This window comes from Pseudoduganella albidiflava (genome assembly GCF_004322755.1).
GTDB lineage: Bacteria > Pseudomonadota > Gammaproteobacteria > Burkholderiales > Burkholderiaceae_D > Rugamonas > Rugamonas albidiflava.
In genome coordinates this window covers 7,231,116-7,288,786 of record NZ_CP036401.1, presented here as the reverse complement: position 1 = coordinate 7,288,786, position 57,671 = coordinate 7,231,116, and the positions used below count along the sequence as shown (strand labels likewise).

The following is a 57,671-nucleotide window of genomic DNA, read 5'->3' as shown; positions in this document are numbered from 1 at the left end:
CAAGCATTGGGAGTCCTGTGAGCGCGCACCCCTACAAACAGCAGCCCGAGCGGGCGTTCTGGAACCGCGCGGTGGCCCGCAAGAGCTGGTACAACGTGGAGTTCACCGCCGACACGCCGCGCTTCCTGACGGCGGCCAACCGCATCGCCACGGCCGGCAGCTGCTTCGCCAGCAACCTGATGCGCTGGCTGCCGTCGCTGGGGCTGACGCCGTTCTTCGCCGAACAGGCGCCGGACTATTTCACGCCCGAAGAAAAGCAGGCGCACGGCTACCACGAATTCTCGGCACGCTACGGCAACCTGTACACGGTGCGCCAGTTGCGCCAGCTGTTCGAGGAAGCGCTGGAACGCCGGCCGGCCATCCACGCCTTCGAGGAAGTGGACGGCAAGGTGTTCGACCTGCTGCGCCCCCACGTGCGGCCCGGCGGTTTCGACAGCGCCGCGGAGGCGCGCCTGGACCGTGCCTTCCACCTGGCCGCGGTGCGCCGCATGCTGGCCGAGAGCGATACTTTCGTGTTCACGCTGGGGCTGACCGAAGCATGGGTCGATGCGCGGGACCATATCGTCTACCCGGTCTGTCCGGGCACCGTGGCCGGCACCTTCGATCCCGCCACGCACCTGCCGGTCAACTTCGAGTATCCGGAAATCCTGGCCGACCTGGAAGCGGCCATCGCGCTCGCGGCGGACATCAATCCGGCCATGCGCTGGATCATCACGGTCAGTCCCGTGCACCTGGTGGCCACGCACGGCGAGGACAGCGTCATCGTGGCGTCCACGTATTCGAAGAGCGTGCTGCGCGCCGTCTGCGGCGCCGCCGCGAAGCGTCACGGCCATGTGTACTACTTCCCCAGCTACGAGATCATCAGCTCGGCCGCCTCGTTCGGCCAGTACCTGGAATCGAACCTGCGCGACGCGTCGGAACGGGGTGTGTCCCACGTGATGGAGGAATTCCGCCGCGCGTTCGTGGCGCAGGATGGGGCCACCGATCCCGGTGTGCCGGAGACCGCCGCGGCACCGGCGCAGGCACCCGCGGCGCCAGGCTTCCTGGAGCAGGTGGCCCGCACGCTGGCGGCCGAATGCGATGAACTGAAGAACGATCCGGGAAGGGCTTAAGCGCCCTGCCGGCGCAGCCAGGCCGCCGCGCCGTCCAGGTAAGCCTGCCCCAGGTCGGGGCGTTCGTGGCCGATGCCCGAGCCGAGCGTGAGGAACAGGCTGGCGCGGTGCCGCTCCAGCAGGTAGCGGGCACGCGCGGCGGCGTCGGCGTCGGTGATGCTGCCGGCCAGGTGGCCCAGCAGTTCATCGAAGAACAGGAACTGGTCCCAGCGCTGCGCCACCGTGGCATAGCCTTCGATACCGGAAGCGAGGTCGAACCCCGTGCGCACCAGCTCGACCGGCAGGTAGATGCCGGGGTAGCCGAACAGCAGCAACAGCAGGGCCACGCAGCATTGCGGATAGGCGTTGCGCGGATCGCGCAGGAAGGGCTCGATGCGCGGCACGATGGCCCTGGCCAGCCGCGCGTTCAGCACCAGGCCCGGCATGTGGGCGCAGCAGTGCCGGTATTCCTCCAGCGGAATCGGCAGCACCTGGCTGTCGTTGGCCCGGTACACCTGGCCCTTGTCGTAGAACAGGCTGGAAATCAATGCCGGCGGCGTGGGTGTCGTCTTCAGGTATTCCAGCAGCCGCACCACGCCAGGGGTCACCACGAAATCGTCGTCGCACGAATACAGCAGGTACTCGGTCTCGCATTGCTCGATCAGCCGGATGAAATTGCCGCGAAAACCCTGGCGCTCGGCGTTCTTGCGCACGCTGATATTGCCCTGGCCATCGAAATGGCGCACCGCGTCGAAGCTGCCGTCCGGCGAGTCGTCGTCGATGACGAGGATGCGCACGGCCGGCTCGGTGTGCAGGCCGGTGGCGACCATGTCCGCCAGCACGGCGTGCAGCGCTTCGCGCCGGCTCCAGGCCGGCACGCCGACGGTGACGAGGGCTGCCATATCCATCAGCCCCATCAGCCGCGCTGGTAACGCTTCTGTTCTTCGAGCGACAGGTGGACTTCGCCGTAGGCCGACGAATCGCCCCAGATATTGTCCTTGTACCACTTGCCGTTTTCGATCCACCACACGCGCGGATCACGGAACCTGTCGGCGGTACGCCAGAATTCCTCTTCCGTCATGTTCACATAGTCGAGCCAGTAGTACAGGTCGTCGGACACCACGTGGTCGTACTTGCGCACCATTTCGATCGCTTCCTCGCGCGTCATGTAGCCGGTGCGCACGTCCTTCGAGCTGTGGTCGGAGCCGCGGCCATAGCCGAACTTGACGAACTTGAGCAGGTCGTGGATGCCGTTCTCGTAGCGGTCGTCCAGGTTCGAGGCGCGGCGATAGGTGCGGTCGAACGGCCGTTCCGATTCCTTCCAGCCGTACAGGTCCTTCATCAGCTGGGTGTGCTTGTACGGATCCCACTTGAAGAAGTTGCCGATGTACAGGCCGCGCACGCCCGTCTTCAGGATCTGGTCGTCGCTCGGGTACTTGGCCCACAGCAGGTCGTTTTCCTTCAGCGGCTCCTGCGGGTCGTTCAGCATGTCGTACCACTCGAAACCGCGCAGGCCATGCTCGTGGCGCACCCGCGCCGAGAACTCGACGAAGTCATCGGGCTCGTACATGCCCGAGATATCCCAGGCGATCTCGCCCCACACCATCAGGTTGATGTCGAACTTCACCGCCATCTGGATCGGGAACGTGAAGATGCCGCAGTGGGCGTGCCAGTTCATGTCGCCCATCTTGCGGAAGCACAGCCGGTTCAGCTTCTTCAGCACCTCGACGCTGGGGCCCATCACCAGGTGATCGCAATCGAACACCTCGCGCATGCGGTCGCGGTTGTAGTTCCCCTCCGGCAGGTAGTTATTGCCGTGGTAAGTGACCAGCAGGGGCTTCAGGCCATATTCCTTGACCATGATGTGGGTCTGGAAATAACTGTCCTTGCCGCCGCTGACGGGGATGATGCAGTCGTAATCGGAGCGGCGGTCCTTGCGCATCGCCTCGACATTCTTTTCGAACACGGCGCGGCGGTGGGCCCAGAACTCCGGCGTCAGCTTGTCGAATTCCTCGGCGGTACGGCAGCTGGCGCAAACGCCTTCATCGTCGATCGCCAGGTTGACGGTGACGAACGGATACGTGCAGCGGGCGCAATACTGCATGCGGCGGTAGTTCATGTCGCTCTCCTCAAATGTCCAGCAGCTCCGGCGACCGCACGTTCAGGCCGGCGCCGTACAAATGTTTGCGCGCCAGGAAAACGCTCTGGTCGCTGTAGTGAAAGATGTTGCCCGCGGCGACCGCATCGACCCTGGTCTGCCGCAGGCCCTCGGCCAGGTGTTCCCACTCGCCGACGCCGCCGCAGCCGATCACGGGAATGCGCACGGCGCTGCTGACGGCGTCCAGCAGCGGCAGGTCGTAGCCAGTCTTCATGCCGTCGCGGTCGATCGAATTGAGCAGGATCTCGCCGGCGCCCAGCGCTTCCACCCGTTTCGCCCACTCCACGGCGGTCCATTCGGTGGCTTCGCGGTTGCCGTCGCGGCGCACCCGGTGCACGCCATCTTCTTCCAGGCGCACGTCGATCGACACCACCACGCACTGCGCGCCGAACTCGCGTGCCGCCTCGGTGATGAAGCCTGGCTGGTCGAGCGCCTGCGTGTTGATCGAGATCTTGTCGGCCCCCAGCGCGAGGCGCTGCTCGATATCGCGCATCGTGCGGATGCGGCCGCCAACCGTGATCGGCATGAAGGCGTGCTTCGACACGTCCTCGATGATGTCGAGCACGCTGCTGCGGTTGGCATGGCCGAGGTCGTCACGGCGCATGTCGTAGGTGTCGTCGCGCGAAATGTCGAGATAGACCAGTTCATCCGAGCCCCACTCCGACAGGCGCTTGACGGCGGTGACCGGGTTGCCCAGGTTCTGGTAGCGCTTGAACTGCTTGCTCTGCACGAGGAAGCCGTTGCGCAGGAACAGCACGGGAATCACGCGTTGTTTTTTCATGGGATCGCCAGGAAGTTCTTCACCAGCCGCATGCCGGCGCGCTGGCTTTTTTCGGGATGGAACTGCACGCCGTAGATGTTGCCGCGCCCGACCACGCCGGTGAATTGCTGGCCGTAGTCGGTGGTGGCCAGCACGTCGGCGGGGTCGGCCGCATCGAAGGCGAAACTGTGCACGTAGTAGAAGTCCGGCGCGTGGTCCAGGCCTTCCAGCAGCGGGCTGGGCTGACGGATGTCGATATTGTTCCAGCCGATGTGCGGCAACGGGAACGTGCCCGGCTGCAGCTGGCGCACCGTGCCGCCGATCCAGCCCAGGCCGGGTGTTTCGCCGAACTCGTGGCCGGTGTCGGCCAGCACCTGCATGCCCACGCAGATGCCGAGGAAGGGCTTGCCCTGCTCGCGCACCACGCGCTCCAGCACGTCCAGCGGCAGCGTTTCGCCGATGCGGCGCATGGCCGCGCCGAATGCGCCCACGCCGGGCAGCACGATGTGGCTGGCCGCTTCGATGTCGGCCGGCGCGTTCGAGACCGTCACGTTGCCCGACACTTCGGAAAACAGGTTGTAGACCGACTTCACGTTGCCGGAGCCATAGTCGAGGATACAGATGCGTTGCATGGTTTTCCTTAATCCAGCAAGTCCCAGTTCAATGCCGTGCCGCGGCGGATCGCCACCTTGGCCTTGCGTGCCAGCACCGCTTCCAGGTGCTTCGGCTTCAGGCCCATGCCCGGCCGGATGGCGCGCACGTTGGCCGCCGTCAACGGCTCGCCGGCCGCGATGTCGGCGCTGGCATACAGCGAGCGGCGGAATTGCAGCGACGGCTGCTCGGCGCACGAGGCGCCGTAGCTGACGCGGCCCAACGCCTGCCAGGCCCGTTCCGTTTCCACCACCAGCGCCTGCAGCTCGTGCGGCTCCAGCGAGAACGTGGAATCGACGCCGCCGGCGGCACGGTCCAGCGTGAAGTGCTTTTCGATCACCGTTGCGCCCAGCGCCACCGCCGCCACCGATACGCCGACGCCCATCGTATGGTCGGACAGGCCGATCTCGCAGCCGAACAGGTCGCGCATGTGCGGAATGGTGAGAATGTTGGTGTTGGCCGGCGTGGCCGGATAGGTACTGGTGCACTTCAGCAGCACCAGGTCGCGGCAGCCGGCTTCGCGCGCGGTGCGCACCGTTTCATCGAGCTCGGCCACCGACGCCATGCCGGTCGAGATGATCATCGGCTTGCCTGTCTTCGCCACGCGGCGGATCAGCGGCAGGTCGGTGTTCTCGAACGAGGCGATCTTGTAGAAGGCCACGTCGAGGCTTTCCAGGAAGTCGACCGCGCTATCGTCGAACGGCGTGCTGAACGGGATCATGCCGTGCTGGCGGGCCCGTTCGAAGATCGGCGCATGCCATTCCCACGGCGTGTGCGCCTCGTGGTACAGGTCGTACAGCTTGCGGCCGTTCCACAGCGACTTGGCGTCGTTGATGACGAAATCGGGTGCTTCCACGTCCAGCGTCATCGTGTCGGCCGTGTAGGTCTGGATCTTCAGCGCGTGGGCACCGGCGCGCCCGGCGGCGTCGACGATTTCCAGCGCCCGGTCGAGCGACTGGTTATGGTTGCCGGACATCTCGGCAATGATGAAGGGCGGCGCGTCCTGGCCGATGGGTCGGTTGGCGATGAGCATGGTTAGTCCCGGATGCGTAGTGCAAGAATGTTCAGTTGTTCGGCATAGCCGGCGGCTTCGAATGCGCGGGCCGAAGCGCGATTGCCGGGCAGTACCACAGCCTCGATGGTAGCCACTTGTGGCCAGTGCTGGCGCACCCAGTCGCTGCCGGCGGCAATGAGCGCCGCGCCGATGCCCTGGCCGATGAAATCGGGCGTCAGGTAAACCGATACGGTCGCCTTCGCATCGGCACGATCATAACGCAGGATACCGGCGGCGCGCCCGCCGATTTCGCCGACGAGCAGCTGCCGTGCCGGGTCGGCCAGGGTGGCGGCGAACCAGGCGCGGTGCTGCTCCAGCGGGATGACGGCGCTGCTGGTGGAAAAGCGCCGCACGGTCTCGGCATTGCGCCAGTGCCAGACGGGGTCGCAGTCGCCGGCCGTGGCCGGGCGCAGGCCCAGCTGCGCGGCGTTGCCGAGCTGGCGCATCTGCCGCGCCACGCGCCCCGCGCCGCGGCCATCGACCAGCGCCAGGCTGCCCTGTTCCATGTGGGCCAGCAGTTCCGGCGCGGCCAGCGCCAGTTGCAGGGCCGCCGGCAGCGTGGCCAATGCGGCCGGGCCTTCACCCAGGTACAGCACATGACCCTGCCGCGCCATGGCCGCGCAGCCAGCCTGCTGGTTCGCCGCCACGGCGATCACCAGGCTCGGCAGGCCGACGCAGGCACGCTCCCACATGGCGCCGCCGCCCGCGCCGATGGCCAGGTCGGCTGCCGCCATCAGCTCGGCCATGTTGTCCACGCCGCGATGCAGCCGCGTTCCCGGCAATGCCGCGCAGTGGCGCGCCAGCTGCTCATGGTGCGGATAGGCGCCGCCGACCACCACGTCGGTGGCCAGGCCGGGGTGCCGCGCAGCCTCGCGCAGCGCCTGGCCGGTGTAGTCGTCGGCGTCGGCGCCGCCGATGAAGAGGAACAGCCGGCGCACCTGGCCGTCGCGCACGCGCAGGGCGGCACGGGCGGCGGCGAACTCGGGGCGCAGCAGCGCGTAATGCGGCCCGGCCAGCAGCACCGCGTCCGAGGGCAGCAGGCCGTCGTAGCGCCGTTCCATGCGCGCCGCCAGGTTCTGGTCGAGCAGCAGGTCGCAGTCGTGCGGGCGGTCGGCCAGGTCGTCGATCACCATCAGGCGATCCACGGCGGGCCGCAATGCCGCCTCCCAGCGCGCATCGATCGCGTAGTGGTCGGCCACCAGCCAGTCAGGGCGGCCGGGCAGCGCGGCGGCCGTCTCGGCGGCGTCCTGCTGCCAGGGTGCGCCCAGCCACTGGTCGTACGCCGCGCCGCCGGCCTGCGTGGCATGGACGGGCAGCCGCGCCACGGCATGGCCGCGCGCGACGACCAGGTCGCACAGGTGGCCCGCATGTTCACGGCAGACGAACGTGGTGCGCGCGCCCTCGGCGCGCAGCTGGTCCGCCAGCGTCAGGCAGCGCATCAGGTGGCCGCTGCCGATCTGCAGCGAGGCGTCGGCGCGGAAGACGATGTCCATCAGCGCGCCGGCTGTTGCGCGGCACGGAAGGCCAGCTCGGCGCGTTGCCAGTCCTCGGGCGTGTCGATATCGATGGCGCGCCACGCCGGGATCACCAGGCCGCGGCCCTGCTGGTGCGGCGACTGGCCGGCCAGCCACGCGCCGCTGCGGCCCCAGTAGAACTGGCCGGCATCGTAATAGCCGGGTTCCAGGTCCTGGCTGCGGGTGTGCACGTGCTCCGGAAAGAATGGCGCCATGGCGCCGCCGGCGCCGCGCTTCAGGGCGCGCTGCACGGCGGCGGGGAACGGGCTGACGGTGAAGGCATACGCGGCGGCGGCGTCGTCCAGCAGCGCCAGCGCATCGCGCAAATCCTGCGGCTGCAGCAGCGGCACGCCCGGATAGATGCAGCACACCAGGTCCGCATGCCAGCCGGCTTCCGTGCAGCGCCGGATCGCATCGGCGATCACGGGCACGGTGCCGGCATGGTCGTCGGCCAGTTCGGGCGCGCGCAGGAACGGCACTTCGGCGCCATGGGCGCGCGCGACGGTGGCGATCTCGGCGTCGTCGGTGGAGACGATGATGCGGTCGAACACGCCGCTGTCGCGCGCCGCGCCGATGGCGTACGCGATCATCGGCTGGCCGGCGAACGGCTTGATGTTCTTGCGCGGAATACGCTTGCTGCCGCCCCGCGCCGGAATCACGGCCAGTTTCGTCACGGCCAGTTTCGTCACGGCCAGTTTCGTCGCAGCCAGTTTCTTCGCGGACAGGCTCATGCGAGCGCTTTCCGCACCGCCGCCACCACCTCGTCCTGTTCCGCTTCGGTCATGCCGTAGAACATCGGCAGGCTGATGGCGCCGGCATAGTATTGCTCGGCGTTCGGGCACAGGCCCGCGCGGAAGCCCAGCTTGCGGTAGTACGGCTGCGTGTACACGGGAATGTAGTGCACGTTGACGCCGATGCCCTGGCTGCGCAGGCTGTCGAAGACCGCGCGCCGGCGTGCCGGGTCGACCTGGATCGGATACAGGTGGAAGGCCGACACGCCATATGCCGCCTGGCGGGGCCGGATCACGGGCAATTCCGCCAGCAGCGTGTCGTAGCGTGCCGCGAGGGCCCGGCGGCGCTCGAGGAACAGGTCGAGCCGCCCCAGTTGCGACAGGCCCAGCGCCGCCTGCAGGTCGGTGATGCGGTAGTTGTAGCCGAGATCGATCTGCTCGTAATACCAGCCGCCTTCGTCGTGCTTTTCGAGCTCGCCGGCCTCGCGCGTCATGCCGTGCGAGCGCAGCAGCTGGAGCCGGCGGTACAGGGCGGGGTCGCGCGCCATCAGCATGCCGCCTTCGGCCGTGGTGAGGATCTTCACCGGGTGGAAGCTGAAGATGGCGATGTCGCTGAACCGGCAGTCGCCCACCTTGCCGCCGTCATATTCCGCGCCCACCGCGTGCGACGCATCCTCGACCACCCGGAAGCCGTACTGTTGCGCCAGCGCCGCGATGGCCCGCATGTCGCATGACTGGCCGGCGAAGTGCACCGGAATCACCACCTTCGGCAGGCGGCCGGCGGCACTGGCCTGTTCCAGCTTCTCCGCCAGCTTGCGCGCGCACAGGTTGTAGGTATCGGGATCGGTGTCGACGAAGTCCACCTCGGCGCCGCAGTACAGCGCGCAGTTGGCCGAGGCGATGAAGGTGTTCGGCGAAGTCCAGACCACGTCGCCCGGGGCCACGCCCAGCGCCAGCATGGCGATATGCAGCGCCGCCGTGGCGTTGGCCACGGCCACGCCGCCACCGCCCTGCAAGCCGCAGTAGGCGGCCAGCCCGCGCTCGAACGCGCCGATGGCCGGCCCCTGGGTGATCCATTCCGAACGCAGCACCGCTTCGACGGCGGCGATATCCTCTTCCGAAATCGACTGGCGGCCGTACGGGATCATGCTTCCGCCATCGCCTTGCCGATCAGCGCGCGGATATCCTCGACGCTGAGAAAGACCGGGTTGGTGCCGGAGCTGTACTCGAAGCCGTCGGGCACCGGCACGCCGGTCTCGCCCTTCTTGTTGATCTTGTAGTCGGCTTCCAGCGAGAACGAGATCGACGGCTGGATCACGAAGTGGTCGTGGAATTCCAGCGTGAGGTGCGAGTCGTCCAGCGGGCACATGATCTCGTGCAGTTTTTCGCCGGGGCGGATGCCGATGATCTTGATCGGCAGGTTCGGCGCCATCGCCACGGCCAGGTCGGTCATCGTGGCCGACGGGATCTTCGGCACGAAGATCTCGCCGCCATGCATGCGCGCGAAATTGGTGATGACGAACTCCACGCCATCCTGCAGCGTGATCCAGAAGCGGGTCATGCGGTCGTCCGTGATCGGCAGTTCCTGCGCGCCCTCGGCCAGCAGCTTGCGGAAGAACGGCACCACCGAACCGCGCGAGCCGATCACGTTGCCGTAGCGGACCACGGAAAAGCGCGTGGGCCGGGTGCCCACCATGTTGTTGGCGGCGACGAACAGCTTGTCCGATGCCAGCTTGGTGGCGCCATACAGGTTGATCGGGCTGGCCGCCTTGTCGGTGGACAGCGCGATCACGCGTTCGACGCCGTTGGCCAGGGCCGCGTGGATCACGTTTTCCGCGCCATACACGTTGGTCTTGATGCATTCCATCGGGTTGTATTCGGCCACCGGCACATGCTTCAGCGCCGCGGCGTGGATGACGTAGTCGACGCCGTCCATCGCCTGCATCAGCCGGGCCTGGTCGCGCACGTCGCCGATGAAATAGCGCATCTGCGGCGCGTTGAACGTCTGGGCCATTTCATACTGCTTCAACTCATCCCGCGAATAGATGATGACTTTCTTCGGCTTGTAGCGTTCCAGGATGGTCTTGGTGAACTGCTTGCCAAACGAACCGGTGCCACCGGTAATCAGGATCGTCTTATTGTTGAGCATTGGCGTGTCCAGGTAATCGGATCGGCGGGATTTGCCGTGCCACTATTATGCCCCCTCGATCCGCCGCACGGTAGGCGGAACAAGCGTGCAAGCAGTGCACTGTTCACCCGATTGCCGCAGATGAGATCAATATGACAATTGATGGATGGGCCAGCAGGAGCCGGTACATTGGCGCGCTGACAAAGGGGGCAAACGAGGTGGCGAATCAGGCGGCGAATCAGGTGGCAAATCAGGTGGCGAATGAGGTGGCGGATGAGGTGGCCGATGCGCTGGTGAAAGCGCGGGCGAATCCGCGAATGCGATGACCACCGCGTGCCGCGGTGCCGCGCCGCCATGCCGGGTCTTTTATCGCTAGAATGGCGCGGGTTCCTTTCCCAACTTCGACCGTCGATCATGGCAAATCCAGCAAGCATCTCCTCCGAACTCGCCAGGGCCCTGGAACAGGCCCGCCGTGGCGTTGCCCAGGGCACGCTGCCGCTGGTCGACCTGTTCCAGGTGACCCACGAGCTGCACCAGAACGGGCACCAGGACACGGCGATCCAGCTGTATCGCGACTGGCTGGCCGGGCCGCCGTCGCCGCTGGCCTATGCCGCCTGGTTCAACCTGGCGATCGCGCTCAATGCACGCGGCGACAGCGCCGGGGCGGAGTCGGCCTACCGCAGCGCCATCGCGCACCATCCGCGCTTTTCCGAAGGGCACCTCAACCTGGGCACGCTGCTGGAACGGACCAAGCGCCCGCAGGAGGCGCTCGATGCGTGGCGCGTGGTGGTCGGCTATGCGGATCCGGCCAACGCGGCGGAGCGCGCGTTCCTGGTCCAGGCACTGAACAATATCGGCCGGCTGCTGGAGATCCAGCGCGATTACCCGGCCGCCGAGGATGCCCTCACGCGCAGCCTGCACCTCGATGCGCGCCAGCCGGACGTGATCACGCACTGGGTGCACCTGCGCCAGAAGCAGTGCAAGTGGCCCGTGTTCAGCAGCAGCGCCAGCGGCGTGCCCGAGGCCGAGCTGATGGCCGCCACGTCGGCGCTGGGCATGCTGAGCGGTTCGGGCGATCCGGCCATGCAGCTGGCCTCGGCCCAGCGTTTCGTGCGCGACAAGGTGATCCAGGATGTGCCGCAGCTGTCCGGCCCTGCCGGCTACGAACACACGCGCCTGCGCGTGGGTTACCTGTCTTCAGACTTTTGCTCGCATGCGGTATCGATCCTCACCGCCGAGCTGTATGGCTTGCACGACCGCGCCCGCGTCGAAGTGTTCGGCTTCGACTGGAGCAACGACGATGGCTCGCCGCTGCGCGCCCGCGTGGTGGCCGGCTTCGACCAGCATGTGCGCATCCATGACCTGACTGACGAAGAAGCGGCGCGGCTGATCCGCTCGCACGAGATCGACATCCTGGTCGACCTGCACGGCCTGACGCTGGGCGCGCGGCCCAACATCCTGTCGTACCGGCCGGCGCCGGTACAGATCACGTGGCTGGGCCTGCCGGGTACCACGGCGCTGCCCCAGGTCGACTACGTGATCGCCGATCCGTTCGTGCTGCCGCCCGAGCTGGAGCCCTACTTTACCGAGAAGCCGCTGCACATGCCGCGCACCTTCCAGGTCAACGACCGCGAACGCCGGATCGGCGCGCGCCCCACCCGCGCCGGCTGCGGCCTGCCGGAAGAGGCGTTCGTGTTCTGCGCCTTCAACAACAACTTCAAGATCACCCAGGAGATCTTCCAGACCTGGATGGCGATCCTGCGGCGCGTGCCGGACAGCGTGCTGTGGGTGGTGGGCGACAACGAACAGGTGCGCACCAACCTGGCGCGCCAGGCCGAGCTGGCCGGCGTGCCCGCCAGCCGGCTGCACTTCGCCGACCGCGCGCTGCCGGCGGATTACCTGGCGCGCTTCCAGGTCGCCGACCTGTTCCTCGATACGATCCCGTTCAACGGCGGCACCACGGCCAGCGACGCGCTGTGGGCCGGCCTGCCGGTGCTGACCTGCTCGGACCGCACGTTCTCGTCGCGCATGGCGGGCAGCCTGCTGCGCGCGGCCGACCTGCCGGAACTGGTCACCTTCAACCTGCGCGACTACGAGGAAAAGGCGGTCAGCCTGGCCGGCGACCGGGCCCGCGTGGAAGCGATGAAGCGGCAGCTGGTGGACAACCGGCTGAGCTGCGCGCTGTTCGATACGCCCCGCTTCGCACGCGACCTGGAAGACGCGTACGAGCGCGTGGCGCTGGGCCGGCGCGTGGCGGCGCCAGCCGCCGAAGCGGCACCGGCCACGGTGCGCCTGCCGCTGGTCTCCGTGCTGATCGCCGCCGGCGAGGACTGCGGCAGCGAGGCGGTGCTGCAAAGCCTGGGCACGGCGCTGGCCCAGCAGGGCTGGCCGCGGCTGGAAATCGTCATCAGCGATGCGTCGCGCGGCGAAGCGCTCGGCGAAGCGCTGGAACCGCTGCTGGGCCGCAGCGCGCAGCTGCGCTACCTGCGCGCGCCCGGCCTCGACGCGGCTGCCAACCTGCAGAACGCCTACCGGTTCGCCCAGGGCGAATTCATCGCGCTGCTGCCGCCGGGCGACCTGTTCCACCCGCAGAAGCTGGCGGTGATGATGGGCTACATGGCGACCCAGCCGAACGTGGGCATGGTTGCCTCGTGGACCCAGCAGATGGATGCACAGGGCAACTACCTGGCGCCGGCACAGGGCAACGGCCCGCTGTACCCGAACGAGACACGCATCGGCGGCCGCTCGCTGGGCGACCTGATGCTGGCCAACAGCCAGAATATCGCCGGCGGCCCTGGCGGCGTGCTGTTCCGCAAGGCGCTGGCCGGGCCGCGCTTCGGGCATTTCCTGGGCCGCGACTATACCGCGTTGCCGGAAGTGGCCACCTGGCTGGCGGTGCTGGCGCAGGCCGACTGCGTGTACCTGCCGCAGGCGCTGAACTATGCCGCGGTGCCGGCATCGAAAGGCCTGGACGGCCGCATCGCGGCGCAGGTGGAATGGCTGCAGTTGCTGTGCGACGCGCACCAGCAGGATGTGTATGCGCGCAACCGCGCCCTGCTGCATGAATCGCTGACCAGCAAGCTGGTGTCGGCGCTGATGTTCCTGTCGGCCACGCACGAAGAAGTCAAGCGCGGCGCCTACGAGCTGGAACGCATCCACGCCGTGGTGCGGCAGGCGAACACGATCCTGCTCGCCCCGTGATGGGCGAGCTCAGGGCCCGGGGCTCCAGGCTCCAGGCTCCGGGCTCCGGGCTCAGGGCTCGCGGATCGATTCGTCCAGCGCCCGCGTCAGCGGCCACACGATGTAGGACAGCACGGAGCGCTTGCCCACCACGATTTCGGCACTGACGGTCATGCCGGGCAATAGCCGTATGCCGGTGGGCATGTTGCGCAGCTGGCCCTTGAAGGTCACGCGGCCCACGTAGAAGGCGTTGGTGCCCTCGCCCGCCGCGACCTGTTCGCGCTTGAACGAATCCTGGCTGATGGTGCGGATCTGCCCGTCGAGGGCGCCGTGCTTCTGGAAGGGAAACGCGTCGAACTTCACGTGCACCGGATCGCCCCGCTTGAGCTGGCCCACGTCCATCGAGTCGATCTCCACTTCCGCCTCCAGGGGCGCGTTCAGCGGCACCAGCACGAACATCTGCTCGGCGCCCTGCACCACGGACCCCTGCGATACCTTGCCCACCTCGAGCACTACCGCATCGGCGGGGGCGCGCAACTGCACCAGCTCGCGCCGTTTCTCGGCCTTGGCCAGCTGCTCGCGCAGGCCGTCGCGTTCCCGCGAGGCGCTCAGCAGGTCTTCCAGCGATTTCTGCCGCCAGCCCTTGTCGAACGCGGCACGCTCGGCCTGGGCGGAGGCCAGCTCGCGCGACATCTCGATATCCTTGTTGCGCGACAGCGTGGCCTGGCGCTCGACTTCCAGCCGGCGGTCGCGCGCTTCGAGCAGGTGCATGCGCGCGCCGAAGTTCGCTTCGATCAGGCTTTGCTGCATCGACTCGATTTCGCGCAGCGACTTGACGCGTTCGACCAGCACCTGCTCATCGCGCCGGTTGGTCTCGATACTGGCTTTCAGGCGGGCGATGTTCTCGTCCAGCTTGGTGCGCTGCGCATCGTAGTTGGCCTGGCGCTCGGCGGCCAGGCGCGCCTGCAGCGCGGCATCGGCATCGCTGGCACCGGCTACGCCGGCCGCGCCATTGAGTTCCGCTTCCAGGCGCCTGACCTGGGTTTCCAGGCTGAGCAGCCGCACCCGCAGCTGGGCATCGTCGGCCTGTGCGAAGGTGGGATCGAGCGTCGCCAGCAGCTCGCCTTTGCGGACCACCTGGCCCGGGCGCACGCCGATGCGCTGCACGATCGAGGTATCGAGCGGTTGCACCACGATGTTCGATTCCGGAGTGACCAGGCGGCCATGCGCCACCACCACTTTCTCCACGCTCGACAGCGCGGCCCACGCGAGGAACACGGCCAGCGCCGCGACCAGCAGCCAGATGGTCATGCGCAGGTAGGGCGGCAGCGGATCGCGTTCGATCGCGTCCGCATCCGGCAGGTACTCGATCTCGGTCCTGTCCTGCTTCAAAGGTGACTTGTTTGCTGGTTCCATAAGTGCTGGTATGTATCGCTGCTTTGAAGCAGTTGCTCATGGGTGCCCGAATCGACCAGCCGGCCGCGCTGCATGACCAGGATGGAATCGGCGTTGACGAGCGTGGAGAGCCGGTGCGAGATCATGACGACCGTGCGGCCGATGGCGATCTTCGACAGGTTCTTGATGAAGATCGCTTCGCTTTCCGGATCCAGCGCGCTGGCCGCTTCGTCCAGGATCAGGATGCGCGGCTTGGCCAGCAGCGAACGGGCGATCGACAGCCGCTGCTTCTGGCCGCCGGACAGGTTCGACGCATTCTCTTCCAGCAAGGTATCGTAGCCCTGCGGCAGCCGCTCGATGAACTCGTCGGCGCCGGCCGCGGCCACCGCTTCCATCACTTCCTCGAACGTGGCGTCCGGCTTGGTGACGGTGAGGTTTTCGCGCACGGTGCCGCGGAACAGGAAATTCTCCTGCAATACCACGCCGATCTGGCGGCGCAGGTGCGACAGCTCGATCTCGCGGGCATCGATGCCGTCGAAGCGCACGATGCCGTCCTGCACCGCGTACAGGCCCTGGATGACCTTGGTCAGCGTGGTCTTGCCCGAGCCGCTGCGGCCGACGATGCCGACCACGGTGCCGGGCTTGATCGTGAAGGCGGTGCGGTCGAGCGCGTTGGTCTGACCGCCCGGATAGCGGAATGTCACGTCCTCGAACTTGATCTCGCCGTTCAGGATCGGGCGCAGGCCGCCGGCGCCGGCGCGGCCTTCCGGCGCCCGGTTCATCACTTCGCCCAGCATCTTCACGGACAGCGCGGTTTCCTGGTATTCGTTGACCAGGCCGACGAGGGCGATCAGCGGCTGCGTGACACGCTGCGACAGCATCTGGAAGGCGATCAGCGCACCCACCGTCAGCGTCTGGTCGAACACGCTCTGGGCACCGATGACGATGATCGTCACCGGCAACAGCTTGCCGAGGAAGTCCGTGATCGTGTTGCCGGCGATCGACACGCGGCCGACCCGGTAGTGCATGGTGATCGATTCGGCGGAGCGCTGGTCCCAGTCGCGGCGCTGGTTCGGCTCGATCGCCAGCGCCTTCACCGTGCGCATGCCGTGGATGGTTTCCACCAGCATGGCCTGGCGCATGCCCTCGGCCTTGTACAGTTCCTGCAGGCGCCGCTGGAACGGCGGCACCATGAGCATGACCACCAGCGCGATCAGCAGCGTGAAGCCCAGCACCAGCATGGCCAGCTTGAACGAATACGAGAACAGCACCGGCAGGAAGATCACCAGCGCGATCAGGTCCAGGCCCGTCATGAACAGGCGGCCGGTGAGGAAACTGCGGATCTTTTCCAGCTGCTGCATGTGGCGCGTGATGATGCCGGCCGTCTGCGTTTCAAAGAAATCGATCGGCAATGCCAGCAGCTGGGCGAAGGTGCGCCGCGTCAGCCGCATGTCGATCTTGTTGGAGGCCGCCAGCGTCAGCATCTGGCGCACATAGCCGAGCACGGCCTCGAACAGCAGGGCCATCACGATGCCGATCGCCAGCACCCACAGCGTGGTGATGCTCTGGTGCGTCAGCACCTTGTCGATCACCAGCTGGAAGAACATCGGCGAGGCCAGCGACAGGATGTGCATGGCGATCGCGGCGATGAAGATGTCGCGGAAGGCCGCCTTCTGCTTCAGGATTTCTGGCAGGAACCAGCTCAGGCCGAACGGCTGGTTGGGGTCGCTCAGCCGGTGCTGCCGCTTGATGAAGATGACTTCGCCGTCCCAGCGCTGGCTGAAGTCGGCACGCTTGACCATGACCACCCCCGGATTGCCGGAGGCGGGATTGAGCACCGCCACTTCTTCCTGCTCGGCCCGCACACCCACGATGATCACCATCTGGCCACCGCTCAGCCGCGCCATCAGGGGGAATACACCGGTCTGGGCGGTCAACCCCTGCCAGCTCAACCGTGAGGCTTTGGCCTTCATGCCGATGTCGGCAGCCATGCGGATGATCAGGTTATTGCCGGGCTCTTCGGCGCCAAGAGCGAACTCGTCGATCAACCGCTCGGGATTGACCGGCAAGCCATGATGCTGCGCGATGGCCGCCAGACACTGGACGGTCGTATGGGGGAATTTTGATTGCATGCGTGGAGGTATGGGAGCGCCTGTGGCGAGCAAATTTACCTGTCGCGATTCTACAGGAGGGCTTGCAGGACCGGCGCAGTATTACCGGTCCGTGCGGGGGTAACGAAAAAAAAGCGGCAGACCGGGGTCATGCCGCTTTTCGCGAGGAGAGCCTTGCGGCCCTCCGGTACTTGCCTTTACTTCGGTGCCGCCAGGTAGCCTTGCGACTGGCCGCGGTTCAGGGCCTTCAGCTCCAGCGCCTCGCTGCCCGCCATCGCGGTCGGCGCACCGACCGGTTTGCCGTTGGCATCGAAGTTGCGCATCGCATCGGCCATGCCGACCGCCAGGGCGTTGGTGGTGGTGCCACCGTCCAGCTTCAGCGAACCCGGCGCAGTCACCGGTTGTGCCGCTGCCTGGTTGAACGCCGACATCGACTGGGCCAGCCCGCTGACATTGCTGCGCAGGTTGGTGGCCGCGGCTGCCGTGGTGCTGAACCACACGTCGGCCATGTCATGCGACTGGCCATCTTCCGTGGTGAAGCCGGACGTCAGGCCGATCGTGTTGCCGTTGCTGTCGATCTGCGTGGTCTGGGCATTCAGGTCCAGCGACACGATGCCACGGTCCGCCAGGCTGGTCAGCTCGCCGGCATCGGTGATGCCGTTGCCGTTGCCGTCTTCCCACACGCTCAGCTTGCCGAAGGCGGTATCGCTGGCGTCCAGCTTGCCGTCACCGTTGCTGTCCAGGTCACGCATTGCCGCATAACCATCTTCCGCCTTGCTGCCGTCGGACAGGGTGGTTGCGCTGCCGAACAGTTCGCCGCCGTCGTTGATCGTGCCGTCGCCGTTACGATCCAGCACCAGCAGGCCATCGCCCTTGCCGGTCCAGCCGGTCAGGTCTTGCGTGCCATCGGCATCCAGGTCGAACCGGGTACCGGCGGTCACGCTGACCGTGCTGATGCCGTTGCCATCGAGGTCCAGCACCACCGGCGTCAGCTGACCCAGTTGTGCCGGCGTCAGCGCTGCCAGCTGCGTGGTGTTCCACGCATTCCAGTTGGTGGACAGTGCCACGATCTGGTTGGTGCTCAGGGCCGTTACCTGCGAGTTCGTCATTGCCGACACTTGCGAAGTGGTCAGCGCTGCGATCACGCCGGTGCTCAGGGCACGCAGGTCTTGCGTTTCCAGTGCTTGCAGGATATCGCTGGAGAACGCGTTCAGCTGCGACACCACGATCGCCGAGGCCTGGCGCGAGGTCAGCGCGGCAACCTGGGTACTGGTGAAGACGTCGAACTGGGCGGAGCTCAGGCCGGCGATCGCCGTAGTACGCAGGGCAGCGATGGCACCGGTGCTCAGTGCGCTCAGTGCAGCCGACGACAGCGACAGCACCTGGTTGCTCGACAGGGCCGCTGCCTGGCCGGTGGTCAGGCCAGCCAGCTGCAAGGTACCTGCCGCGCTCAGCGTCGCCGCTTGCAGGCCACCCAGCTGGGCGCTGGTCAGGACGCCGAACTGCGCACTCGTCAGCGCCGTGACCTGGGTCGAGGTCAGGCCGGCGATGGCTGCCGTCCGCAGTGCACGCAGGTCAGCCGTTTCCAGTGCCTGCAGGGCATCCGAACCCAGCGCCGCAACCTGGCTGCTGGTCAGCGCGCCTGCCTGGGCAGTGGTCAGTGCCGCGATATCGGCGGCGTTGAAGGCCGACGAGCCGAAGGCACCCGCATCGATCGCAGCGATCTGGGCGGTGGTCAGGCTGGCCACTTGCGTGGTCGTCAGGCCGCTCAGTTGCGCGCTGGTCAGCAGGCCGAACATCGAAGCCTTCAGGGCCTTCAGGTCCTGCGATTCCAGGGCCGCCAGGACATCGCTCGACAGCGCGTTCGCCTGGTTGGTGGTCAGCGCGGCAGCTTGCGCGCTGGTCAGGGCAACCATCTGCGTCGTGGTGAACGCATCCAGCTGTGCCGACGTCATGCCCGCAATCGCATTGGTCCTCAGGGCGGCGATCGCGGCGGTGTTCATTTGCGCCAGCGTAGCGGTAGCGATGGCGTTCAGCTGGGCCGACGTCATCACGGCAGCCTGGGCGGTCGACATGCCGGCGATCTGGGTCGACGTCAGCGAGTAGTCCGCACCCATGGCAGCGATTTGCGCGCTGCTCAGGGCGTTCACCTGGTTCGTGCCGAGGAACGCGAACTGCGTCGACGTCAGGCCGGCGATGGCCGCCGTCTTCAGCGCACGCAGGTCGGCCGTTTCCAGTGCCTGGAGAGCATCGGAGCCCAGGGCTGCCAGCTGGCCGCTGGTCAGCGCGCCTGCCTGGGCAGTGGTCAGGGCCACGATATCGGCGGCGTTGAAGGCCGACGAACCGAAGGCACCCGCATCGATCGCAGCGATCTGGGCGGTGGTCAGGCTGGCCACTTGCGTGGTCGTCAGGCCGCTCAGTTGCGTGCTGTTCAGCAGGCCGAAGACCGAAGCCTTCAGTGCCTTGAGATCCTGCGATTCCAGGGCGGCCAGCACATCGCTCGACAGCGCGTTCACCTGGTCGGTGGTCAGTGCGGCAGCTTGGGCGCTGGTCAGGGCAACCATCTGGGACGTGGTGAACGCATCCAGTTGTGCCGAGGTCATGCCGGCGATGGCGCTGGTCTTCAGCGCGGCGACGGCAGCGGTGTTCAGCTGGGCCAGCACAGCGGTAGCAATGGCGTTCAGCTGGGCCGAGGTCATCGCCGCGGCTTGCGCCGTCGTCATGCCGGCGATCTGGGTCGACGTCAGCGAGTAGTCCGAACCCAGGGCGGTGATCTGCGCGCTGGTCAGGGCATTCACCTGGGTGGTGCCGAGGAACGCGAACTGCGTCGACGTCAGGCCGGCGATGGCCGACGTCCTGATGGCACGCAGGTCGGCCGTTTCCAGTGCCTGCAGTGCATCCGAACCGAGGGCGGCCAGCTGGCCGCTGGTCAGCGCGCCTGCCTGGGTGGTGGTCAGGGCCGCGATATCGGCGGCGTTGAAGGCCGACGAACCGAAGGCACCCGCATCGATCGCGGCGATCTGGGCGGTGGTCAGGCTGGCCACTTGCGTGGTCGTCAGGCCGCTCAGTTGCGTGCTGTTCAGCAGGCCGAAGACCGAAGCCTTCAGCGCCTTGAGATCCTGCGATTCCAGGGCCGCCAGCACATCGCTCGACAGCGCGTTCACCTGGTCGGTGGTCAGCGCAGCGGCTTGCGCGCTGGTCAGGGCAACCATCTGGGACGTGGTGAACGCATCCAGTTGTGCCGAAGTCATGCCGGCGATGGCGCTGGTCTTCAGCGCGGCGACGGCAGCGGTGTTCAGCTGGGCCAGCGTAGCGGTAGCGATGGCGTTCAGCTGGGCCGAGGTCATTGCCGCGGCTTGCGCGGTGGTCATGCCGGCCACTTGCGCCGACGTCAGCGAGTAGTCCGAACCCAGGGCGGCGATTTGCGCGCTGGTCAGGGCATTCACCTGGGTCGAGCCGAGGAAGGCGAACTGCGTCGACGTCAGGCCGGCGATGGCCGCCGTCTTGATGGCACGCAGGTCGGCCGTTTCCAGTGCCTGGAGAGCGTCGGAACCAAGGGCTGCCAGCTGGCCGCTGGTCAGCGCGCCTGCCTGGGCAGTGGTCAGGGCCGCGATATCGGCGGCGTTGAAGGCCGACGAACCGAAGGCACCCGCATCGATCGCAGCGATCTGGGCGGTGGTCAGGCTTGCCACTTGCGTGGTCGTCAGGCCGCTCAGTTGCGTGCTGTTCAGCAGGCCGATCACGGAAGCCTTCAGGGCCTTCAGATCCTGCGATTCCAGTGCTGCCAGCACATCGCTCGACAGCGCGTTCACCTGGTCGGTGGTCAGCGCAGCGGCTTGCGCGCTGGTCAGGGCAACCATCTGGGACGTGGTGAACGCATCCAGCTGTGCCGAAGTCATGCCGGCGATGGCGCTGGTCTTCAGCGCGGCGACGGCAGCCGTGTTCAGCTGGGCCAGCGTAGCGGTAGCGATGGCGTTCAGCTGGGCCGAGGTCATTGCCGCAGCTTGCGCGGTGGTCATGCCGGCCACTTGCGCCGAAGTCAGCGAGTAGTCCGAACCCAGGGCGGCGATTTGCGCGCTGGTCAGGGCATTCACCTGGTTCGAGCCGAGGAAGGCAAATTGCGTCGACGTCAGGCCGGCGATGGCCGCCGTCTTGATGGCACGCAGGTCAGCCGTTTCCAGCGCCTGCAGTGCATCCGAACCGAGGGCGGCCAGCTGGCTGCTGGTCAGCGCGCCTGCCTGGGTGGTGGTCAGGGCCGCGATATCGGCGGCGTTGAAGGCCGACGAACCGAAGGCACCCGCATCGATCGCGGCGATCTGGGCGGTGGTCAGGCTGGCCACTTGCGTGGTCGTCAGGCCGCTCAGTTGCGTGCTGTTCAGCAGGCCGAAGACCGAAGCCTTCAGTGCCTTGAGATCCTGCGATTCCAGGGCCGCCAGCACATCGCTCGACAGCGCGTTCACCTGGTCGGTGGTCAGCGCAGCGGCTTGCGCGCTGGTCAGGGCAACCATCTGGGACGTGGTGAACGCATCCAGCTGTGCCGAGGTCATGCCGGCGATGGCGCTGGTCTTCAGCGCGGCGACGGCAGCGGTATTCAGCTGGGCCAGCGTAGCGGTAGCGATGGCGTTCAGCTGGGCCGAGGTCATTGCCGCGGCTTGCGCGGTGGTCATGCCGGCCACTTGCGCCGACGTCAGCGAGTAGTCCGAACCCAGGGCGGCGATTTGCGCGCTGGTCAGGGCATTCACCTGGTTCGAGCCGAGGAAGGCGAACTGCGTCGACGTCAGGCCGGCGATGGCCGAGGTCTTGATGGCGCGCAGGTCAGCCGTTTCCAGTGCCTGGAGAGCGTCCGAACCGAGGGCTGCCAGCTGTTCGCTGGTCAGCGCGCCTGCCTGGGTAGTGGTCAGGGCAACGATATCGGCGGCGTTGAAGGCGGCCGAGCCGAAGGCATCCGCATCGATCGCGGCGATCTGGGCGGTGGTCAGGCTGGCGATTTGCGTGGTCGTCAGGCCGCTCAGTTGCGCGCTGGTCAGCAGACCGATCACGGAAGCTTTCAGGGCCTTCAGGTCTTGCGATTCCAGTGCTGCCAGCACATCGCTCGACAGCGCGTTCACCTGGTCGGTGGTCAGCGCAGCGGCTTGCGCGCTGGTCAGGGCAACCATCTGCGTCGTGGTGAACGCATCCAGTTGTGCCGAGGTCATGGCGGCAATCGCGGCAGTGCGCAGTGCGGCGACGGCAGCAGTGTTCAGCTGGGCCAGCGTAGCGGTAGCGATGGCGTTCAGCTGGGTCGAGGTCAGGGCCGCGGCTTGCGCGGTCGTCATGCCGGCGATCTGGGTCGACGTCAGCGAGTAATCCGAACCCAGGGCGGCGATCTGCGCGCTGGTCAGGGCATTCACCTGGGTCGAGCCGAGGAAGGCGAACTGGGTCGAGGTCAGGCCGGCGATGGCCGAGGTCTTGATGGCGCGCAGGTCAGCCGTTTCCAGTGCCTGCAGGGCATCGGAACCGAGGGCAGCCAGTTGTTCGCTGGTCAGCGAGCCTGCCTGGGTGGTGGTCAGCGCGACGATATCGGCGGCGTTGAAGGCGGCCGAGCCGAAGGCATCCGCATCGATCGCGGCGATCTGGGCGGTGGTCAGGCTGGCGATTTGCGTGGTCGTCAGGCCGCTCAGCTGTGCGCTGGTCAGCAGGCCGATCACGGAAGCTTTCAGGGCCTTCAGGTCTTGCGATTCCAGTGCTGCCAGCACATCGCTCGACAGCGCGTTCACCTGGTCGGTGGTCAGCGCAGCGGCTTGCGCGCTGGTCAGGGCAACCATCTGCGTCGTGGTGAACGCATCCAGTTGTGCCGAGGTCATGGCGGCAATCGCGGCAGTGCGCAGTGCGGCGACGGCAGCGGTGTTCAGCTGGGCCAGCGTTGCGGTAGCGATGGCGTTCAGCTGGGTCGAGGTCAGGGCCGCGGCTTGCGCCGTCGTCATGCCGGCGACTTGTGCCGACGTCAGCGAGTAGTCCGAACCCAGGGCGGCGATCTGCGCGCTGGTCAGGGCATTCACCTGGGTCGAGCCGAGGAAGGCGAACTGCGTCGAGGTCAGGCCGGCGATGGCCGAAGTCTTGATGGCGCGCAGGTCAGCCGTTTCCAGCGCCTGAAGAGCGTCCGAACCGAGGGCTGCCAGCTGTTCACTGGTCAGCGAGCCCGCCTGGGTGGTGGTCAGCGCGACGATATCGGCGGCGTTGAAGGCAGCCGAGCCGAACACATCCGCATCGATCGCGGCGATTTGGGCGGTGGTCAGGCTGGCGATTTGCGTGGTCGTCAGGCCGCTCAGTTGCGCGCTGGTCAGCAGACCGATCACGGAAGCTTTCAGGGCCTTCAGGTCTTGCGATTCCAGGGCAGCCAGCACATCGCTCGACAGCGCGTTCACCTGGTCGGTGGTCAGCGCAGCGGCTTGCGCGCTGGTCAGGGCAACCATCTGCGTCGTGGTGAACGCATCCAGTTGTGCCGAGGTCATGGCGGCAATCGCGGCAGTGCGCAGTGCGGCGACGGCAGCGGTGTTCAATTGGGCCAGCGTAGCGGTAGCGATGGCGTTCAGCTGGGCCGAGGTCAGGGCCGCGGCTTGCGCCGTCGTCATGCCTGCGACTTGTGCCGACGTCAGCGAGTAATCCGAACCCAGGGCGGCGATCTGCGCGCTGGTCAGGGCATTCACCTGGGTCGAGCCGAGGAAGGCGAACTGGGTCGAGGTCAGGCCGGCGATGGCCGAGGTCTTGATGGCGCGCAGGTCAGCCGTTTCCAGTGCCTGCAGGGCATCGGAACCGAGGGCAGCCAGTTGTTCGCTGGTCAGCGAGCCTGCCTGGGTAGTGGTCAGGGCGACGATATCGGCAGCGTTGAAAGCAGCCGAGCCGAAGGCATCCGCATCGATCGCGGCGATCTGGGCGGTGGTCAGGCTGGCGATTTGCGTGGTCGTCAGGCCGCTCAGTTGCGCGCTGGTCAGCAGGCCGATCACGGAAGCTTTCAGTGCCTTCAGGTCTTGCGATTCCAGGGCTGCCAGGGTATCGCTCGACAGCGCATTCACCTGGTCGGTGGTCAGCGCGCCAGCTTGTGCGCTGGTCAGGGCGGCCATCTGCGAGGTGGTGAAGGCATCCAGTTGTGCCGAGGTCATGCCGGCGATCGCGCCAGTGCGCAGTGCTGCGACGGCAGCGGTGTTCAATTGGGCCAGTACGGCGGTAGCGATGGCGTTCAGCTGGGCCGAGGTCATTGCCGCGGCTTGCGCGGTGGTCATGCCGGCCACTTGTGCCGACGTCAGCGAGTAATCCGAACCCAGGGCGGCGATTTGCGCGCTGGTCAAGGCATTCACCTGGGTCGAGCCGAGGAAGGCGAACTGGGTCGACGTCAGGCCGGCGATGGCCGAGGTCTTGAGCGCACGCAGGTCAGCCGTTTCCAGTGCCTGCAGGGCATCGGAGCCGAGGGCGGCCAGCTGTTCGCTGGTCAGCGAGCCTGCCTGGGTGGTGGTCAGTGCAGCGATATCGGCGGCGTTGAAAGCAGCCGAGCCGAAGGCATCCGCATCGATCGCGGCGATCTGGGCGGTGGTCAGGCTGGCCACTTGGGTGGTCGTCAGGCCGCTCAGTTGCGCGCTGGTCAGCAGGCCGATTACCGACGCTTTCAGTGCTTTCAGGTCTTGCGATTCCAGGGCTGCCAGGGTGTCGCTCGACAGCGCATTCACCTGGTCGGTGGTCAGCGCGCCAGCTTGTGCGCTGGTCAGGGCGGCCATCTGGGAGGTGGTGAACGCATCCAGTTGTGCCGAGGTCATGCCGGCAATCGCGGCAGTGCGCAGTGCGGCAACGGCAGCCGTGTTCAGTTGTGCCAGTGCGGCGGTAGCGATGGCATTCAACTGGGCCGAGGTCAGGGCTGCGGCTTGCGCGGTCGTCATGCCGGCCACTTGCGCCGAGGTCAGCGAGTAGTCCGAACCCAGGGCGGCGATTTGCGCGCTGGTCAGGGCGTTCACCTGGTTCGAGCCGAGGAAGGCAAATTGCGTCGAGGTCAGGCCGGCGATGGCTGCCGTCTTGATGGCGCGCAGGTCAGCCGTTTCCAGTGCCTGCAGGGCGTCCGAACCAAGGGCGGCCAGTTGTTCGCTGGTCAGTGCGCCTGCCTGGGTGGTGGTCAGTGCCACGATATCGGCGGCGTTGAAGGCGGACGAGCCGAGCACGCCAGCATCGATCGCGGCGATCTGCGCGGTGGTCAGGCTGGCTACTTGCGTGGTCGTCAGGCCGCTCAGCTGCGTGCTGTTCAGCAGGCCGATCACCGACGCTTTCAGTGCTTTCAGGTCTTGCGATTCCAGGGCAGCCAGCACATCGCTCGACAGCGCATTCACTTGGTCGGTGGTCAGCGCGCCAGCTTGCGCGCTGGTCAGGGCTGCCAGCTGGGTGGTGGTGAGCGCATCGAGTTGTGCCGAGGTCATGCCGGCCAGCGCGCTGGTCCTGATGGCCGAAATCGTGCTAGTCGTCAGTTGCGACAGCACGGCGGTGGACAGGGTGTTCAGTTGCGACGAACCCAGGCTTGCAGCCTGGGCGGTGGTCAGGCCTGCCGCATGGCTGGCCGTGATGCCGCCGGACAGGATCGAGCTGTCCAGGCCGGCGATCTGCGCGGTCGTCAGCGAGCCCACTTGCGTCGAAGTCAGTGCCGTGAAGTGGCTCGAACCGATGGCATTGAGCGCATTGGTGGAAATCGCGCGCAGGTCGGCGGTTTCCAGGACTTTCAGGTTGCTGGTCGTCAGCGCGGCGACTTGCGTGCTGGTCAGCGCGCCGGCTTGTGCCGTGGTCAGGCCCGGCAACGCGACAGAATTGAGCGCGCCGATGTTGGTGTTCGTGAGGGCACGGATTTGAGCCGAAGTCATCCACGACAACTGGCCGGCCGTGATGACCTCCATGTCTGCCGTGGTCAGGCTGTTAGCGATAAAGTTGGTGCTTAGCGCCTGGATGTCGGCCGACGTGGTAAAGCTCTGGATGATGCTCATCTGTTTCTCCCTGATGACTTCGATGCTGCGGAATTCTTAGTTAATAAATGGCCGGACTCTGTGTCGGCATTCCTGAACGTGACCGTCGATCCCGGAGCATTACCGCGAACCGCACGAACCAGATGAGCCACTGCTTGCTGCTGTAGCGTCAAACAACCCCGGAACTTTAGATCCGCGAGGCAACATTCACGTCAAATATTTCGCCTGGGCACTCGTCTTGCTATTACTTGCACGCAACAAGATTTCATGCCCTCAACTTCGAAGGCGACCGGAGAGGGGCGCCGATTAAACCTTCGAACTTGCTTCCGCAGTGACGAAATGCCTGACGGAAACAGGCTCCACTATACCGGAGAAGATTTCCACAGGGCATATTTTTTTCCGCTAACGACCGTGCTTGAAGAACGTGCAACCTTATCGTCTCTGGTGAAAATTTCCTTTGAAATCAATGTCCTGCGAAATCGATTCGGCGATACGAGGCGAAATGTCATTCGCCTGTCACGTAAACGGGCGCTTATTCCCCGTTTGCCCAGGACACGGGCGTTGCGCTAAATCGACACTGGCAAATCGCTATTCACGGTTAACTGGAAATAGACACAACGATGCCGGGCGGAACGCCCCACAGGTGATGCAGGAATGCTATCGATGGGCGAAGGGATGGCTGGCCAAAGTCATGCCGGCGGCATCTTGAGGATGCGCCTGCCGAGATGACCATGCTCGCGGCGGACTTGTAAACAAGCGGACTAGTTGCGCGGATGGCAAGAAGGTGGTGGCCGAATGGCGCCAATGACTACAGCAATGACTACGGGGCCAATGACTATAGGACCAATGACTACGGGGCCAATGACAAGCAGGGCCAATGACAAATAGGGAGCACTGCGAGCGGAGTGTTTTTCGTCATTCTTTTCGAGCTTCTGGAGTGGCCGGCTGGAAGCCCGAAACAACGAAAACGTTCTTGCCTTTCACCGCCGGCGCAATGGTGAAAATATAAGGAACGTGCTCGCCGTCGAGCTCGACGGTAGCCTTGCAGGCACGCACACGCGTCGTGCTGGCATAGCTAACCTCGTCGAGGCTCTTCACCGTTGGCTCGGAAACGCGTTTGCGAAGTGCCGGCGCATCGATCTTGTCCAGGCCCGGGCCCAGCAACAATTGCTCGATGGTGCGCCGTGTACTGTCCTCCGAGCAGCCGGGCGCGGGGGCCGGCCGAAAGATCGCCCATGCCAACAGCCCCGCGACGAGCACCCCTGCGACCTTGAACACGCGCTTGCGCCGCCGCCGTGCCGGTTCGCGCAGGACCCATTCCAGGTTTTCCAGCATGCGAGCCATTTTCGGCTCGCCGGCGGGATTGCCGGCAATCCGCACCTTCGCCAGGCGGTCCGGGCCGACGATGCCTTTTCCAGCCATCCACGCGAGCAGGTCACCCGGCCCCCTCGCGACGGTTTCTTCGGGCCCGATCGCTGCCAACGCACGGTCGCACTCATCCTGGGTAATCCATTTCGCTCCGAGCAGCTGGCGGAACCAGACGCGCTGCAGTTCGTCGCTCTCCAACACCAGGCCGAGCGCTGCCTCGATCGCCTCCAGGTAACGCGCCCGTTCGTCGCCGGTGTAGGTAGCTGTCACGTGTGCTTCGGCCTGTTCCAGCACCTGCTCGTCGATGATGTTATCCACCCGCATCCACAGCAGGGGATCGATCAGGCCTCGATTCACCCGGAATTCGTCATAGGAAGGATCGGCCAGGGCTCGCCTGCGGTGCTCGGCGGTGATGATGCCGGCCGCGTGCAGGATATCCAGTGGGTGCGTGGAAGAAGTAACGGTCACAAGACTTGCGTGAAGTGAGATTGCTTATTTTACAATGACAGCTCTGCGCGACAACATGGGATCGCTGGCATCATCCGTTGCGAATCAGATCACCTTCACAGCCGGCTTCCCTCCCCGTTGCCGGGCCGGCGTTCGCGCCAGCATGGCTTCTAGAAATCAGCCATTTTGAAACCGTCCCACGCAAAGTCCGTACGTTCGATGGTGAAGTAATAAAAAGAACCTGGATCGTTACCATCCCTGCCGCTTGTATTGCCGACAATAATGCTGGCCTTGCATGTACGTCTCCAGGGAGAACGAGAGCGTGCTTTGCCCGAACGGCCGATTTCCATAATTTCCTGTATGACCGGTGCGGGCTTGTCCGGCTTGCCCCAGCCATTTCCAGGCCAAAACATGTCGCGCTTCGCCAGCCGCTCCTGGACTTTCTCTACCACGATGGGATCCCAGCATTCGGGCAGCGGATCGGCCGTCGTCAGGTCATAAAATCCCATGACGGCAGCGATGAAGAGCAGCATGAGTACGGGTGGCACAAGCCAGCCCAGCCATGGATTTGGCGGCGCCTGGGGAAGGTGCGGCCCTGCGTGAGCGCTCCATCGCATGTCGCTGATAGCGTTATCCAGGTCGGCCAGGATACCGGCACGGGAAGCGGTGCGGTGCGGCCCCTTGGCGGAACGGATTTCTTCGAGCCGTCCGGGGCCGAGAACCCCGGCTGAATCCATCCACAACAGCACACGCCCTGGTGTCGAGGCAACCTTCCTGCAGGGATCGCTGGCAGCAAGGGCGCGATGGCGTTCCGGCCGGGTAATCAGCCGCGCGGACAGCAAGGCGTCCAGCGCGGGCTTGTTCACGTTCTCGCGTTCGGCGAGCTGAAACAGGGCTCCGGCAATCGCAGCCTGCAACTGGGCCCGCTGCCTGGCGGTACCGGTGCCCGCAGCATGACGGGAAGATCGCAGCAACCCGGGATCGTCGAGGATACCGCTCGAGACCAGCCACGCGAGGCAGACATCGCGCCCCTCGGGCAACCGGCACGCACCAGGATGGATCACTGCCATATCTTTCTGAGCCAGGGTGATGATCCCGGCATCCTGCAACCAGTCCAGGTGCGAGGCAAGCGATGCGTTTGTCGTCATTCAGGAAATACTGAAAGAACCATGTCGATAACGAAAAGCCCGCTGTTCTTTCGAACAGCGGGCTGTGATCTGCAAAGAATTATCGGTACATCAGAACGGAATATCGTCATCCATGTCCGAGAAGTTCGGTGCCGGCTTCGGTGCCGGCCGTGGGGCCGGAGCGGCAGCCTGCTGCGGGCGCGGGGCCGGACGGCTTGGCGGCGCATCGTAGCCGCCCATGTCGTCGCCACCCATGGCGTCGCCGCCGCCCATGCCCTGGCGGCCGCCCAGCATCTGCATTTCCTGCGCGATGATGTCGGTGGCGTATTTTTCAACGCCATCCTTGTCCGTGTACTTGCGGGTCTGCAGGCGGCCCTCGACGTAGACCGACGAACCCTTCTTCAAGTACTGGCCGACGATTTCCGCCAGGCGCCCGAAGAACGAGATGCGGTGCCACTCGGTGATTTCCTTCTGTTCGCCCGTGTTGCGATCCTTCGACTTGAAGGATGTGGCAACGGCAATGTTGGCGATGGCATCGCCGCTCGGCATGTAGCGGATCTCCGGATCGCGGCCCAGGTTGCCGACGATGATGACTTTATTGACAGATGCCATGTAGTACTCCTGCGTGAATATTTAGCAAACGATCATTATAAGACAGCGCCTGTGGACCACGGGCCACACGGCAGATGAATTTTGGGGTATTTCCAGGTAATTCCGGGTAAGTTCGGATGCAACTTCGGATGCAAGTTCGGGAAATTTCCGCGTGAGGTGCGCAGCGGATTTTGAATACTGGTATTATATACAGTATTCATCAGCCACGGCTAGTTCGCGTCCTGACCCGCATCAAAATGTTCTAATGGTCTTGAAATCGAATCGAACGCCAGCATTGTGGCTTGGTTGGTCTCCGGACGCCGCACACGCCAAGCGGGTGACAGTTCAGGTTGGCCGTCCCTGTCGTTTTTCCTCGCATACTCAAGGCACATACATACATGGAAGAAATCCGCATCCGCGGCGCGCGTACCCATAACCTGAAGAACATCAACCTCGATCTGCCTCGCAACAAGCTGATCGTGATTACCGGGCTGTCCGGCTCCGGCAAGTCGTCGCTGGCGTTCGACACGTTGTACGCCGAGGGCCAGCGCCGCTATGTCGAATCGCTGTCGGCCTATGCGCGCCAGTTCCTGCAGTTGATGGAGAAGCCGGACGTCGACCTGATCGAAGGGCTGTCGCCGGCCATCTCGATCGAGCAGAAGGCCACGTCGCACAATCCGCGCTCCACCGTCGGCACCGTGACGGAAATCCACGATTACCTGCGCCTGCTGTATGCCCGCGTGGGCACGCCGTATTGCATCAACCACCCTGACCATGCGCTGTCGGCGCAATCGGTGTCGCAGATGGTCGATGCCGTGCTGGCCATGCCGGAAGGCACCAAGCTGATGATCATGGCGCCGGTGGTGGCGAACCGCAAGGGCGAGCACGTCGACCTGTTCGAGCAGATGCAGGCCCAGGGCTTCGTGCGCTTCCGCGTGCAGAGCGGCACGCACGATGCGAAGATCTACGAAGTGGACGACCTGCCGAAGCTGAAGAAAACGGAAAAGCACACGATCGACGTGGTCATCGACCGCGTGAAGGTGACTCCGGAAATCAAGCAGCGCCTGGCCGAAAGTTTCGAGACGGCGCTGCGCCTGGCCGACGGCCGCGCGGTCGCCTATGACATGGATGCCGGCACGGAGCATGTGTATTCGAACAAGTTCGCCTGCACCAGCTGCGGCTATTCGCTGCAGGAGCTGGAGCCGCGCCTGTTCTCGTTCAATAACCCGATGGGCGCCTGCCCCGAGTGCGACGGCCTGGGCCATATCGAGTTCTTCGATCCGAAGCGGATCGTGGCATTCCCCAACCTGTCGCTGGCTTCCGGTGCCGTCAAGGGCTGGGACCGCCGCAATCAATTCTATTTCTCGATGCTGCAAAGCCTGGCGAACCATTATGGTTTCGACCTCGATGCGCCATTTGAAAAACTGAACGCCACCGCGCAGAACGCCGTGCTCCATGGCTCGGGCAAGACGAACATCCCGTTCTCGTATGTCAATGAACGCGGCCGTGCCGTCGTCAAGGAACATGCGTTCGAAGGCGTGGTCAACAACCTGGCGCGGCGCTACCGTGAAACGGATTCGATGGCCGTGAAGGAAGAACTGGCCAAGTTCATCAACGAAAAGAAATGCCCCACCTGCGAAGGCGCACGCCTGCGCGTGGAAGCACGCCACGTGAAGGTCGGTACCGGCAAGCAGGAAAAGGCGATCTACGAGATCGCCGAGAAGCCGCTGCGCGACACGCTGTCGTTCTTCGAGCAGCTGAAGCTGAAAGGCGCCAAGCGCGACATCGCCGACCGCATCATCAAGGAAATCGTGGCGCGCCTGTCCTTCCTGAACAACGTGGGCCTGGATTACCTGTCGCTCGACCGTTCGGCCGATACCCTGTCCGGCGGCGAAGCGCAGCGCATCCGCCTGGCGTCGCAGATCGGTTCCGGGCTGACCGGCGTGATGTACGTGCTCGACGAGCCGTCCATCGGCCTGCACCAGCGCGACAATGACCGCCTGATCGACACGCTGAAGCACCTGCGCGACATCGGCAACAGCGTGCTGGTGGTGGAGCACGATGAGGATGCCATCCGCACCGCCGACTATATCGTCGACATGGGCAAGGGCGCCGGCGTGCATGGCGGCGACGTGATCGCGGCCGGTTCGCTGAAGGATATCCTGAAGAACAAGGAATCGCTGACGGCGCAGTACCTGAACGGTTCGCTGAAGATCGACGTGCCGAAGAAGCGCCATCCGGCGGACCCGAACCGCCAGCTGGTGATCACGGGTGCCAAGGGCAACAACCTGAAGAACCAGACGCTGTCGGTGCCGGTCGGCCTGCTGACCTGCGTGACGGGCGTTTCCGGTTCCGGCAAATCGACCCTGGTGAACGATACGCTGTATCCGGCCCTGTCGCGCCACCTGTACGGTTCGCAGACGGAACCGGCGGAACACGAGACCATCAGTGGTCTGGAACATTTCGACAAGGTGATTTCCGTCGACCAGGCGCCGATCGGCCGTACGCCGCGCTCGAATCCGGCCACCTATACGGGCCTGTTCACGCCGATCCGCGACCTGTTCGCCACGGTACCGACGGCGAAGGAACGAGGCTACAGTGCCGGCCGTTTCTCGTTCAACGTGAAGGGCGGCCGCTGCGAGGCCTGCCAGGGCGATGGCGTGCTGAAGGTGGAGATGCACTTCCTGCCGGACGTCTACGTGCCGTGCGATGTCTGCCACGGCAAGCGCTACAACCGTGAAACGCTGGAAGTGCATTACAAGGGCAAGAGCATCACCGAAGTGCTGGACATGACGGTGGAAGACGCGCACACGTTCTTCAAGCCCGTGCCGACCATCGCCCGCAAGCTGCAGACACTGCTCGACGTGGGCCTCGGCTATATCAAGCTGGGGCAAAGCGCCACCACGCTTTCCGGCGGCGAAGCGCAGCGCGTGAAACTGTCGCTGGAACTGTCGAAACGCGACACGGGGCGCACGCTGTATATCCTGGATGAGCCGACGACGGGGCTACACTTCCACGACATCGACCTGCTGCTGAAGGTGATCCATCGCCTGCGCGACCAGGGCAATACGCTGGTGATCATCGAGCACAACCTGGACGTGATCAAGACCGCCGACTGGATCGTCGACCTGGGCCCCGAAGGCGGTGCCGGCGGCGGACGCATCATCGCCACCGGTACGCCGGAAGAGGTGGCGGCCAATCCGGACAGCGTGACGGGCAAGTACCTGGTGCCCCTGCTGAAGAAGAAGTAAGCGCTGGAGGAGCAAGCGCTGGAGAGATTACCCTTCAGGCCTGCCGGCTTGCCGCCTGCTCGCGCCGTACTTCGGCCAGCAGGTGGCCGGCCGGCGAATCATGGGCCGCACCACTATCGAGGGTGAACTCCAGGTATTTGACCGCCAGCGGATAGTCGCGGGCGGCCCGGTAGCACAGGGCGATCAGGTAGAGCAATTCCGTATTGTCCGGTTCACATGGCAGCAGCCCGCCCAGGTGGTTGAGTGCATCGGGCAGGGTCGCCGGATCCTTCATCAGCTGCTTGGCCTGGTGGATATGCGCCTGGAAGTTGAACATCACCTTGGCCTGGCGGCGCACGTCGGCGAAGAATGCCGCATAGTCCACGCCGTTGGCAACGTCGCGCAGGTCGCCGACGAACTGGATCGCCGCGGCCGCCTCCCCCACCAGGCGCCGCAACTCCTCATTGTCGAAATCACCTCGGCTGGCCCGGGCAAAAAACGCGTTGCTGCAGTTTTGCTGGTCGGCGTCCAGCTTGAAGGGCGTGCTGCCGTCGCCGCACTCCGCCCGGACGCCCTGGAACGTGCAGCGGTGGCCACCCCAGTCCAGGCAGTAGAAGGCGCTGACGATCCGGTAGTAGATCGCCAGCAGCAACGCATATTCGCGCCGTTCCAGCAGCAGCGGCAGCACATGGTCACGCACGTTCTGGCTGACCGCGGTCGCGAAGATCTCGTGTTGCACGAAGTGCATGAATTGCGGGAAGTGAGGCTGGAACGGCGGATAGAAGCGCAGGTAGTGCGCGCTCTTTCCCGAGGCCGGGAAACGGTATTCGCCGAAGTCCAGGCTGCACAGCTTCAGCAAATCCTGGCGATGGCCGAACAGCAGCTTGTCATCGATATAGAACGGCGCCAGCATGGAGCTCGACAACACCGAGACCTTCTCGCGGAACACCCGCAGATGGATACCCTGGGGGTCCATGATCCCGCTGTCCTTGCGTGCAAGGAAGGTCACCGCATCGGCATCGATATGGCAGTCGGTACGGGTCTTGAAGACATGGCTCGTTCCGGTCGCCCCCTCCAGGCCGCGCCGCAGCGTCATCGACTGCCGGAAACCATTGAAGCGGTCGCAGGCCAGGCGCGGATCCACCGCCGTGACAACGCGCAGCTGGTAACGCTCTGCCAGGCTTTTCAGGTACTCGCTGTGCTCCAGCGCGGTGTCGACCCAGGTCGAGAACACCATGTCCGTAACGCATGGCTGGGCGGAGAGTTCCGCCAGGCTGCGTTCGAACAGGGCCTTGTCGCGCAGCTGGCCGGTAAAGAGAACGGTCACTTTTTTCTCTTGCATGGTTTCTCCTCGGTGCGACGCGCGGTGTTCTCGGGCGGCGCGCCTGGCCGCCGCGGCAATGGGCCACCCGGCCGGCAGCATCAAGGGTCATGTGCCCCACCGATGTGCAATGCGGCTCAGTAGAAGCAAAAATCCTCATTGCTGTCCGGGACGAGCCGCACGGCGTCGGCCACAACATACCATACGAGCCCGGCAAAGGGCACGACCAGCAACCAGAGTGCAAGCATCCCAACCTCCCAGTTCAGTTATCGATTCACTATTCGCTGAATTTCCAGCGCGATTTGCAGCTCGCTTGCCGGCTCGCTTACCAGCCCGTTCTTCAGCTTGTTCTTCAGCTCGCTCTTCAGCCCGATGCTGTCTGCCGGCACGTTATTTCGCACAGGTGTGCGAAATTTTGGCAGACATTCCGTAGCCCGTGCCGGAGCCTTATTCCACTTCGTTGAAACTCTTGTAGGTCGAGATCAGGCGGTTGAAGGCCCGGGTCATGCGCTTCGGCGCCGTGTCGTCGCGCAGGAAGCGCACGTCGTGCATCACGCCGATGATCAGGCTGTAGATTTCAAACACGAGCTGTTCGGGATCGGTATCGGGCCGCAGGTGCCCCGCTTCCATCGCCTGCAGCACGGTCTTGCGCAGCGATGCGCGCCAGCGCGCCACGCCCTGCTCCAGCCGATCGCGCAGCGGGCCGGCCAGGTCGTCGAATTCGAAGGCCCCCGCGGTGTACAGGCAGGCGCCGCGCGGCGCTTCGTCGCCGATCTTCTTCAGCCATTGGTTGACTTGCGAGATCAGCCGCGGCAAGCCCTTCGGTACCGCCATCGACGGCATGAAGACTTCTTCCGCAAAGCGGCGGTCGTATTCATCCAGCACCGCGGCCTGCAGCGTTTCCAGCGAACCGACCCGCGAGAACACGCCGCTCTTGCTGATGCCCGTGCGCTTGGCCAGCTCGCCCAGCGACAGCTTGCCGATGCCTTCGGCGGCGGCCATGTCCATCGCCGCGGCAATGATGGTGGCATAGGTGGTTTCGCTTTTCGCGGTGGCTTGTCCGATCGTCATGACCGCACTTTAGCACACCTGTGCGAAACAACAAGGAAAAGCTGCGAAGAACCACGCCGCTGCCTGCCGGACGCCACGAGCGCGTGAATGATCCGACAATCGAGCCTGGCCACACAACAGGGAGGAACATGGACGGTATCGCATTGTGGGCCCAGGCCGGTTTCTGGGGGTTGGTGGCGGGCGCGGCACTGCTGCTGGGGGCCGCCGCCGGCTACTGGATGCGGGTACCGCAGCGGCTGATCGCCGCCATCATGGCATTCGGCAGTGGCGTGCTGATCTCGGCCTTGTCGTTCGACCTGATGGAAGAAGCGTTCCGCCAGGGCGGGTTCAATGCCACCGCGATCGGCTTCCTGGGCGGCGCCATCGTCTTCACGGCGGCCAACCGGGTACTGGCATCGTTCGGCGCCAAGCACCGCAAGCGCTCCAGCGGGCGGCAGGCGGACGAAGGCAACGGCCTTGCGCTGGCGCTCGGCGCGCTGATGGACGGGATACCGGAATCGATCGTCATCGGCCTGTCGCTGCTGAAAGGCGGCGCCGTCAGCACCGTCACGGTCGCGGCCATTTTCCTGTCGAATATCCCGGAAGGGCTGTCCAGTGCCGCCGGCATGAAGCGCGCCGGCCGTTCGGTGGGCTATATCTTCGGCATCTGGGGTGGCATCGCGCTTGCATCGGGCGCCGCGGCGCTGGTCGGCTACACGGTATTCCAGCGCTTCTCGCCGGCCGTGGTGGCCGCCACAACCGCGGTCGCGGCAGGCGCGATCCTGGCCATGCTGGTCGACACGATGATCCCCGAAGCGTTCGAGGAAGCGCATGACTACGCCGGCCTGATCACCGTGGCCGGCTTCCTGGCCGCCTTTGCGCTCTCCAAGCTGGGCGGCGCATGACGGCGCCGCGCTCGCATCACGAAAAGTTGCCGGAAAAATGGGGACGGACCCCATTTTTGAGGAAACATTCCTGCTTTATCGTGCCGGCAGCGATTCCAGCAATGCCGCGGTGTCGGCCGCGCCCATTTTTCTCGCCGCATCCAGGCTCGACACGCCGGCGGCATCGACAGCGAAGGGATCGGCGCCCCGTTCGATCAGCATGCGCGCAAGGTCGACACGGTTGAACATCGCGGCGAACATCAGCGGGGTCTTGCCATCGCGGCCCGGGCCGTCGGGCCGCGCGCCACCGTCGAGCAGCAGCGTGGCGATCGCGAGGTCGCCCTTGAAGGCGGCGCCCATCAGCGGGCTCTGGCCGGCGTCGTTCTGCAATTCAGGATCGGCACCGTGCTCCAGCAGCACCTGCGTCGTCTCCGGGTGGCCGTTGTAGCTGGCCAGCATCAGCAGGCTGTCGCCGCGCTCGTTGCGCAGGTTGGCCGGCATGCCCTGGGACAGCAGGGTGGCCAGCTCCGCCGTTTCGCCACCCCGCGCCATCTGGAAGACCTTGCGGGCAAAGGCGAGGGTTTCGTCGTCGATCTGGCTGGCGTCCGCGGGCGGACGCTGGGATTCGTGGCCTTGCATGATTGCTCCCTGTGTAATCGGTTGCCGGATATTACCTCAGGCATCCGCTGTTCGCTTCTCTTCAGGGAAGGAATCGTTGCGTGCGAAAATGTCACTTTTTGTCCAGCCACGATGATTACCCGGTTTTCCGATAACAAACGTCTTCTCATGCCGCTGGCCACCGGCGCACTGTACGGCCTGACGCTGCGGCTGATGTTCACCTGGGAGCTCCTGGATGGCGTCCTGGAGATCGTCTCGACTGCCTTCCTCGTGGTGGCACCTTTGTGCGTGGGCGCGCTGGCAGTATTCATGATGGGCGGCGAGCAGCGCATCACAGTGGGCCAGGCCCTGCGCGTATCCGCCCACGCGATGATGTGGTTCCTGCTGGCGATGCTGGTGCTTTTCCTGGAAGGCATCATCTGCCTGGTCCTTGTGGCGCCCGTGTATTTCGTTGCCGCCATGATCGGCGGGGCCGTGGCACGCTGGTTCATCCATCGCGGCATGGCCTCGCGCGGCACGCTTTCCGCCTTTGCGATCCTGCCCTTGCTGGCCGGGCCGTTCGAAGCCGCGCAAGACCCCGTGCAGAGCGAACAGGTGATCGTCGACTCGATCCGCATCGCTGCCCCGCCGGAAATCGTCTTCGACCAGCTGGCGCAGGTGCGCGATATCCGTCCGGACGAACTGGGCTTTTCCTTCCTTCACCTGATCGGGCTGCCAAGGCCGGTGGCGGCGGACATGCATGGCGAAGGAAGCGGCGCCGTGCGGATTTCCCGCTGGGAGAAGAACGTGCGCTTCGAGGAAGTGATCACGACCTGGAACCGGCCGTATGCGATGCATTACCGTTTCCATATCCCGCCCGGCTCGATTCCGCGCGACGCACTGGATCGCCATGTGGAAATGGGCGGCGAATATTTCACCGTGATCGATGGGGGCTATGACCTGGCCCGCACCAGCGATGGCGGCACCCTGCTGACCTTGCGCACCCGTTTCGCCAACCGCTCCCAGCTCAAGCTGTATGGAAACCTGTGGGGCAAGATGGTGCTGCACGATTTCCACGGGTCGATCCTGGGCCTGATACGCTCCCGCGCGGAGGCGGCGTCGAAGGGGGCCTGAACAACAAGGAGGCACTAACGGCAGGGACTGAACGCTAAAGGGGCCTGAACGATAAGGGGGCCTGAACGCTAAAGGGGCCTGAACGCTAAAGGGGCTCGAACGATCAAGGGCCTGCCCGACAAAGGGCGCGCCGTTCCGGAACAGGCGCTGTCGGGACGGCGAAAAAAAAGCGCGCACCTTGCGGCGCGCGCTTCAACGCATCAAGCCTTGAACTGGCGCGGGATCAGCCGCCCAGGCGCTGCTCCAGCTTGGCCTTGTTGGCCAGCAGCTCTTCCGGCAGGCGGTAGGCCAGCTTGTCGAACAGTTCGGTGTGCAGCTTCAGTTCTTCGCGCCAGGCATCCTTGTCGATCGACGTGATCGTCTCGAATTCTTCCGGCGAGAACGGAATGCCGTCCCAGTGCAGGTCGCCATAGCGCGGCGTGGTGCCGAACAGCGTTTCGATGCCGCCGGCCGTGCCTTCGATGCGTTCCAGCATCCACTTCAGCACGCGCATGTTGTCGCCGAAGCCAGGCCACACGAAGTGGCCATGCTCGTCGGTGCGGAACCAGTTGACGCAGAAGATCTTGGGCAGCGCGGCCGGGTTGGTGGCCGACACCTTCTTGCCAAGGTCCAGCCAGTGCTGGAAGTACTCGCTCATGTTGTAGCCGATGAACGGCAGCATCGCGAACGGATCGCGGCGCACCACGCCCATCTGGCCAGCGGCGGCGGCGGTGGTTTCCGAACCCATGGTCGCGGCCATGTACACGCCTTCGACCCAGTCGCGCGCCTCGGTGGCCAGCGGCACCGTGGTGGAACGGCGGCCGCCGAAGATGAAGGCCGAGATCGGCACGCCGGCCGGATCGTCCCACGCCGGGTCGATCACCGGGTTCTGCACGGCGGACACGGTGAAGCGCGCGTTCGGGTGCGCGGCCTTGGTGCCCGATGCCGGCGTCCAGTCCTTGCCCTGCCAGTCGACCAGGTGCGCAGGCGCTTCCTTGGTCATGCCTTCCCACCACACATCGCCGTCGTCGGTCAGCGCCACGTTGGTGAAGATGACGTTTTCCTTCAGCGAAGCCATGCAGTTGAAGTTGGTCTTCTCGTTGGTGCCCGGCGCCACGCCGAAGTAGCCCGCTTCCGGATTGATCGCATACAGGCGGCCATCGGCACCCGGCTTGATCCAGGCGATGTCGTCGCCGATCGTGGTGATCTTCCAGCCCTTGAAGGTGGCCGGCGGAATCAGCATGGCGAAGTTGGTCTTGCCGCACGCGGACGGGAACGCCGCCGCCACGTAGTGCTTCTTGCCTTCCGGCGATTCCACGCCCAGGATCAGCATGTGTTCGGCCAGCCAGCCCTTGCCGCCCTGCTGCGCTTCCTGGTAACCCATGTTCGACGCGATGCGCAGCGCAAAGCATTTCTTGCCCAGCAGCGCGTTGCCGCCGTAGCCGGAACCGTAGGACCAGATTTCACGGGTTTCCGGGAAATGCACGATGTACTTGGTCTTGTTGCATGGCCATGGCACATCCTTCTGGCCGGCAGCCAGCGGCGCGCCCACGGTGTGCACGCACGGCACGAAATCGCCGTTCTCGCCCAGCACGTCGTACACGGCCTTGCCCATGCGCGTCATGATGCGCATGTTGACGGCCACGTAAGGCGAGTCGGACAGTTCGACGCCGATGTGCGCGATCGGCGAACCCAGCGGGCCCATCGAGAACGGCACCACGTACAGCGTGCGGCCGACCATGGCGCCGTCGAACAGGCCGTTCAGCGTGCCGCGCATTTCATTCGGGTCGATCCAGTTGTTGGTAGGGCCGGCGTCTTCCTTCTTTGCCGAGCAGATGAAGGTGCGGTCTTCGACACGTGCCACGTCGGTAGGATCCGAGCACGCCAGGTAGGAATTCGGCCGCTTGGCCTCGTTCAGTTTTTTCATCGTGCCCGCGGCTACCATCTCGGCGCACAGGCGGTCATACTCTTCCTGCGAGCCGTCGCACCAGTAGATGCGATCGGGCTTCGTCAGCGCGGCCACTTCGGCCACCCAATTGATCAGCTTTTGATGTTTGATGTAAGCTGGTGCGTTCATCGCGGCAACGCCCTCCATCAGGGGTTGGTTCATGGTACTACCTCCAATGCCAATTAAGAATTCTGTCTCGTCCCGCGGAATTGTCCCGGCGGCAGGATCGTCGTCAGCTTTTGGCTAGCTCGCCCGGAACCGCATCCATCAGGTAAGAATGCGCGGCGATGCACGGCGGTCTGTCAGTGCGCCCGATTGCCAGATGGGCAAGATCGAGGGCGCGCTCCTGGCGCTTTTCAACGTGGATCCACAATAAATTCGCATCGGATGCGGCGTGAATTCGACGTTGATTGTTAGCGCTGCTACAGGAGAAGGAACGAATAATTGCCGGAGCGCATGCATGGCGCTCAACGGCGTGATCGATTGTACACCTGCCCTTTCGGCTTTCCGACAAAAATGTAGGAAAAATGGTTGACTAAAGTAGTAAGCTATTTGAGATATTCACAATCTCGTTAACTAGCTACTAATTCAAAAGGAATTTCATCTAACTCCCATGAAAATTGCCATACTCGACGATTACCAGGATGCCGTGCGCGAACTGGACTGCTTTTCACTTCTCGACAGTCATGACGTAAAAGTATTCAATCACTCCACGCGCGGGCTCGGCCAGCTGGTGGCCCGGTTGGCGCCATTCGATGCGCTGGTGCTGATCCGCGAGCGGACCCAGCTCAACCGCGCCTTGCTGGCCAAGTTGCCGAACCTCAAATTGATATCGCAAACAGGGAAAGTGAGCGGGCATATCGACGTGGCTGCCGCCACCGAGTTCGGCATTGCGATCGCGGAAGGTACCGGTTCGCCGGTGGCCCCGGCCGAGCTGACGTGGGCGCTGATCATGGCGGCCCAGCGCAAGATCGTGCCGTATGCCTCGCACCTGAAGGAAGGCACGTGGCAAACCGTGTCGACCAGCCAGCCCTTCAATACCCTCGGCACGGTATTGAACGGACGCACCCTGGCCATCTGGGGTTACGGCAAGATCGGCAAGCTGCTGGCAGGCTACGGCAAGGCCTTCGGCATGGACGTGCTGGTCTGGGGCAGCGCCGACAGCCGCGCCCGCGCCACCGCCGATGGGTGCCGGGCCGCCGAGTCCCGCGCGGCATTCTTCGAGGAAGCGGATGTGCTGACCCTGCACCTGCGCCTGGCCGACGCCACGCGCGGCATCGTCACGGCGGACGACCTGGCCCGGATGAAGCCGACCGCGCTGTTCGTCAACACCAGCCGCGCCGAACTGGTGGCCGAGGGCGCGCTGGAAGGGGCACTGCGTTCCGGCCGCCCGGGCGCCGCCGCGCTGGACGTATTCGAGAACGAACCGCTGCCCGCCGACTCCATCCTGCTACGCATGCCGCACGTGCTGGCCACGCCGCACCTCGGCTACGTGGAAAAGGATAGCTACGAGCTGTACTTCAGCCACGCCTTCCGCAACCTGGTCGATTTCTTCGACGGGCAATGCGGCACGATCCTGAACCCGGACTACCGCACCAACGTGCGCGGCGTTAAAAGCTGAGTTCGCAAGGCTGAGCGTGCGAGAACCGCATCGATACGGCCGGGTGGCGAGATCCGCGCGTGTAAGGCTAAGCCTGTAAAGGCTGCGTACCGCAGTCGGGAATCAGCCCTCGGGAATGCCGGTGAGGTTGATGCGCGGCGCCGGCATGACGTGCACCTTCGACCACAGGCCGGCCCAGCCCGGCGGCCAGCCAATGTCGGGGCCGCTGTACGGCGCCAGCCCGGCGCGAACGGGAACCACGGGCACCGGCGGCATGTCCGTCAGCGGCGCGCCGTCCGGACGCTGCATGTGCAGGCTGTACATATACCCCGGGAGAAGCGCATCGCACACGCTGGCGAACCATGCCGTGTGATCTTCGTCGCGGCCCAGCGCCTGCGCCAGCCCCTGCGGGTCGAATTGCGCCAGCGCGTGGATCAGCTCTTCGGTGGTGGCGCCGGGCGAGTCGCCCCAGCCCATCACGGGATTGACGTTGTAGTCGGCACCCGAGCCATACCAGCCCTCGCGCCAGGAGCGCTGCATCCAGTCGCGCTGCCCGGTGAACATGTGCCAGCGCCAGTGCAGGCCGGAGGGTTTCGGCCACGAATACAGGTACAGCCGCTGGTAGCCGGCCTGGTGCAGGGCACGCACCATCGCCATCAGCCGCGCGTGGGGCATGCGGTCCGGCGGGGCGCGGCGGAACAGGATCGCTTCGCCATCGGCGAACTGCACTTCATCGGTGGAAAGATTCAGGTCGAGCGTGCGTGCCTCGCTGCCGAAGCGGGCCGCGATCCAGCCCGTCAGCAGGTTGACGGCCGTGATCACGCCATAGCCGCGATGGCGGTGGAAGATGACGGTTCCCGGGGCGAGCGCTTTCACGGACATGGCTGATGGGGGCAAAAAAACTAGTGTACTCAACGACGTGGCAACTTGCCAGCCGAGTACAAACAAACTTTTTTGTTGACTTGCCGGCGCGCGTGGAGGCTATCATTGGCCATTTCTGCCACCCACTTTACGAAACACCATGACTTTGCGCATCATCGCCACGGGCGGTACTTTCGACAAGCATTACAACGAACTGAACGGCACGCTGGGCTTCGCCGACAGCCACCTCCCCGCCGCCATTGCGCGGGCCCGCATCACCACCCCCGTCGAGCTGGAACTGCTGCCCCTGCTCGACTCGCTCGACATGCAGGATGCCGACCGGGAACGCGTGCTGGCCTCGTGCCAGGCCGCGCCGGAGAAGGCCATCGTCATCGTGCACGGTACCGACACGATGAAGGAAACCGCCGCCGTGCTGGGCCCCGCCGCACTCGACAAGACGATCGTCTTCACGGGCGCGATGATCCCCTACGAGATCGACGGTTCCGATGCCTTCTTCAACCTGGGCTTTGCGTGCGGCGTCGCGCAGGCGCTGCCGGCGGGCGTGTACGTGGCCATGAACGGCCGTATTTTTGCGTGGGACAACGTGCAGAAAAACCGTGCGGCGGGCGTGTTCCAGCCGAGGTAGTTGCGGGATGAAAAAAACGCATGCCGGGCAGTCAGCGCCCGGGCATGCGTGCTGTATTACGCGTGCTGTATTACGCGTGCTGTATTACGCGTGCAGTATTGCTGGTTTTTATTACGTCCCTCAGGCGGTACTGGCGTTAAATTAAGCTTTACCCAACACATTGAAAGCGCATGCATTCACCCCAAAAGCGAAGGGCTGGGGTCAGACCCGCCGGGTCTGACCCCGGAATTTGCACTTGGGGTGGGCTTATCTAAGCGGCATTGCCCCTCAGGCGGCGGCTTCGCCGCCCAGCGCCTCGACGACGTCCTTCAGCAGCTGCGACAGTTCGCCCGTCATCAGCATGAAATCGCCATCGAAACGCTCGTCGTCATTGCGGGTGACGGCATCGTTTTCCTTCAGCACGTCGAGCGGCTTGATGCTCTTGATCGCCAGCGACTCGGTCAGCACGAACGAGATCTTGCTTTCCCACGTCATGGCCAGGCGCGTGCACTGCTTGCCGGCCGCGATGTGGCGGCGCACTTCCTCGGGCTCCAGCGTGTGGCGCACGTAGCGCACGGCGGCCTTGCTCTCGCCGGTGGCGCGCAGCTCGGTATCCATGTCGACGGTGAAGCCGGCCGGCGCTTCGTCTTCCTGCAGCCATGCGGTCATCACGCCCACCGGCGAGCGCTGCACGCGCAGGCTTTCCAGCGGCAGGCGGTCGACCGCCTTCAGCAGCAGCTTGATCACGTCGTCGGCCTTGGCCGGGCTGGCGGCATCGACGACCAGCCAGCCGTTGACCGGGTCGATCCAGGTCCACACATTGCTGCGGATCGTGAAGGCGCGCGGCAGCAGTTCGTCGTGGACGCGCTCCTTCAGCTCCTTCATCGCTTTCTTGCCGGGAGCGAAACCTTGCTGTTCTTCCATCTCGGCGGCACGGGCCTTCGCTACCTGGTTGACCACGGTCGACGGCAGCAGTTTCTTCTCGGTGCCCAGCAACAGAAGCATCTGCTGGTTCACCACGTGCACCAGCGAACCGTTGCCGCGCGGCGAGTCCCAGCCCTGGCGCAGCATCTCATTGCTGCTGGCTGGCGTGAACGAGTGCGGACGCAGTGCTTCGTCGAGTTTTTCGGGAGCGAATGCCCACGGAGCGGGCAGTCGGTAGATCTGTAGATTCTTGAACCACATGCTCAAATGACCTTGTTTTACGCGTTGCAAAGCTCAGCATTTTACACCCGGCCCGGCGCAGGCACTACCGCGATTTTCGATGCGTCGGGGGCTGAAACGCTTGCACTCCAAAGCTGTATCCGATCTATTCGATCCGCATGAATTGCCATCCCTGACGGTCCTCAAGCCGTGGCTGCCGGCGCCCTTCTACTGTTGAGTGATTCCTCTCCTCAACCCTCAATGGAGCATCCCATGGCAGACGAAATGCGTGCAGCGGTGATGAAAAAAATGATCGATGCTATTCCACGCGGCAAGGTGCGGGCATGATCCGTAACTGGATGTCGCTTGCAGTGGCAGCATTGTTGACTTGTCACCTATCCGCATCCGGCGCAAACCGCCTCGAATCGCGTCCGTGGCCGCGCCCCGCGCCCTGCCCCGGCTGCATGACCCTGCAATTTGGCGAGCTGGAATTGCGTTTGCCCGATACATCGATCGATCGGGTATTCGCCTTTCCTGGCGCAACCGGTCTTCATCTGCTGCTTCGAGGCGCCCTGCCCGGACGCTCCTTGATCTTGCTTGGATCGCCACGACAAGAGGTCATCGGGAGATACCCTGAACTGCCTTGCAGTACCACCGGCCAACAATTTCTCGACATGCTCGGCCGCCCGAACGGCCACTCGCTGGCGCGCCAGGCAGAGGGAGTGGAAAGAGCCATCCGTTATACCAAGGCTTCCAAGGGCAGATTGCATGCTTACTGGATCGAAGCGGCAGAGGCCGAGACGCAAACGGTCCAGATCGTTGTCGAGGGTGGTGACACGGTGTACACGCTGGCTGGCGAATTGACACCGGAGTTGTATGACCTGGTGCTCGCCAACCTCCGCATCGCGCCAATCCCCTAGCCTCACACCGGAAACAGCTCCCCCTGCTCCCCCACCCGGTACCGCTCGGCCTCGTCGAGCGGTACCAGCGCGCTGACCCGTACGCCCAGCAACCGCAAGCGCTGGTCCAGCGGCACGCGCCGCAGGCATTCGCCGGCGGCGCGGCGGATCGTGGCTGCATCGGCCGTCGGCGACGGCAAGGTCACGTCGCGCGTCACGGTGCGGAAATCGGCATAGCGCAGCTTGATGCCCACGGTGCGGCCGGCGAAACGCTTGCGGTGCAGGTCGTCCGACAGTTTCGTGCACAGCCGCGTGAAAATCTCCGACAAGGTATCGCGGTCGTGCTTCGCGTGCAGGTCGCGCTCGAAGGTGGTTTCACGGCTCACGCCTTTCGGATCGGAACGGGTTTCCACCGCCCGCTCGTCATGCCCGTGCGCCACCCGGTGCAGCCATTCGGCGGAATGGAGGCCGAAGTGTTCCTGCAGCAGTTTCGGATCGGCCTGGGCCAGCTGGCCCACCGTCTCGATGCCGAGCGATGTCAGCTTCGCATAGGCTTTCGGGCCGATGCCGTTGATCTTCTTGGCCGACAGCGGCCAGATGCGCTTCGGCACGTCGTCGAAGCCGATGATGGTGAGCCCGTCCGGCTTGTCCAGGTCGGAACTGATCTTCGCCAGCAATTTGTTCGGCGCGATGCCGATCGAGCAGGTCAAGCCCGTGGCATCCTTCACGGCCGCCTTCAGCCGCATGCCGAGGGCGCGCGTTTCTTCCGGATGGTCGGTCAGGTCGAGGTAGATCTCGTCGATGCCGCGGTCCTCGATGTCCGGCACGATGGTGGCCACGGCTTCCTTGAACAGCCGCGAATAGCGCTTGTACGACTCGAAATCGGTCGGCAGCAGGATCGCCTCGGGCGCCAGCGCGGCGGCCTTCATCGTTCCCATCGCGGAAAACACGCCCAGTGCGCGCGCTTCGTAGGTGGATGTGGTGACGACCCCGCGGCCGGCGTAGTCGCGCAGCTTCGAGAAGCGGCGCGTGCCGTCCGGCTGCAGTACCGGCTGGTGGCGCGAGCCGCCGCCCACGACCACGGGCAAGCCGCGCAATTCCGGATAGCGCAGCAGTTCCACCGACGCGAAAAACGCATCCATGTCGAGGTGGGCAATGCGGCGCGGCGGGACCATGGCTTGTCGAGGCTGGGGAAAAGACTGAGCGTGGGAAAGACTGATACTGGGATTATATCCAGTATGCGGCAGCGCCCGCCAGCGCCCCGGAACGTTGTCACATTTGGTTTATTTTTCAATTACTTAGTGCCATTTTATCCATCGTATTTACGCAACAGTAGAGGCGCGCGGATATCGTGCGCGGGGGGAACACGCGTACCATCGGTTCTTTCAACCAGCCACGCGAACATGACACTCATTCCCCGTCTTTCCTGCTGTGTTGCTCTACTTGCCTGCGCGCTGCCCGCCACGGCGCAGACCTCGATCACGATCATGGGCGGTGTCGATGCCTTCGTGGGCTCGATGAAGAACAGCGGCGATGCCGACCGCACCACGGTACTGGGCAGCGGCGGCATGACCACGTCGTGGTTCGGCTTCCGCGGCAAGGAAGATCTGGGCGATGGCCTGTACGCGGAGTTCTACCTGACCGGCTTCTTCCAGACCGATACCGGCGTGTCCGGCCGTTTCGCCGGCGACAACCTGTTCTCGCGCGATGCCAACGTGGCGCTGGTCGGCCGCCTCGGCCGGCTGCAGGTGGGCCGCGCCTCGGCGCCCAGCTTCCTGCCCAACATCCTGTTCAACCCGTTCGGCGATTCGTTCACGTTCTCGCCGCTGGTGCTGCATTCCTACGTGCCCACCGGACCGTTCGCCGCGCGCACGTGGGCCTCGACGAACGCCGGCGACAGCGGCTGGAGCAACCAGGTGGTGTACACCACGCCATCGTTCGGCGGCCTGCGCGCCGGACTGCACTACCAGGCCGGCGAACGGGGCGGCGACTCGGATCGGAACAACCTGGCCATCAGCGCGATGTACAACAACGGCCCGCTGGCGCTGACGACGTTCGTGCACCGGGTACGCGCCAGCAACCCCAACTCGGGTGCCCCCATCATCGATGCCACGCGCAGTCCGGTGAACTACGCGCTGCTGGACGAACAGCGTGCCGTGTTCGTCGGCGCCACCTACGATTTCACGCGCATCAAGCTGTACGGCACATGGCAGCGCACCCTGAACGACGCGGCTGGCGCCGAAGGCTTGCGCGACCGCACCTATAGCGTGGGCTTCTCGATGCCCGCCGGCCCCGGCGCCGTGCTGTTCGACGTGGCCGATACGCGCCGCGGCGGCACGCTGTTCGGCACCGGGCGATCGCGCCGCACGGCATCGCTGGGCTACGACTACCGGCTGTCGAAACGCACCGATCTGTACACGGTCGCGATGCGCGATCGCATCACCACGCTGCCCTCCGCCATGAGCTATGGCGTGGGCGTGCGCCATTCATACTGACCCGGGGGAACTGCTTGTGAATCTTTCCAATCTGCGTATCGGTGCCCGTCTTGCCCTGGGCTTCGCGGTGACCATCGTCATCATGCTGCTGATGTCCATGATCGGCATCAGCCGCATCCAGGAAGTGGCGGGCCGTACCGAACAGCTGGTCAACGACCGCTATGCGAAGGTCACGCTGCTCAACAACATGCGCAGCCAGGTCAACCGTGGTGCGCAGGCCGTGCGCAACGCGATGCTGACGCCGGATGCCGCGCAAACCCAGGAATTCCTGCGCCAGATGGCCGAGGCCGACCGGGTCGGCGGCGAAGCGGCCGCGGCAATGGCCAAGTCCGAACTGACGCCCGACGTGCGCGCCATTTTCGACCAGCAGAACACCGCCTACTTCGCCTACAAGGAATTGCTCGACAAGGCGATCGCCCAGTACCGCGGCGGCGACCGCGAAGGTGCCGTGCAAGCCATGTTCGCCAGCGTGATCCCGGCCCAGACCGTGTACTTCCGCCACCTCGACGAACTGTTGAAAGTGCAGCGCGAGCTGATGACGCGCGATGCCGAAGCCGCCACCGCGGCGGCCAGGTCGGCCACCACGCTGATGGTCGTGCTGGTGGTGCTGGCCACGATCGTGTCGGCCTTGATCGGCTGGCTGATCACGCGGTCCGTGACCGGCCCGGTCGGCGAAGCGGTGCAGATCGCCGAAACGGTGGCCTCCGGCGACCTCACGGCGCAGATCGCCACGACACGCAACGATGAAATGGGCCGCCTGCTGGCTGCCCTGCGCGACATGACCACGGCCCTGACCGGCACCGTGCGCACGGTGCGCGACAGTACCGACACGATCAATACCGCGGCAGCGGAAATCGCCAGCGGCAACATGGACTTGTCGAACCGCACGGAGCAGCAGGCCGCCAGCCTGGAAGAGACGGCATCGTCGATGGAGGAGCTGACCTCCACCGTGCAGGCCAATGCGGAAAACGCGCGCCAGGCGAACCAGCTGGTGGTGTCCGCCGCCAGCCATGCGAACGAAGGCGGCCAGGTGGTCAGCCAGGTGGTCGAAACGATGGGGTCGATCAAGGAAAGCTCCTCGAAGATCGTCGACATCATCGGCGTCATCGACGGCATCGCCTTCCAGACCAACATCCTGGCGCTGAACGCCGCGGTGGAAGCGGCCCGCGCGGGCGAACAGGGCCGCGGCTTCGCGGTCGTGGCGTCGGAAGTGCGCAACCTGGCGCAGCGTTCGGCCAGCGCGGCGCGCGAGATCAAGGAACTGATCAACGACTCGGTCGAGAAAGTGGATGCCGGCAGCCGCCTGGTGGACCAGGCCGGCTCGACGATGGACCGCATCGTGACCTCGGTCCAGCAGGTGGCCGACATCATGAACGAGATCGCTTCCGCCAGCCAGGAACAGAGTTCCGGCATCGCCCAGGTCAACACCACCATCACCACGATGGACACGGCCACCCAGCAAAACGCCGCGCTGGTCGAGGAAGCCGCCGCCGCCGCGGCCAGCATGCGCGAGCAGGCGCAGCGCCTGTCGGCCGCGATCGCCGTGTTCCGCATCGATGACCGTGCCAGCGCGCCGGTGCTTGCCGCGGCCGCGTATTCGCCGGCGCACGCGCACGATGCGGTGCCGCCCGCCTCCGCGGTGGCGCATCCGCCGCATCCGAAGCTGGCAGGCAAGGCGCCAGTGCAGCCACGCGCGGCTGCCGGCAAGGGCGCGGTGAAAACACCCGCCAAGAAAGCGCCGGAAGGCGACGACTGGGAAGAGTTCTAGGCCGGCCTGCCTGGCGGAGCCGCGCGGCGATTGAACCATGCCGCGGTGGCGTCGTCCGCGGGAAAGAACGATTCGAGCCGCAATTCGTGCACGGTCACATCGCGCGGCGTGCCCAGCGTGGTGATGGTGGTGAACAGGTTCAGTTCCACGCCATCCTTCGACAGCGTCACCGGCAGGAACGGCAGCGCGCGGCGTTCCAGGTTGGGCACCCGGCCGGCCGCGTGGATGCCCGGCAGTGCCAGCAACTCCTCCAGCAGTGCCTGCGCTTCGCTGCCCGGCCCGTCGCCCAGTGCCTCGCGGGCGATCCATTGCAGCTGGTCGGCGCAGACCTCTTCCCAATTGGCGATCGCGGGCCGCAAGCCGTGCGGGTCCAGCGTCATCCGCACCACGTTCACGCTGCCGTCGCACGGGATCGGCGCATCGTCCGGCAAGCCGAGGAAGAAGCGCATCATCGCGGCCGCCGGCGCGTTCGCCATCACCAGGTTCCACAAGCGGTCCACCACCAGCGCCGGGTACGGTGCCGCCTGCGCCAGCATGAAGTCCAGCGCCTTGCGCACCGCGGCCATCTCGGGATCGGAGAGGTGGCGCTCCTGGTAGGCCGGCGCGAAGCCGGCGGCCAGCAGCATGCCGTTGCGATGCCGCAGCGGCACGTCGAGCACGATGCCCAGCTTCAGCACCAGCTCCCGGCTGGGCTGCGAGCGGGCACTTTCCAGGAAGCTGATGTGGCGCTGCGAAATGTCGGCCTCGGTCGCCAGCTTCAGCTGGGACAGGCCGCGTTTGCCGCGCCAGTAGCGCAAGGCGTTGGCGAAGTCGCTGAAATAGCCGTCCGGTGCATTCATGCCGCCTCCCGCGATACGTGATGGATTGTCATTCTGCCACTGCCACCGCCGCGCGGCGATTACGTCGAGGGTAATCGCCCGCGTGCCAGCACCAGCAGGCCGCCCAGCACCAGGCTGGCCGCGAGCACCGATATGCCGACGGCGGTGCTGCCGGTGGCATCGCGCAGCGCCCCCACCAGGTACGGGCTGGCAAAGCCGGCCAGGTTGCCGACCGAATTGATCAGCGCGATGCCCGCCGCGGCCGCGGTACCGCCCAGCAGCGCCGTCGGCAGGCTCCAGAAGATCGGGAACGTGGTGAGGATGCCGGCCGTGGCGACCGACAGCGCGGCCAGCGCCAGCACCGTGTCATCGGCCCACGCGGTGGCCGCCACCAGGCCGGCGGCACCGGCGAAACCGGCGATCGCTATATGCCAGCGCCGCTCGCCGCTGCGGTCCGAGTGCCGCGCCGCCAGCACCATGACCACGGCCGCCACGCCGTACGGGATGGCTGTGAGCAGGCCGATATGGAAGACGTCCCGCACGCCGCTGTTCTTCAGCAGTTGCGGCAGCCAGAAGCTCACGCCGTACAGGCCCATCACGAACAGGAAGTACATCAGCGCCAGCAGCCACACGGTGCCGCTGGCGAACACCTGGCGCAGCGGCAGGTGCCGTTTGGTCGCCGCCTCCGCCGACAGCTCGCGTTCCAGCACGGCCTTGGACGCATCGTCCAGCCAGCGCGCGGCGCGGATATTGTCGTCGAGGTAGAACAGCGTCCAGATGCCCAGCGCGACCGACGGCAAGCCTTCCAGCAGGAACAGCCACTGCCAGCCATGCAGCCCCGCCTGCCCGGCGAAGGCCGCCATGATGGCGCCGGACAGCGGCCCGCCCACCACGCCCGCCACCGCCACGCCGCTCATGAACAGCGCCACGATGCGGGCGCGGCGGTGCGCCGGATACCAGTAGGTGAGATACAGCACCACGCCCGGGAAGAAGCCCGCTTCGGCGACGCCGAGCAGGAAGCGCAGCACGTAGAAGCTGACGGGGCCGGTGGCGAACATCGTGGCCGCCGATACCAGGCCCCAGCTGACCATGATGCGGGCGATCCAGCGCCGCGCGCCCACCTTTTCCATCACCAGGTTCGACGGCACCTCGAACACGAAGTAGCCGATGAAGAAGATGCCGGCACCGATGCCGTAGACGGTATCCGACAGCGCCAGGTCGGCCTGCATCTGCAGCTTGGCGAAGCCCACGTTGACGCGGTCCAGGTAGGCCGCCACGTAGCACAGGAACAGGAACGGCAGCAGGCGGCGGCTGACGCGTCCGTACAGCGCATCGAGGCCGGCATCGTCGTTGATGGCGTTCATCGGGTCTCCCGCGGGAAAAACCGCAGCGTAGCATTGGTGGTGGTCCACCTGGCAATGGCGTGGACGTAACGGCGATGGATTCGCGTGTTGGCCAGGCAGGCAAGTCTGCGGATAAACAGCCATCCCGGGGACTCCATGACGTGCCCGGTACGGAAATACGCGCTTGCATTCCGCGACCGGATGCCGGGTGGGTCACCACATGAGACCGGATGGAAATTATTTCGCGAAATCCCTTGCGGAATCTCAAAACAGCGCAGTAGAATACGGCCTCTTCTGAACGTTGTGACAAACGTTCGAAGCATCGAAGGTGATGAGGGCGCTTAGCTCAGTTGGTAGAGCGGATCCCTTACAAGGATTAGGTCGGGAGTTCGAGCCTCTCAGCGCCCACCACGCAATCGATGTTGAAGACCTGGAGCGGTAGTTCAGTTGGTTAGAATACCGGCCTGTCACGCCGGGGGTCGCGGGTTCGAGCCCCGTCCGCTCCGCCAGGATTCTGAAAAGAGCCCGACATACCGGGCTTTTTTCTTGTCGCAGCAGCGACGCAGTTTTTCTCAGTGCTTGCGCAAGCAGGTACTGATTGGAGCGGTAGTTCAGTTGGTTAGAATACCGGCCTGTCACGCCGGGGGTCGCGGGTTCGAGCCCCGTCCGCTCCGCCAGCATCAGTAAAAAAGCCCGGCTTGCCGGGCTTTTTTGCGTCTGATGCGCAGCGCAGCGGAGTGCTTCCCCTGCGGGAAGCACGGCGGGAGCTCGAAGGAATTCGCTTGCAAGCGAATTCGCGGCCGGCAGGATGTCGGCGAGCCCCGTCCGCTCCGCCAGCATCAGTAAAAAAGCCCGGCTTGCCGGGCTTTTTTGCGTCCGATGCGCAGCGCAGCGGAGTGCTTCCCCTGCGGGAAGCACGGCGGGGATCGAAGGGAGTGAGGCAGGGGTTTCGCGAGGCATTGCCTCGCGCCTGCCGAACGCCGCAGCCATGCAGGGCTGCGGCTCGCTTACCAGCGAATCCGCGGGCCGCGGGACGTGGCCGAGCCCCACCCGCGGAGCGGTAACCTCGCGAAGCAACGCTTCGCGCCCCCTGCCTTACCCCATCCGCGAAGCGGCGCTTTCGCTTCCCCCATCAGCTTCGCTTCCCCCATCCGCTTCGCTAACCCTCTCCGCTTCGCTAAGCCTCCTCGCTTCGCACCCTCCGCTTTCCCGCTTCGCCCCGTTCCTTTCTCCGCCGGCTTCGCTCCGTTCGCCCCGTCCGCTCCGCAACCCCACCCCATCCACCCCGCCACCATCCCATAAATCCCCCCTTTCCCGCCTTTTTTGCTTTCCGTACCACTATGTGCGTCTTGCAACACCAACGTCACCGCAAAACCGGCGACAATGGCAGCGCAACCATCCTTTCCTGGAGCTTTTCGTGATTTTCGGTTTTCTGAAGCCGCCGCCGCTGTCGCCACGCCTGGCCAGGCTGCGCGAAACCGTCCTCCTCAATTCCCTGACACCGCTCGAACTGAAGATCGTCGACGGCCTGATGCATGAACGGCGCTATCTCGCGGGCGAGATCATTTTCGACGAGGGCGAGGAGGGCCAGGCGCTGTACCTGATCACGGCCGGCCACGTGCAGATCAACCGCAACGTCAACGGCATGCCCGAGATCATCACCGAACTGTCGCCCGGCGCCTTCTTCGGCGACCTCGCCCTGCTGGACAACTCGCCCCGCACGGCGCAGGCGCGCGCGTGGGATGACTGCGAACTGGCGGTCTTCTTCCGCGCCGACTTCATGGGCCTGATGGAAACCGACGCCGTGATCGGCTACAAGATCTCGCTGGCGCTGGCACGCCATATCGGCTCCCGGCTGCGCGAACGGATGTCGATCGACTCGCCGCACATCGAGGTGTTGTGATGGTCGAGCGGCAGCAGTCCGGGCCCATCGTCTGGTGCGGCATCATCGCCGCCACCTGCGTGCTGCTGTACCTGATGCAGCGTGTGCTGTGGCTCTCGGTGCCGTTCCTGCTGGCGATCATCCTGTATTACATGCTACTGTCGCCATTCCAGCGGCTGCTGCGGATGGGATTCACGCGCAATACCTCCGCGATGCTGGTCGGCGCCGCGTTCGGACTCTGCATGCTGCTGGCGATCCTGGTGGCGGCGATCTGGATCCCGGCCCCGGCCACCGACTGGCAGGACATGCCGGGCCGCTACCTGGATGCCGGCGTGCGCTTCCTGCGCAACATGCTGGGCGCGCTGGAACGGCAGTTCCCCATCCTGCGGCAGGCCCGGCTGGGCGATTCGGTGAACCTGAACCTGGCCGAGTACACGCGCGAATTCTTCCAGCGCCACCTGACGGACGTGGTGGTGGCCGCCGCGGCATGGGTGCCGTCGCTGCTGCTGGCACCGTTCCTGGCCTTCTTCTTCCTGCGCGACGGCCGCCGTTTCAAGCGCTTCCTGGCGCGCGCCGTGCCCAACGCCTTCTTCGAGAAGACCCTGTTCCTGCTGCATGAAGTCGACCAGACCGCGCGCCGCTACTTCCACGGCATGCTCAAGCTGACGCTCATCGATACCGTCGTGCTGGCGGTCGGCCTGTGGGCCATCGGCCTGCCCTCCCCGCTGCTGCTCGGCTTTATCGCCGCCATGCTAGCGTGGGTGCCTTACGTGGGCTCGATCGCCGGCTGCCTGCTGGTGGTGCTGGTGGCCTCGGCCGATGCGCCGGACAACAATTTCGCCGCCTACAGCGCGATCATCGTCTTCATCATCGCCCGCCTGCTCGACGACTTCGTCTTCATGCCGATGACACTGGGCCGCAGCCTGCGCATGCATCCGCTGGTAACGGTGGTGATGCTGTTCGTCGGCGGCGCGCTGGCCGGCGTAACGGGCCTGATGCTGGTGCTGCCGCTGCTGGGCGTGGCGATGGTGGTCGGCGAAACGATCGGCGTGCTGATCACCGACGCACGCCTGCAGGCCCGGCACCGCTACGCCCGCTCGCTGCGGGTGAAACAGGCCAGCGTCGACCTCAAGTAGCTTTCTCAGAAATGGGGTAGCGGCCCCTAACGCCGTTCAATTAAGCGTTAGCCGATACATTGAAAGCGCATGCTTCCACCCCAACAGCGAAGGGCTGGGGTCAGACCCGCCGGGTCGGACCCCGGATTTTGCACTTGGGGTTTGCTTAACGAAGCGGCATTTGGGATGCGCCCCAAAAACAGGGAAAGACCCTGGTTTTGAGGAAATAAAAAAACGGGAGCCGAGGCTCCCGTTTTTTGCTGGCTATGACGATGCTTACGCGACGGCGGCGATGGCGGCCTGCTCGGCTTCCACTTCATCGTCACCCGAGCGGATCAGGTGGTCGAAGGCGGACAGCGCGGCCGTTGCACCGGCACCCACGGCGATCACGATCTGCTTGTACGGCACGGTGGTGACGTCGCCGGCGGCGAACACGCCCGGTACCGAGGTCTGGCCCTTGGCATCGATCTCGATCTCGCCATGCTTCGACAGCGCCACGGTGCCCTTCAGCCACTCCGTGTTCGGCACCAGGCCGATCTGCACGAACACGCCTTCCAGGTCCACGCGGTGCAGCTCGTTGGTGTTGCGGTCCTTGTACGACAGGCCGTTTACCTTCTTGCCATCGCCGTGGATCTCGGTCGTCTGCGCCGACAGGATCACCTTCACGTTCGGCAGCGAGCGCAGCTTGCGCTGCAGGACCGCATCGGCACGCAGTTCGTTGCCGAACTCGATCAGCGTGACATGCTGCACGATGCCGGCCAGGTCGATCGCCGCTTCCACGCCGGAGTTGCCGCCACCGATCACCGACACGCGCTTGCCCTTGAACAGCGGGCCATCGCAGTGCGGGCAGTACGCCACGCCGTGGTTACGGTACTCCTTCTCGCCCGGCACGTTGATCTCGCGCCACCGTGCACCGGTGGACAGGATCACGGTCTTCGCCTTCAGCACCGCGCCGGTGGCGGTGTGCACTTCGGTGACCCTGCCCGGCACCAGCTTCACGGCGCGCTGGGTATTCATGATGTCGACTTCGTATTCCTTGACGTGCTGCTCCAGCGCCACGGCGAATTTCGGGCCATCGGTTTCCTTGATCGAGATGAAGTTCTCGATCGACAGCGTATCGAGCACCTGGCCGCCGAAGCGTTCCGCCAGCACGCCGGTCTGGATGCCTTTACGGGCCGCGTAGATCGCCGACGCCGCACCGGCAGGGCCGCCGCCGACGACCAGCACGTCGAACACGTCTTTCTTGTTCAGTTCAGCCGCCTGGCGGGCACCGGCATTGGTGTCCAGCTTGGCGAGGATTTCTTCCACGTTCGTGCGGCCCTGGCCGAAGTGCTGGCCGTTCAGGAACATCATCGGTACCGCCATGATCTGGCGCTCTTCGACTTCTTTCTGGAACACGCCGCCATCGATCGTGGTGACCTTGATGCGCGGGTTGATGACCGACATCGCGTTCAGCGCCTGCACCACTTCCGGGCAGTTATGGCACGACAGCGAGATGAAGGTCTCGAATTCGAAATCGCCTTCCAGGTTGCGGATCTGTTCGATCACGGCTTCGTCGAGCTTGATCGTGTGGCCGCCCACCTGCAGCAGGGCCAGCACCAGCGAGGTGAATTCATGGCCCATCGGGATGCCGGCAAAACGCACGCCAATGTCGGTGCCGGCACGGTTGATCGAGAACGACGGCTTGCGCACGTTGGCGGCGTTGTCCTCGACCAGGGTAATCTTGTCGCTCAAGCCATCGATATCGGCGAGCAGTTCCTTCATTTCCCGCGCCTTCGCGGAATCATCCAGCGATGCAACGATCTCAATCGGCTGCACCACTTTTTCCAGATAGGCTTTCAGTTGGGTTTTGAGATTTGCATCCAGCATGACTTTTTCCTTTTCAATGCGCTGCCGGCACATGCCGGCAGCGGTACTGCTCAATAACTACTTACTTATATCTTGCCGACCAGATCCAGCGACGGGGTCAGGGTTGCCGCGCCTTCGGACCACTTGGCCGGGCACACTTCGCCCGGGTGGGAAGCAACGTACTGGGCTGCCTTCACTTTGCGCAGCAGTTCCGATGCGTCGCGGCCGATGCCGTTGTCATGGACTTCCAGCACCTTGATGAAGCCTTCCGGATTGATCACGAAGGTGCCGCGCAGTGCCAGGCCTTCTTCTTCGATCATGACCTGGAAGTTACGGGACAGCAGGCCGGTCGGGTCGCCGATCAGCGGGTACTGCACTTTCTTGATCGCGTCGGACGTGTCGTGCCATGCCTTGTGGGCGAAATGGGTATCGGTCGAGATACCGTACACTTCCACGCCCAGCTTCGAGAATTCGGCGTAGTTGTCGGCCAGGTCTTCCAGTTCGGTCGGGCAGACGAAGGTGAAGTCAGCCGGGTAGAACACGAACACGGACCACTTGCCCTTCAGGGACTCTTCGCTCAGATCGATGAACTTGCCGTTGTGGTAAGCAGTTGCCTTGAACGGTTTGACTTGGGTGTTGATCAGAGACATTTGTGTTTTCCTCGTGAGGGTTGTGAATCAATGAGATGCTAGTTTAGAGGGATCTCGGCTATTTGCAAAATTGATTGTCGCAATAGTTTCAATTGAGTTTGACTATCGAGACGGCATAGCGAGACCGGTATTATCGTCGTTCCTGTCAAATCGTGAAGATTGGGAGGACGGCAATGACGCGATGAAGTACTTGCGCAGCGCCATCTTGGCAGGCCCTATTTGCGAGCACCTGCGGGGCTGTTTCCAATCATCCGTACAGCCCGTCATGGGCCAGGGGGAATCTGCCCCGGGAGCAGGCTGCCGCCGTTCCCATCAAGGCGCCACTGGCATGGCGACGCGCCTTTTTCCTTCGAGCCAGGCATCGGGCAGCTTGCCGAGCAAGGGGTCGCCGCGGCCCACATTCCGCCAGGTCTTGCCGCCATCCGAGGTATGGATCAACAGTGGATCGTCATCCTTGAATGGTAGCAGGATACCGGCCAGCCAGATCTCCTTGTTGTCGACGACATGACTGCTGATCAGGGAAGAAATACCTTCCGACAGCCGCATCTTCTCCCAACGCCTGCCATCGTTCGAGCGCAACAAGGTTTGTTCGATCGATCCGGTCAGCCACCATCCCCCACGGCGGGAGCGGCCGAGTTCGACCAGCAGGTCGGGATTGCCGAGCCCTGTCTGCCTGATACGGCAGGATGGCAGGTCGATATCGTTGACGACATATTGGCTGTCCCGGCTGTCTTCCTCGAGCTTGACGGCAAGCGCGAGCAACTGGTGCGCCCGGGATGCGAACTTGATGTTCCCATCCTTGAATGCATCGGCAGTGGATTTCCAGCCCAGCAGGCCAAGCTGCCCGCGCGTGAACGTGCACGATTTGTTCCCCTGCGTGATGCGGAACCGCTGCTTGACCACCTCGACGCGGTAACCCGAGGGTAGCGCCTGCACCATGCCAGTCTTGGACGCGGTCCGCGACAGCACCTTGCCCGTTCGGTAATCGACGACGGTCCCACCGATATAGAGATTGCCGTCATCATCGAGGCCGAGACGCGGCCAGATGGATCCGCCCGGCAGGATTTCGGCCGTTATCGGGACGGCAGCGTCAACGATCAAGGCGCTGCCGTTTTCTGTCACGGAAACCGCGCCCGCCTGGTAAGTGAATGGCGGGACTTGGGCCTTGGCTGAGCCGAGCCCAAGCCCAAGCCCAAGCAGTAGCAT

41 protein-coding genes and 3 tRNA genes (2 of these 44 cut by a window edge) are annotated in these 57,671 nt (G+C 64.8%); 17 read left to right on the top strand and 27 right to left on the bottom strand.

Annotated features, from left to right (window positions below):
- Both EYF70_RS30325 and EYF70_RS30320 read left to right on the top strand, forming a co-directional pair.
- Positions 1–21, top strand: the 3' end of a protein-coding gene (locus tag EYF70_RS30325; RefSeq protein WP_131148706.1) for a hypothetical protein. Its footprint begins 777 nt before the window's first position; only the last 21 of its 798 coding nucleotides appear in the window; the start codon falls outside the window, past its left edge; the stop codon is at positions 19–21.
- The gene (locus tag EYF70_RS30320; RefSeq protein ID WP_165497825.1) at positions 18–1,112 is read left to right on the top strand and encodes a GSCFA domain-containing protein; all 1,095 of its coding nucleotides are present in this window, start codon (positions 18–20) and stop codon (positions 1,110–1,112) included. The genes EYF70_RS30325 and EYF70_RS30320 overlap by 4 nt, the downstream gene beginning before the upstream one ends.
- Here EYF70_RS30320 and EYF70_RS30315 read toward each other — a convergent pair.
- Genes EYF70_RS30315 through pseB form a run of 9 tightly spaced genes read right to left on the bottom strand, consistent with a single transcriptional unit; the run spans position 1,109 to position 10,108 of the window.
- Positions 1,109–1,999, bottom strand: a complete 891-nt coding sequence (locus EYF70_RS30315) for a glycosyltransferase family 2 protein (RefSeq protein ID WP_165497824.1) — start codon at positions 1,997–1,999, stop codon at positions 1,109–1,111. The two genes, EYF70_RS30320 and EYF70_RS30315, sit on opposite strands and share 4 nt — an antisense overlap.
- 8 nt (positions 2,000–2,007) lie before the next feature.
- The gene (locus EYF70_RS30310; protein ID WP_131148703.1) at positions 2,008–3,210 is read right to left on the bottom strand and encodes an N-acetyl sugar amidotransferase; all 1,203 of its coding nucleotides are present in this window, start codon (positions 3,208–3,210) and stop codon (positions 2,008–2,010) included.
- Between the two features lie 10 nt (positions 3,211–3,220).
- Positions 3,221–4,030 (bottom strand): imidazole glycerol phosphate synthase subunit HisF, encoded by an 810-nt coding sequence (gene hisF, locus EYF70_RS30305; RefSeq protein ID WP_131148702.1) that lies wholly within the window; start codon positions 4,028–4,030, stop codon positions 3,221–3,223.
- Positions 4,027–4,641 (bottom strand): imidazole glycerol phosphate synthase subunit HisH, encoded by a 615-nt coding sequence (hisH, locus tag EYF70_RS30300; RefSeq protein ID WP_131148701.1) that lies wholly within the window; start codon positions 4,639–4,641, stop codon positions 4,027–4,029. The genes hisF and hisH overlap by 4 nt, the downstream gene beginning before the upstream one ends.
- Before the next feature lie 8 nt (positions 4,642–4,649).
- Complete coding sequence (gene pseI, locus EYF70_RS30295; RefSeq protein WP_131148700.1) at positions 4,650–5,693, bottom strand: pseudaminic acid synthase; 1,044 nt, start codon at positions 5,691–5,693, stop codon at positions 4,650–4,652.
- Positions 5,694–5,695: 2 nt separating this feature from the next.
- Complete coding sequence (pseG, locus tag EYF70_RS30290; protein WP_131148699.1) at positions 5,696–7,207, bottom strand: UDP-2,4-diacetamido-2,4,6-trideoxy-beta-L-altropyranose hydrolase; 1,512 nt, start codon at positions 7,205–7,207, stop codon at positions 5,696–5,698.
- Positions 7,207–7,959, bottom strand: coding sequence for a pseudaminic acid cytidylyltransferase (gene pseF, locus EYF70_RS30285; RefSeq protein WP_131148698.1), 753 nt, complete (start codon positions 7,957–7,959; stop codon positions 7,207–7,209). The genes pseG and pseF overlap by 1 nt, the downstream gene beginning before the upstream one ends.
- Positions 7,956–9,107 carry a UDP-4-amino-4,6-dideoxy-N-acetyl-beta-L-altrosamine transaminase gene (gene pseC / locus EYF70_RS30280; protein WP_131148697.1) on the bottom strand — a complete coding sequence of 384 codons (1,152 nt, stop codon included), beginning with the start codon at positions 9,105–9,107 and terminating at the stop codon, positions 7,956–7,958. Before pseC ends, pseF begins: the two co-directional genes overlap by 4 nt.
- Positions 9,104–10,108 (bottom strand): UDP-N-acetylglucosamine 4,6-dehydratase (inverting), encoded by a 1,005-nt coding sequence (gene pseB, locus EYF70_RS30275; RefSeq protein ID WP_131148696.1) that lies wholly within the window; start codon positions 10,106–10,108, stop codon positions 9,104–9,106. Before pseB ends, pseC begins: the two co-directional genes overlap by 4 nt.
- Positions 10,109–10,239: 131 nt before the next feature.
- On the opposite strand from pseB, the gene EYF70_RS31215 reads away from it, so the two are divergent.
- Together EYF70_RS31215 and EYF70_RS30270 are read left to right on the top strand one after the other, a co-directional pair.
- On the top strand, positions 10,240–10,413 hold the full coding sequence (locus EYF70_RS31215) for a hypothetical protein (protein WP_165497823.1): 174 nt from the start codon (positions 10,240–10,242) through the stop codon (positions 10,411–10,413).
- Positions 10,414–10,501: 88 nt separating this feature from the next.
- Positions 10,502–13,288, top strand: a complete 2,787-nt coding sequence (locus EYF70_RS30270; RefSeq protein WP_165497822.1) for an O-linked N-acetylglucosamine transferase family protein — start codon at positions 10,502–10,504, stop codon at positions 13,286–13,288.
- A gap of 51 nt (positions 13,289–13,339) precedes the next feature.
- On the opposite strand, the gene EYF70_RS30265 is transcribed toward EYF70_RS30270, so the two are convergent.
- From EYF70_RS30265 to ssb, 6 genes are all read right to left on the bottom strand, one after another.
- Positions 13,340–14,659, bottom strand: coding sequence for an HlyD family type I secretion periplasmic adaptor subunit (locus tag EYF70_RS30265; protein ID WP_229420628.1), 1,320 nt, complete (start codon positions 14,657–14,659; stop codon positions 13,340–13,342).
- Positions 14,656–16,794: a peptidase domain-containing ABC transporter gene (locus EYF70_RS30260; protein ID WP_131148693.1), complete on the bottom strand. Its 2,139-nt coding sequence runs from the start codon at positions 16,792–16,794 to the stop codon at positions 14,656–14,658. The genes EYF70_RS30265 and EYF70_RS30260 overlap by 4 nt, the downstream gene beginning before the upstream one ends.
- A 176-nt stretch (positions 16,795–16,970) precedes the next feature.
- A complete protein-coding gene (locus EYF70_RS30255; protein WP_131148692.1) occupies positions 16,971–25,763 on the bottom strand; it encodes a beta strand repeat-containing protein in 8,793 nt (2,930 codons plus the stop codon).
- A gap of 894 nt (positions 25,764–26,657) precedes the next feature.
- Positions 26,658–27,578 carry a hypothetical protein gene (locus EYF70_RS30250; protein WP_131148691.1) on the bottom strand — a complete coding sequence of 307 codons (921 nt, stop codon included), beginning with the start codon at positions 27,576–27,578 and terminating at the stop codon, positions 26,658–26,660.
- 149 nt (positions 27,579–27,727) lie between these two features.
- The gene (locus EYF70_RS30245) at positions 27,728–28,705 is read right to left on the bottom strand and encodes a hypothetical protein (protein WP_131148690.1); all 978 of its coding nucleotides are present in this window, start codon (positions 28,703–28,705) and stop codon (positions 27,728–27,730) included.
- Positions 28,706–28,795: 90 nt separating this feature from the next.
- Positions 28,796–29,296, bottom strand: coding sequence for a single-stranded DNA-binding protein (ssb, locus tag EYF70_RS30240; protein ID WP_131148689.1), 501 nt, complete (start codon positions 29,294–29,296; stop codon positions 28,796–28,798).
- A 377-nt stretch (positions 29,297–29,673) separates the two neighbouring features.
- On the opposite strand from ssb, the gene uvrA reads away from it, so the two are divergent.
- Positions 29,674–32,526 (top strand): excinuclease ABC subunit UvrA, encoded by a 2,853-nt coding sequence (gene uvrA, locus EYF70_RS30235; protein WP_131148688.1) that lies wholly within the window; start codon positions 29,674–29,676, stop codon positions 32,524–32,526.
- Between the two features lie 34 nt (positions 32,527–32,560).
- On the opposite strand, the gene EYF70_RS30230 is transcribed toward uvrA, so the two are convergent.
- A complete protein-coding gene (locus tag EYF70_RS30230; protein WP_131148687.1) occupies positions 32,561–33,847 on the bottom strand; it encodes a hypothetical protein in 1,287 nt (428 codons plus the stop codon).
- 426 nt (positions 33,848–34,273) lie between these two features.
- Positions 34,274–34,897 carry a TetR/AcrR family transcriptional regulator gene (locus tag EYF70_RS30225; protein ID WP_174800440.1) on the bottom strand — a complete coding sequence of 208 codons (624 nt, stop codon included), beginning with the start codon at positions 34,895–34,897 and terminating at the stop codon, positions 34,274–34,276.
- A gap of 128 nt (positions 34,898–35,025) precedes the next feature.
- On the opposite strand from EYF70_RS30225, the gene EYF70_RS30220 reads away from it, so the two are divergent.
- Positions 35,026–35,781, top strand: coding sequence for a ZIP family metal transporter (locus EYF70_RS30220; RefSeq protein WP_131148686.1), 756 nt, complete (start codon positions 35,026–35,028; stop codon positions 35,779–35,781).
- A 75-nt stretch (positions 35,782–35,856) separates the two neighbouring features.
- On the opposite strand, the gene EYF70_RS30215 is transcribed toward EYF70_RS30220, so the two are convergent.
- A complete protein-coding gene (locus EYF70_RS30215) occupies positions 35,857–36,399 on the bottom strand; it encodes an ankyrin repeat domain-containing protein (RefSeq protein WP_131148685.1) in 543 nt (180 codons plus the stop codon).
- Positions 36,400–36,546: 147 nt separating this feature from the next.
- Between EYF70_RS30215 and EYF70_RS30210 the strand changes: the two genes are divergently transcribed.
- The gene (locus EYF70_RS30210; RefSeq protein WP_131148684.1) at positions 36,547–37,491 is read left to right on the top strand and encodes an SRPBCC family protein; all 945 of its coding nucleotides are present in this window, start codon (positions 36,547–36,549) and stop codon (positions 37,489–37,491) included.
- Between the two features lie 223 nt (positions 37,492–37,714).
- Here the strand turns inward: EYF70_RS30210 and EYF70_RS30205 are convergent, their stop codons facing one another.
- Positions 37,715–39,580: a phosphoenolpyruvate carboxykinase (GTP) gene (locus EYF70_RS30205; RefSeq protein WP_131148683.1), complete on the bottom strand. Its 1,866-nt coding sequence runs from the start codon at positions 39,578–39,580 to the stop codon at positions 37,715–37,717.
- Positions 39,581–40,031: 451 nt separating this feature from the next.
- Here EYF70_RS30205 and EYF70_RS30200 point away from each other — a divergent pair, with 451 nt between their 5' ends.
- Entirely contained in the window at positions 40,032–41,039 is a 1,008-nt protein-coding gene (locus tag EYF70_RS30200) for a D-2-hydroxyacid dehydrogenase family protein (RefSeq protein WP_131148682.1), read from the top strand.
- A 102-nt stretch (positions 41,040–41,141) separates the two neighbouring features.
- On the opposite strand, the gene EYF70_RS30195 is transcribed toward EYF70_RS30200, so the two are convergent.
- A complete protein-coding gene (locus EYF70_RS30195) occupies positions 41,142–41,894 on the bottom strand; it encodes an L-asparaginase (RefSeq protein ID WP_131148681.1) in 753 nt (250 codons plus the stop codon).
- A gap of 145 nt (positions 41,895–42,039) precedes the next feature.
- Between EYF70_RS30195 and EYF70_RS30190 the strand changes: the two genes are divergently transcribed.
- Positions 42,040–42,525, top strand: a complete 486-nt coding sequence (locus EYF70_RS30190; RefSeq protein ID WP_131148680.1) for an asparaginase domain-containing protein — start codon at positions 42,040–42,042, stop codon at positions 42,523–42,525.
- A gap of 267 nt (positions 42,526–42,792) precedes the next feature.
- On the opposite strand, the gene EYF70_RS30185 is transcribed toward EYF70_RS30190, so the two are convergent.
- Positions 42,793–43,689 carry a recombination-associated protein RdgC gene (locus EYF70_RS30185; protein ID WP_131148679.1) on the bottom strand — a complete coding sequence of 299 codons (897 nt, stop codon included), beginning with the start codon at positions 43,687–43,689 and terminating at the stop codon, positions 42,793–42,795.
- A 302-nt stretch (positions 43,690–43,991) separates the two neighbouring features.
- Here EYF70_RS30185 and EYF70_RS30180 point away from each other — a divergent pair, with 302 nt between their 5' ends.
- Entirely contained in the window at positions 43,992–44,567 is a 576-nt protein-coding gene (locus EYF70_RS30180) for a hypothetical protein (RefSeq protein ID WP_131148678.1), read from the top strand.
- Positions 44,568–44,569: 2 nt separating this feature from the next.
- On the opposite strand, the gene dinB is transcribed toward EYF70_RS30180, so the two are convergent.
- A complete protein-coding gene (gene dinB / locus EYF70_RS30175; RefSeq protein ID WP_131148677.1) occupies positions 44,570–45,721 on the bottom strand; it encodes a DNA polymerase IV in 1,152 nt (383 codons plus the stop codon).
- Between the two features lie 228 nt (positions 45,722–45,949).
- Between dinB and EYF70_RS30170 the strand changes: the two genes are divergently transcribed.
- Positions 45,950–47,041, top strand: a complete 1,092-nt coding sequence (locus EYF70_RS30170; protein ID WP_131148676.1) for a porin — start codon at positions 45,950–45,952, stop codon at positions 47,039–47,041.
- Between the two features lie 16 nt (positions 47,042–47,057).
- Entirely contained in the window at positions 47,058–48,809 is a 1,752-nt protein-coding gene (locus tag EYF70_RS31985) for a methyl-accepting chemotaxis protein (RefSeq protein ID WP_131148675.1), read from the top strand.
- Here EYF70_RS31985 and EYF70_RS30160 read toward each other — a convergent pair.
- The gene (locus tag EYF70_RS30160; RefSeq protein WP_131148674.1) at positions 48,806–49,648 is read right to left on the bottom strand and encodes an MmyB family transcriptional regulator; all 843 of its coding nucleotides are present in this window, start codon (positions 49,646–49,648) and stop codon (positions 48,806–48,808) included. The genes EYF70_RS31985 and EYF70_RS30160 overlap by 4 nt on opposite strands.
- Before the next feature lie 59 nt (positions 49,649–49,707).
- The gene (locus EYF70_RS30155) at positions 49,708–50,991 is read right to left on the bottom strand and encodes an MFS transporter (RefSeq protein ID WP_131148673.1); all 1,284 of its coding nucleotides are present in this window, start codon (positions 50,989–50,991) and stop codon (positions 49,708–49,710) included.
- A 314-nt stretch (positions 50,992–51,305) separates the two neighbouring features.
- Between EYF70_RS30155 and EYF70_RS30150 the strand changes: the two genes are divergently transcribed.
- From EYF70_RS30150 to EYF70_RS30130, 5 genes are all read left to right on the top strand, one after another.
- Positions 51,306–51,381, top strand: a tRNA-Val gene (locus EYF70_RS30150).
- 21 nt (positions 51,382–51,402) lie between these two features.
- Positions 51,403–51,479: transfer RNA gene (locus EYF70_RS30145), tRNA-Asp, on the top strand.
- 91 nt (positions 51,480–51,570) lie between these two features.
- A tRNA-Asp gene (locus EYF70_RS30140) sits at positions 51,571–51,647 on the top strand.
- A gap of 740 nt (positions 51,648–52,387) precedes the next feature.
- Positions 52,388–52,873, top strand: a complete 486-nt coding sequence (locus tag EYF70_RS30135; RefSeq protein WP_131148672.1) for a cyclic nucleotide-binding domain-containing protein — start codon at positions 52,388–52,390, stop codon at positions 52,871–52,873.
- Positions 52,873–53,988 (top strand): AI-2E family transporter, encoded by a 1,116-nt coding sequence (locus tag EYF70_RS30130; RefSeq protein WP_131148671.1) that lies wholly within the window; start codon positions 52,873–52,875, stop codon positions 53,986–53,988. Before EYF70_RS30135 ends, EYF70_RS30130 begins: the two co-directional genes overlap by 1 nt.
- A gap of 255 nt (positions 53,989–54,243) precedes the next feature.
- Here EYF70_RS30130 and ahpF read toward each other — a convergent pair whose 3' ends face one another.
- The 3 genes from ahpF to EYF70_RS30115 form a co-directional block, all read right to left on the bottom strand.
- Positions 54,244–55,836: an alkyl hydroperoxide reductase subunit F gene (gene ahpF / locus EYF70_RS30125; protein WP_131148670.1), complete on the bottom strand. Its 1,593-nt coding sequence runs from the start codon at positions 55,834–55,836 to the stop codon at positions 54,244–54,246.
- A gap of 65 nt (positions 55,837–55,901) precedes the next feature.
- The gene (ahpC, locus tag EYF70_RS30120) at positions 55,902–56,465 is read right to left on the bottom strand and encodes an alkyl hydroperoxide reductase subunit C (protein ID WP_131148669.1); all 564 of its coding nucleotides are present in this window, start codon (positions 56,463–56,465) and stop codon (positions 55,902–55,904) included.
- Between the two features lie 312 nt (positions 56,466–56,777).
- Positions 56,778–57,671 carry the 3' portion of a hypothetical protein gene (locus EYF70_RS30115; RefSeq protein ID WP_131148668.1) on the bottom strand. Its footprint extends 21 nt past the window's final position, so 894 of the gene's 915 nt are visible here — the last part of the coding sequence; its start codon lies beyond the right edge, outside the window; it ends in the stop codon at positions 56,778–56,780.

Bases quoted from the DNA above. Each gene is read 5' to 3' on its own strand.
- EYF70_RS30315 (WP_165497824.1), bottom strand. From the start codon at position 1,999: ATGGATATGGCAGCCCTCGTCACCGTCGGCGTGCCGGCCTGGAGCCGG.
- EYF70_RS30310 (WP_131148703.1), bottom strand. From the start codon at position 3,210: ATGAACTACCGCCGCATGCAGTATTGCGCCCGCTGCACGTATCCGTTC.
- hisF (WP_131148702.1), bottom strand. From the start codon at position 4,030: ATGAAAAAACAACGCGTGATTCCCGTGCTGTTCCTGCGCAACGGCTTC.
- hisH (WP_131148701.1), bottom strand. From the start codon at position 4,641: ATGCAACGCATCTGTATCCTCGACTATGGCTCCGGCAACGTGAAGTCG.
- pseI (WP_131148700.1), bottom strand. From the start codon at position 5,693: ATGCTCATCGCCAACCGACCCATCGGCCAGGACGCGCCGCCCTTCATC.
- pseG (WP_131148699.1), bottom strand. From the start codon at position 7,207: ATGGACATCGTCTTCCGCGCCGACGCCTCGCTGCAGATCGGCAGCGGC.
- pseF (WP_131148698.1), bottom strand. From the start codon at position 7,959: ATGAGCCTGTCCGCGAAGAAACTGGCTGCGACGAAACTGGCCGTGACG.
- pseC (WP_131148697.1), bottom strand. From the start codon at position 9,107: ATGATCCCGTACGGCCGCCAGTCGATTTCGGAAGAGGATATCGCCGCC.
- pseB (WP_131148696.1), bottom strand. From the start codon at position 10,108: ATGCTCAACAATAAGACGATCCTGATTACCGGTGGCACCGGTTCGTTT.
- EYF70_RS31215 (WP_165497823.1), top strand. From the start codon at position 10,240: ATGACAATTGATGGATGGGCCAGCAGGAGCCGGTACATTGGCGCGCTG.
- EYF70_RS30270 (WP_165497822.1), top strand. From the start codon at position 10,502: ATGGCAAATCCAGCAAGCATCTCCTCCGAACTCGCCAGGGCCCTGGAA.
- EYF70_RS30260 (WP_131148693.1), bottom strand. From the start codon at position 16,794: ATGCAATCAAAATTCCCCCATACGACCGTCCAGTGTCTGGCGGCCATC.
- EYF70_RS30255 (WP_131148692.1), bottom strand. From the start codon at position 25,763: ATGAGCATCATCCAGAGCTTTACCACGTCGGCCGACATCCAGGCGCTA.
- EYF70_RS30245 (WP_131148690.1), bottom strand. From the start codon at position 28,705: ATGACGACAAACGCATCGCTTGCCTCGCACCTGGACTGGTTGCAGGAT.
- ssb (WP_131148689.1), bottom strand. From the start codon at position 29,296: ATGGCATCTGTCAATAAAGTCATCATCGTCGGCAACCTGGGCCGCGAT.
- uvrA (WP_131148688.1), top strand. From the start codon at position 29,674: ATGGAAGAAATCCGCATCCGCGGCGCGCGTACCCATAACCTGAAGAAC.
- EYF70_RS30230 (WP_131148687.1), bottom strand. From the start codon at position 33,847: ATGCAAGAGAAAAAAGTGACCGTTCTCTTTACCGGCCAGCTGCGCGAC.
- EYF70_RS30225 (WP_174800440.1), bottom strand. From the start codon at position 34,897: ATGACGATCGGACAAGCCACCGCGAAAAGCGAAACCACCTATGCCACC.
- EYF70_RS30220 (WP_131148686.1), top strand. From the start codon at position 35,026: ATGGACGGTATCGCATTGTGGGCCCAGGCCGGTTTCTGGGGGTTGGTG.
- EYF70_RS30215 (WP_131148685.1), bottom strand. From the start codon at position 36,399: ATGCAAGGCCACGAATCCCAGCGTCCGCCCGCGGACGCCAGCCAGATC.
- EYF70_RS30210 (WP_131148684.1), top strand. From the start codon at position 36,547: ATGCCGCTGGCCACCGGCGCACTGTACGGCCTGACGCTGCGGCTGATG.
- EYF70_RS30205 (WP_131148683.1), bottom strand. From the start codon at position 39,580: ATGAACCAACCCCTGATGGAGGGCGTTGCCGCGATGAACGCACCAGCT.
- EYF70_RS30200 (WP_131148682.1), top strand. From the start codon at position 40,032: ATGAAAATTGCCATACTCGACGATTACCAGGATGCCGTGCGCGAACTG.
- EYF70_RS30190 (WP_131148680.1), top strand. From the start codon at position 42,040: ATGACTTTGCGCATCATCGCCACGGGCGGTACTTTCGACAAGCATTAC.
- EYF70_RS30185 (WP_131148679.1), bottom strand. From the start codon at position 43,689: ATGTGGTTCAAGAATCTACAGATCTACCGACTGCCCGCTCCGTGGGCA.
- EYF70_RS30180 (WP_131148678.1), top strand. From the start codon at position 43,992: ATGATCCGTAACTGGATGTCGCTTGCAGTGGCAGCATTGTTGACTTGT.
- dinB (WP_131148677.1), bottom strand. From the start codon at position 45,721: ATGGTCCCGCCGCGCCGCATTGCCCACCTCGACATGGATGCGTTTTTC.
- EYF70_RS30170 (WP_131148676.1), top strand. From the start codon at position 45,950: ATGACACTCATTCCCCGTCTTTCCTGCTGTGTTGCTCTACTTGCCTGC.
- EYF70_RS30160 (WP_131148674.1), bottom strand. From the start codon at position 49,648: ATGAATGCACCGGACGGCTATTTCAGCGACTTCGCCAACGCCTTGCGC.
- EYF70_RS30155 (WP_131148673.1), bottom strand. From the start codon at position 50,991: ATGAACGCCATCAACGACGATGCCGGCCTCGATGCGCTGTACGGACGC.
- EYF70_RS30130 (WP_131148671.1), top strand. From the start codon at position 52,873: ATGGTCGAGCGGCAGCAGTCCGGGCCCATCGTCTGGTGCGGCATCATC.
- ahpF (WP_131148670.1), bottom strand. From the start codon at position 55,836: ATGCTGGATGCAAATCTCAAAACCCAACTGAAAGCCTATCTGGAAAAA.
- ahpC (WP_131148669.1), bottom strand. From the start codon at position 56,465: ATGTCTCTGATCAACACCCAAGTCAAACCGTTCAAGGCAACTGCTTAC.